Source organism: Actinacidiphila sp. bgisy167 (assembly GCF_965342175.1).
Classification (GTDB): domain Bacteria; phylum Actinomycetota; class Actinomycetes; order Streptomycetales; family Streptomycetaceae; genus Actinacidiphila.
On record NZ_CBDRBL010000001.1, the window covers coordinates 110,331 to 165,990 of the forward strand.

Here is a 55,660-nt window from a genome sequence, read left to right on the forward strand (position 1 = left end):
ACGAAGGCGGGGCCGCCGCCCGCCGGACCGCCGTCACCGGTCTCGATCCGCACGGCGACGCCGATGAGCACCGGTACCGCGGCCAGGACAGCGAGCAGGGCCAGGGTGCGCCAGCGGCGCAGCACGGTCAACAGCTCGCTGCGGAACAGCCCGAGCGAGCGGATCGGCCGCACCGACCCGGTCAGGGTGTCAGCCCGCGACATCAAAGCCCTCTCCGGTCAGCGCGACGAACGCGTCCTCCAGTGACGTCCGTTCGATGCCGAAGCCACGGACGCGGACGCCGGCGCCGACCAGCGCGGCGTTCAGCTCGGCGAGTTCAGGCAGGGCCGCCGGGTCCTGCGGCAGTTCTCCGGTGACCCGGTCGCCGTCGGCGGCGAGGCCCGTGACGCCCCGCTCCTTCAGGACGCGTACCGCCTCGGCCGGGTCGGGCGTGGTGACCACCAGGCGCCGGGCCGAGGACAGCGCCTCGACCGTGCCTTGGGTGATCAGCCTGCCGCGGGACATCACTGCGGCATGGGTGCAGACCTGTTCGACCTCGTCGAGGAGGTGGGAGGAGAGGAAGACCGTGGCGCCGTCCGCCGCCAGTTCCCGGACGAGCGAGCGGATCTCCCGCATGCCCTGGGGGTCCAGGCCGTTGGTGGGCTCGTCCAGCACGAGCAGCTCCCGGGGCCGCAGCAGGGCGGCCGCCAGGCCGAGCCGCTGCTTCATGCCGAGCGAGTACGCCCGTGCCTTCTTTCCCGCGGCGGCGGCCAGACCCACCCGCTCCAGGGCCGTGTCGACCCGTGCGGCACGGGTGCGGGGGCCCGCGGTGGGATCGGCCGCGTCGAGGCGCAGCAGGTTGGCGCGCCCCGAGAGGTAGCCGTAGAGGGCGGGCCCCTCGATCAGCGCGCCCACCCGCGGCAGGACGCTGCGTACCGCGCGCGGCATGGGCTCGCCGAGCACCTGAGCCGTGCCCGAGGTCGGGGCGATGAGCCCCATGAGCATGCGGATCGTCGTCGTCTTCCCGGAGCCGTTGGGTCCCAGGAACCCGAAGACGCTGCCGCGGGGGACGGCCAGGTCCAGCCCGTCGACGGCGAGCTGCCCGCCGCGGTACCTCTTGGCGAGTCCGCTCGTGAGGATCGCGTACTCACCGGTCCGGGCGGACGGCTCGCCCATCGGCGCTCCTTCGTTCGGTGACGGTGCCCTGCTCGACGCGCTACTTCGCGGCCGTGTCCGCGGCCTTGATCAGGGCCTCCTGGGTCACGGTGCCCACATAGACCGTGCCGCTGTCGGTGATCAGGGCGTTGACAAGCCGGGTGCTGATCACCGTGCCGGTGCCGAAGTCGCCCTCGACCGCCTTGCCGAAGGTGTCGAGCATCCCCGTTCCCCCGAAGGCGGGGCCCTTGTCCCCACCCCCGGACGTGTCGCCGTTGAGCGCCTCTCGCGGCAGCTTCAGCTCGGCGACCGAGTCCCAGCCCTTGCCGAGGACGTCCAGATCGCGCAGACCCTCCAGGGCACCGTGCTCCCCGGGCCCCTCCCGCCCGCCGCGGGACTCCCCGGCCTTCCTCTCCGCCTTCTCGCCGGCCTTCTCCGTCGTCACCTTCGCGCCCTTGGGCGGGGTGAAGTCGAAGGTCGAGGCGGCGGGCCGGGAGAAGTCGACCCTGGTGAAGGCGATGTCCACGATGGCCTTGCCGCCGTCCCTCGGGGCGAGGGTGAACCGCAGCGGCACACCGGTGCCGGCGTCGACACCGATCCGGATCGCGCCGACGGTGGAGTCGGTGGCCTTGGGCCTGACCACCAGCTGGTAGGCGTCCCGGCCGGCGATGCGCGCGGTCCCGTCCACCGCCACCGTGGACGTGCCTCGCGCCGCCTCGAGGATCTTCCTCGCGGCTTCCTGCGGGGTGGCCGGCCAGCCCTCGGGCAGCTCGCGCCCGTCCCCGGCCCTGTCCTTGCCCGGCGCCTCCTTCGGAAGGCCGGTCAGGTGGTAGGCCTGGTTGCTGCCGCTGTCGTAGGCCCAGACCTCGTCGCCGTCGTGGATGAGGCTGTACTCCGCGGCGTCCCGGACGATCGACACCTTCTGCCGCTCCGGGCCGTCGGCCGCCACCCGCAGGGTATGGGAGCCGGCCAGCAGCTGGGGCAGCTGCTCCTCGGGGTCGGCGGAGGACTCCCCGCGCTCGCCCGCGCCGCCACCCCCGCCGAAGGGTCCGGCGCCGCCCATGGCGCCGGTCAGCACGGCCGGCAGACCGAGGTCCGTGCTGACGCGGACCGATCCGGAGATCGTCTGTGTGTCCGAGGCCACGACCTCGGCGATCAGCTCTTCGGGCGTGATCCCGGGCAGATCGGGGCTGCCCGCGTTCGCGAGCGCCGGTACGAGCCCGATGGTCGCCGCGGCGACTCCCACCGCCGCCACCGGGACCGCGTACCGTATCGCCTTGGCCCGGTGCCGGGGCTCCCGGCTGTCGTCCATGGGCTGGATGGATGCCATTGCGTCCCTGCCTCCGTGGTCAACGGCGGGTTCCGTCGGCTCGCACTCGCCCGCCTCGGGCCATTGTCACCCGGTCCGCCGTGTGGTGGTGCCTCTTATCCCATCAGTCCGGGGCGGTGGACGCATCGCCCGCCGGGATCAATCCGGCCTACTCCTCGAGGATGACGGTCCCTGACAACGACTCAGGGCAGAAGGCGCACCCTGCGGCCCATGGCCGGTAGACCTCCGCGAGGGCCGCGAGGGGCCGTGTGGACGGCGGGGAGGCCGCCCCCGGGAACCTCAGCCCGCGCGGTGCACCACGGCGTCGCAGAGGCCCTCCAGGGCCTGCCTGGCGGCGCAGTCGGGCAGCGGCGCGAGCAGCGCCCGCGCCTCGTCCGCGTAGCGCACGGTGTCGCGCCGGGCCTGCTCCAGAGCGGGGTGGACGCGCAGCAGTCCCAGCGCCTCGGCGTGCCGCAGGTCGTCCGTCAGATCGCCGTCCAACAGCTCGCACAGCCGCAGGTCGTCCGCCGACGCGAAGCCGCCCGCCCTGGCCACGGCCGAACGCAGGTGCAGGACCGGCAGGGTCGCCACGCCCTCGCGCAGGTCCGTGCCCGGGGTCTTGCCGGACTCGTGCGAGTCACTGGCGATGTCGAGCACGTCGTCGGCGAGCTGGAACGCCGTGCCGATCCGCTCCCCGTACTGGGTGAGGACGTCGACGACGCTCTCGTCGGCGCCGGACATCATCGCGCCGAAGCGGCAGGCCACGGCGATCAGCGAGCTCGTCTTTCCGGCGATGACTTCCAGGTAGTGCTCGATCGGGTCGCGACCGTCGCGCGGGCCGACCGTCTCGAGGATCTGCCCGGTCACCAGCCGCTCGAAGGCCTCGGCCTGGATGCGTACGGCCTCCGGCCCGAGGTCGGCCAGTATGTGCGAGGCCTTGGAGAACAGGAAGTCGCCGGTCAGCACGGCCACCGAGTTGTCCCAGCGGGCGTTGGCGCTCGGCACGCCGCGGCGCACGTCGGCCTCGTCCATGACGTCGTCGTGGTACAGCGTCGCCAGGTGCGTCAGTTCCACCACCACGGCCGACGGCACGATGCCGGGCGCGTGCGGGTCGCCGAACTGGGCGGCCAGCAGCACCAGCAGCGGACGGAACCGCTTCCCGCCCGCGTGCACGAGGTGTCGGGCCGCCTCGGTGATGAACCGTACGTCGCTCTTGGTGGCCTCCAAGAGGCCTTCCTCGACAGCGGACAGCCCGGCCCGCACACCGGACTCGAGATCCTCGTCCATGACGCTCAGCCCGAAGGGCCCGACGACGGTCGTCACCTGGGATTCTCCTGTCGCTGAGATCGCTTCTGCGGCTTGCGGCGTGGCGCTGTACTACACCGGCAGAGTAACCGGTCGCCTCTCGATCACTGAGAGGGCATGGCTCCCTAGGCCCACTACAACCGGTTTTGCCCGTGTATGCTCCTGGCCTTTCCCGGCCCGGCGCTCGGCCGCGGCGCCCGCCACCGCCGCCGAACTCCCTTGGCGGGGCACCCCGCAGAGGCCTCGCCGGGCGCTACCGCTGTGTTCCGGGTTCCCCGAGCGCCACCCGCCATGCCGCCCCAGGCGTACGGTCCGCGGAGCGCACGCCTGGGGCGGCACGGCCCCGCCGCGGTGCCGGGCTTTCGCGTGAACCGCCGCGCGGCCCTTGCCGACCCGACCGGACCGGACCTAACCGCCTCCGAGACCCCCTGACCGCCGCGCACACGGCACGGCGCCAGGACAGGCGCCGCCGGGGCAGGCCGTGGGCGGCCCCATGAGCGGCGCCTGCGGGGCCACGTGTGTGAGGTGTCGCGGTGCAGGAAGTGCCGCTGGGATCGATCTTGCTGAGCCTGAGCTGCTTCGCGGGGGACTTCAGGCTGCCGGGGCACGGTTCCGGCGCGCAGTTCGCGCAGGTTCGGGATGTGGGTGCAGGAGGCGCCGGGGAGACGCACAGTGGTTTGGCGGCCGGGGCCGCGCCGAGCGCGTCCGACTCGCCCAGCAGCGAGGGAAGGGGGCGCACAGCGTTGCAGCGCAGGGCCGGCTTATCCCGCATCGCGGCTTCGGCCGAGCCGTCGTCCTCAGTCCCGTCAGCACCTGCCCTACGCCGGCAGCCGGAGCTCGCAGTGGCTCTTCCCCGGCCGTCAGCGCGGACAGCCGATGAGTCCGGTCGGCCTCCAGGTTCATCTGCGTCACATCGGCGCCCCGCCGCAGCGCGGCAGGACCTCCGCCGTCCGGCAGCACGTCCTCCAGGCCCCGGCTCCCCTCATCGCGAAGGCGCTCGGTTGCCACGACAAGACAGCCATACGCCCCCGGCGACCACCGGCGACGAAGGGTGATATTTACGCTGGGTCCGCTGAGCCGCGTCTGTCCTCCACATGGACGACGTGAAGCTCGGTGCCGTCCCGGTGGCGCTTGGAACGTCCGAGCAGCCCGACAGCGAAATGCGACTGATCCTGAGGCTCATCGGGACCGACATAGGTGAGGACGTCGTTGTGATGCCCGGTGACGACCCATCCCTCGACGTCCTCGGGGTCGATCACCCCGAAGTCTCCTGCCGAGGATCCGGCATGCGCTGGGCCGAACTCCTTGAGGAGGTCGGTCGCCTGTTCCGCAAGCTCCCCTTCCGGAGCGGTCAGCACGACACAGGTGCCATGCTCGAACAGCACCCACGACTTGCGAGGGTCGGCGAGAAGCCGCTGCCAGACGTCTATGACCATCTCAGTGTTCACGCCCTTCATCATGCCGCAGGGCACCGGCACAGGGTGCCGATCCGCCTACGGTTGCGGCGAATACGCGACCCTTGAACATGCGGGACCACCGGTCTCACACCTGGGCCATCAGCCCGGCGCCCCGGCGGACAGTCCGCCCCCGCAGGGCGCGGCGGCGCTCCGCCGAAGGTGCGTCCGTGTCCGGGTGCCGGCCGGCCCGCCGGACGGGCCGGCGGGGTGGCGCGCGGCCACGACGGGGAGTTCGGGTTCCCGATGGGCGGTCGCACCGCCTGCCGGCATCCCGGCGCCGGGCGGAAGGGACCGCACGGTGACGCGGTGGGGCCCGACCGGCTTCGCCGTGCCGCCGCGCCCACCGTGCAGGCCGCGCGGTCCCGTCTCGGTGCGCTGCCGCGACCCACGCAGGCGCCCCGCGACCGGAGGCCGGTCGCGGGGCGCTCGGGCCGCGCGAGCAGTCAGCGGACGAAGACGCCCGCCTGGTTCGCGAGGTCCAGGAAGTACTGGGGCGCGACGCCCAGCACCAAGGTGACGGCCACACCCACCGCGATGGCCGTGGACGTCAGCGGCGAGGGCACGGCGACCGTGGGGCCGTCGGCCTTCGGCTCGCTGAAGAACATCAGCACGATGACCCGGATGTAGAAGAACGCCGCGATCGCGGACGAGATCACACCGACGATCACCAGCGGCACCGCGCCGCCCTGCGCGGCGGCGCTGAAGACCGCGAACTTCCCCGCGAATCCCGAAGTCAGCGGGATGCCGGCGAAGGCGAGCAGGAAGACCGCGAAGACCGCGGCCACCAGCGGGGAGCGCCGCCCCAGACCCACCCAGCGGGACAGGTGCGTGGCCTCCCCGCCGGCGTCGCGCACCAGCGTGACGACAGCGAAGGCGCCCAGCGTCACGAAGGAGTACGCCGCCAGGTAGAAGAGCACCGAGGAGACGCCCTCCGGCGTGGTCGCGATGACACCGGCCAGGATGAAGCCGGCGTGCGCGATCGAGGAGTACGCGAGCAGGCGCTTCACATCGGTCTGGGTGACCGCCACGATCGCGCCGGCCAGCATCGTGAGGATCGCGACGCCCCACATCACCGGCCGCCAGTCCCAGCGCAGTTCGGGCAGGACGACGTAGAGCAGCCGCAGCAGCGCCCCGAAGGCGGCGACCTTGGTGGCCGCGGCCATGAAGCCGGTGACCGGGGTCGGCGCGCCCTCGTAGACGTCCGGCGTCCACATGTGGAACGGCACGGCGCCCACCTTGAACAGCAGCCCCATCACGACCAGCGCGGCACCGATCAGCAGCAGCGCGTCGTTGCCCGCGGAGCCGGCGAGCGCCGGGGTGAGCGTGGCGGTGCCGTCGACGACCGAGGCGATGCCGGCGTAGGAGACGGTGCCCGCGTAGCCGTACAGCAGCGCGATGCCGAACAGCAGGAAGGCGGAGGAGAAGGCGCCCAGCAGGAAGTACTTGACCGCCGCCTCCTGCGACATCAGGCGGCGGCGCCGGGCGAGGGCGCACAGCAGGTAGAGCGGGAGGGAGAAGACCTCCAGGGCCACGAAGAGCGTCAGCAGGTCGTCGGCCGCCGGGAAGACGAGCATGCCGCCGATGGCGAACATCAGCAGCGGGAAGACCTCGGTGGTGGTGAAGCCGGCCTTGACGGCGTCCTTCTCCTGGTCGCTGCCGGGCACCGCGGAGCCCTGCGCGGCGAAGGAGTCGACCGGCCGGCCGTGCGCCCTGGGGTCGAGCCGGCGCTCGGCGAAGGTGAACAGCCCGACCAGGCCGACGAGCAGGATCGTGCCCTGCAGGAACAGGGCCGGGCCGTCGACGGCGACCGCGCCCATGGCGGCGATGTGCGCCTTCGTCGTGGCGTAGCCGCCCGCCGCGAGCGCCACGACCGCGGCGAAGGCGGCGGCCAGGCCGACGGCCGCGAGGCCGACCTGCCCGGCGTAGCGGAAGCGGCGCGGCAGGAACGCCTCGAGGAGGATGCCGAGAACGGCCACACCGAAGACGATCAGGATCGGTGCGAGCTGGGCGTACTCGATCTTCGGCGCCTCGATCTTGTCGGCGGCGAGCGGCGCCGCCGTTGTCCACAGGCTGTGGACAGCACCTGTGCTGCTCACTTGGAAGCCTCCAGCGCCGGCTTGGGGTCGGACTTGTGCACGTCGGAGAGCGTCTGCTGCACCGCCGGGTTGACGACGTCGGTCAGCGGCTTCGGGTACACGCCGAGCACGATCAGCAGCGCGATCAGCGGTGCCACGACGGCGAGTTCCCGGACCTTCAGGTCGGGCATCCCCTGTACCTCGGCCTTCACCGGGCCGGTCATCGTCCGCTGGTACAGGACGAGGACGTACAGCGCGGCGAGGACGATGCCGGTGGTGGCGACGATCCCGGCCACCGGGTAGCGGCTGAACGTCCCGACGAGGACGAGGAACTCGCTGACGAAGGGCGCGAGCCCCGGCAGCGACAGGGTGGCCAGACCGCCGATCAGGAAGGTGCCTGCCAGCACCGGGGCCACCTTCTGCACCCCGCCGTAGGAAGCGATGAGGCGGGAGCCGCGGCGGGAGATCAGGAAGCCCGCGACCAGCATCAGCGCGGCGGTGGAGATGCCGTGGTTGACCATGTACAGCGTCGCCCCGCCCTGGCCCTGGGAGGTCAGCGCGAAGATGCCCAGGATGATGAAGCCGAAGTGGGAGATCGACGCGTATGCGATCAGCCGCTTGATGTCGCGCTGGCCGACGGCGAGCAGCGCGCCGTAGATGATGCTGATCAGCGCCAGCACCAGGACCACCGGCGTCGCCCACGCGCTGGCCTCGGGGAAGAGCTGGAGGCAGAAGCGGAGCATCGCGAAGGTGCCGACCTTGTCGACGACCGCGGTGATGAGCACCGCGACCGGCGCCGTGGCCTCGCCCATGGCGTTGGGCAGCCAGGTGTGCAGCGGGAACAGCGGGGCCTTGACCGCGAACGCGAAGAAGAAGCCCAGGAACAGAGCGCGTTCGGCGGTGGTGGACATGTCGAGCTTGCCTGCCGCCCGGGCCTGCAGGATCTCCTGGAGGGAGAAGGTGCCCTGGCCGAGCTGGTCGGCGGTGACGGCGTAGAGCCCGATGACCGCGGCCAGCATGATGAGCCCGCCGGCCAGGTTGTAGAGCAGGAACTTCACCGCCGCGTAGGAGCGCTGACGGGCCGCCTCCTCCTCGCCGTGCTCGTGGGCACGGTCCCCGAAGCCGCCGATGAGGAAGTACATCGGGATGAGCATGGCCTCGAAGAAGATGTAGAAGAGGAAGACGTCCGTGGCCTCGAAGGAGATGATCACCATCGCCTCGACCAGCAGGATCAGCGCGAAGAAGCCCTGGGTGGGCCGCCAGCGGCGACCCGGGTTCTTCTCCTCCAGGGGATCGGCGTCGTGCCAGCCCGCCGCGATGACGAACGGGACGAGCAGCGCGGTCAGCCCGATGAGCGCGACGGCGATGCCGTCCACCCCGAGTTCGTAGCGGACACCGAAGTCGGCGATCCAGGCGTGGGACTCGGTGAGCTGGTAGCGGGCGCCGCCCGGGTCGAAGCGCACGAAGACGACGGCGGCCAGCACGAGCGTCGCCAGCGAGACGAGCAGCGCGAGCCACTTGGCGGCCCCGCGCCGCGCCGCCGGCACCGCGGCGGTGGCGATCGCGCCGAGCGCCGGCAGGCCGGCGGTCAGCGTGAGCAGGGGGAAGGACATCAGGCAACACCCCTCATCAGCAGCGTCGCGGCGACCAGCACCGCGGTGCCCGCCAGCATCGACACGGCGTAGCTGCGCACATAACCGTTCTGGAGCCGCCGCAGACGGCCGGAGAGGCCGCCGACGGCGGCCGCCGTGCCGTTGACGACGCCGTCCACACCCTTGTGGTCCAGGTAGACCAGACCGCGGGTGAGGTACTCGCCGGGCAGCACCAGGGCGACGTGGTTGAAGTCGTCCTGGAGCAGGTCGCGCCGGGCGGCACGGGTGAGCCAACTGGCCCGCGGGGCGACGGAGGGGACCGGGCGGCGGCCGTACATGGCCCAGGCCAGGGCCACACCGAGCACCATGACCGTCACCGTGGCGCCGGTGACCGCCGCGGCGCCCATCGGCGGGTGGCCCTCCTTGTATCCGGTGACCGGCTCCAGCCACTTCACGAAGGCCTCGTTCCAGCTGAACAGGAAGCCCGCGAAGACCGAGCCGAAGGCCAGCACGACCATGGGGATCGTCATCGACTTCGGCGACTCGTGCGGGTGCGGCTCGTGGCCGTCCGCGTCGGGCTGCCAGCGCTTCTCGCCGAAGAAGGTCATCAGCATCACGCGGGTCATGTAGAACGCGGTGATCGCCGCGCCCAGCAGGGCCGCGCCGCCGAGGATCCACCCCTCGGTGCCGCCCTTGGCGAAGGCGGCCTCGATGATCTTGTCCTTCGAGAAGAAGCCGGACAGGCCCGGGAAGCCGATGATCGCCAGGTAACCGAGTCCGAAGGTGGCGAAGGTGACCGGCATGTACTTCCGCAGGGCCCCGTACTTGCGCATGTCCACCTCGTCGTTCATGCCGTGCATGACCGATCCGGCGCCGAGGAAGAGCCCCGCCTTGAAGAAGCCGTGGGTGACCAGGTGCATGATCGCGAAGACGTAGCCGATCGGGCCGAGGCCCGCGGCCAGCACCATGTAGCCGATCTGCGACATCGTGGACCCGGCCAGGGCCTTCTTGATGTCGTCCTTGGCGCAACCGACGATCGCACCGAAGAGCAGCGTGACCGCTCCGACCGTCACCACCGCGATCTGGGCCGTGGGCGCGGCGTCGAAGATCACGCTGGAGCGGGTGATCAGGTAGACGCCGGCGGTCACCATCGTCGCCGCGTGGATCAGGGCCGAGACCGGGGTCGGGCCCTCCATCGCGTCGCCGAGCCAGGACTGCAGCGGAACCTGGGCCGACTTGCCGCAGGCGGCGAGCAGCAGCATCAGGCCGATGCCGGTCAGCACGCCCTCGCCCGCCCGGTCCACCTGGCCGAAGAGCGGCTCGAAGGCGAAGGTGCCGAAGGTGGTGAACATCAGCATGATCGCGATCGACAGGCCGACGTCGCCGACGCGGTTGACGATGAAGGCCTTCTTGGCCGCGGTGGCCGCGCTGGGCTTGTGCTGCCAGAAGCCGATCAGCAGGTACGAGGCGAGGCCCACGCCCTCCCAGCCGACGTACAGCAGCAGGTAGTTGTCGGCGAGGACGAGCAGGAGCATCGCCGCGAGGAAGAGGTTGAGGTAGCCGAAGAAGCGGCGGCGCCGCTCGTCGTGCTCCATGTAGCCGATCGAGTAGATGTGGATGAGCGTTCCCACACCGGTGATCAGCAGGACGAAGGTCATCGACAGCTGGTCGAGCTGGAAGGCCACGTCCGCCCGGAAGCCGCCGACGGAGATCCAGGGGAAGGCGGTCGAGTGCAGCGCGCGGTCCTCGCCGGCGCGGCCCAGCATGTCGAAGAAGAGCACCGCCGCGACGACGAAGGACGCCCCCGCGAGCGTGGTGCCGATCCAGTGGCCCGTGCGGTCCAGCCTCCGGCCGCAGCTGAGCAGCACGCCGGCGCCCAGCAGCGGCAGGAGGACGAGCCATCCGATCAAGTAGTCCACTGTCGCTACCCCTTAGAGCTTCATCAGGCTGGCGTCGTCGACCGAGGCCGAGTGGCGGGAGCGGAAGATCGTCACGATGATCGCCAGTCCCACGACGACCTCCGCGGCGGCGACGACCATCGTGAAGAAGGCGATGATCTGGCCGTCGAGGTTGCCGTGCATGCGGGAGAAGGTGACGAACGCCAGGTTGGCGGCGTTCAGCATCAGCTCGACGCACATGAAGACGATGATCGCGTTGCGCCGGACCAGCACCCCGGCCGCGCCGATGGTGAACAGCAAGGCCGACAGGTACAGGTAGTTGACCGGGTTCACTTCGACGCCTCCTCGGAGCGCTGTTCCAGCTCGGCGACCTTGGCGACCGCCTCCGCGGACACGTCCCGGTACTGGCCGCGGGCGCGCAGCGTCGGGCTGACGCTGAGCTCCGAGACCGTGCCGTCCGGCAGCAGACCGGGGACGTCGACCGCGTTGTTGCGGGCGTAGACGCCGGGTGCGGGAGCCGGGGTGGGCAGCGGCCAGGCGGAGCCCGACGCCGCGGGACGCCGGCCGGACGCCACGCCCTCGCGCACGCGCCGCAGGCTGAGTTCGCGCTGGGTGGCGCGGGCCTGGGTGCGCTCGCGGTGGGTGAGGACCATGGCGCCGACGGCGGCGGTGATGAGCAGCGCGCCGGTGACCTCGAAGGCCCACACGTACTTGGTGAAGATCAGTGCGGCGAGGCCTTCGACGTTGCCGCCGGCGTTGGCCTGGCCGAGCCCCTGGAAGTTCGTGATCGAGGCGTTGGCGATGCCGGCGATCAGCAGCACGCCGAAGCCCAGGCCGGCTCCCGCGGCCAGCCAGCGCTGCCCCTTCAGCGTCTCCTTGAGCGAGTCGGCGGCGGTGATGCCGACCAGCATGACGACGAAGAGGAAGAGCATCATGATCGCGCCGGTGTAGACGACGATCTGGACGACCCCGAGGAAGTACGCGCCCTGTGCCAGGTAGAAGACCGCCAGGACGATCATCGTCCCCGCCAGCGACAGCGCGCTGTGCACGGCCTTCTTCATCAGCACGGTCGCGAGCGCGCCGAGCACCGCGACGGTGCCGAGCACCCAGAACTGGACCGCCTCCCCGGTGGAGGTGGAGTACCCGGCCGCCGTCGTCAGGCCGGCCAGGGTGGTCACGCCGTTCATGCCTCGCCTCCCGTCCCGGCCGGAGCGGTGCCGCCCGTCGCGGGGACCGCCACGGCCGGTTCGCCCTGGCCGCCCTCGTCGGAGCGCACCGTCTCGTCCGGCTTCTCGCCCTTGGAGACCGCGACCTGGCGCTCGGTCCCGGGTGCCGCCCGGGTCACCGCGCCGCGGTAGTAGTCGGCCTCGTCCATGCCGGGGTGGATCGCGTGCGGGGTGTCGACCATGCCCTCGGTCAGTCCGGCGAGCAGCTGCTCCTTGGTGAAGATCAGCGACTCGCGGCTGCTGTCGGCGAGTTCGTACTCGTTGGTCATGGTCAGGGCCCGCGTCGGGCAGGCCTCGATGCACAGTCCGCACAGGATGCAGCGGGCGTAGTTGATCTGGTAGACGCGGCCGTAGCGCTCACCCGGCGAGTAGCGCTCCTCGTCGGTGTTGTCGGCGCCCTCGACGTAGATCGCGTCCGCCGGGCAGGCCCACGCGCACAGCTCGCAACCCACGCACTTCTCCAGCCCGTCCGGGTGCCGGTTGAGCTGGTGGCGGCCGTGGAACCGCGGCGCGGTCGGCTTCTTCTCCTCGGGGTACTGCTCGGTCAGCCGCTTCTTGAACATGGCCTTGAAGGTCACGCCGAAGCCCGCGACCGGGCCCAGGAACTCAGGCATCGTCGGCCTCCTTGCCTACGAGTTGACGCTCCGCACGGGACGGCCGCCGCGGGACGGGCGGCAGCTCCTGGCCGGGCAGCGGCGGCACGGGGTACCCGCCCGCCATGGGGTCGAACGGCTCCGGCGGCCCGCCCGCCGCGGCCTCCTCGGCGGCCTTCTCGCCGCGGTCGCGGAGGACGTCGAAGACCAGACTGGCCAGGAACAGCAGGACCACACCGCTGCCGACGTAGAACACGACCGTCACGCCGTCGTGGTTGGCGTTGCGCAGCGCCCGGACGGTGGCGACCAGCATCAGCCACACCATCGAGACCGGGATCAGGACCTTCCAGCCCAGCTTCATCAGCTGGTCGTAGCGGACGCGGGGCAGCGTGCCGCGCAGCCAGATGAAGAAGAAGAGCAGCAGCTGCACCTTGATCACGAACCACAGCAGCGGCCACCAGCCGTGGTTGGCGCCCTCCCAGAAGGTGCTGACGGGCCACGGGGCCCGCCAGCCGCCCAGGAAGAGGGTGGTGGCCACCGCCGAGACGGTCACCATGTTCACGTACTCGGCAAGCATGAAGAGCGCGAACTTGATCGAGGAGTACTCGGTGTTGAAGCCGCCGACCAGGTCGCCCTCGGACTCGGGCATGTCGAACGGCGCGCGGTTGGTCTCACCGACCATGGTGCCGACGTAGATGATGAACGACACCGGCAGCAGCAGGACGTACCAGCGCCCCTCCTGCTGGGCGACGATCTGCGAGGTCGACATCGAGCCGGAGTAGAGGAAGACCGACGCGAAGGCGACGCCCATCGCGATCTCGTAGGAGATCATCTGCGCGCAGGAGCGCAGTCCGCCGAGCAGCGGGTATGTCGAGCCGGAGGACCAGCCGGCCAGCACGATGCCGTAGATGCCGACGGAGGCGGTGGCCAGGATGTACAGGACGCCGATCGGCAGGTCGGTGAGCTGCATCGGCGTGCGGTGGCCGAAGACGGAGACCTCGTTGCCCGCCGGGCCGAAGGGGATCACCGCGATCGCCATGAAGGCCGGGATGGCCGCGACGATCGGGGCCAGCACGTAGACGACCTTGTCGGCCTTCTTGACGACGAGGTCTTCCTTGAGCATCAGCTTCACGCCGTCGGCGAGCGACTGGAGCATGCCCCAGGGACCGTGCCGGTTGGGGCCGATGCGCAGCTGCATCCACGCGACGACCTTGCGCTCCCACACGATGGAGAAGAGCACGGTCAGCATCAGGAACGCGAAGCAGAAGACCGCCTTGATGGCGATCAGCCACCACGGGTCCCGTCCGAACATGGACAGGTCCTCGGCGGCGAGCGTCGTCAGTCCCGTCACGGTGTCACCTCCGGTGCGGCAGCGGCGTCCACGGCGGCCGGGGCGATCCGGACGACCTGGCCCGGCAGGGCGCCGGTGTCCGAGGCGACTCCCCCGCCGACCGAGTTGAGGGGCACCCACACGACCCGGTCGGCCATCGCCGTCACCTGAAGCGGCAGCCGGACCGTGCCCAGCGGGCCGGAGACCTCCAGCGGCTCGCCGTCGGCGACGCCGATCTCCTTCGCGGTGGTCGCCGACAGGCGGGCGACCGCCGGGTGGCGGGTGCCGGCGAGGGCGTCGTCGCCCTGTTGCAGCAGGCCCTGGTCGAGCAGCAGCCGGTGGCCCGCGAGGACCGCCTCGCCGCTGCCGGGCTTGGGCAGCGGACGGCCGGTCTCCTGCGGGGCGGTGGCCCGCGGACCCTCGTACGGGGCCAGCCGGGAGAGCTCGGCGCGAGCCGAGCGCACGTCGGCGAGGCCGAGGTGGACGTCCATCGCGTCGGCCAGCATGGTCAGCACCCGGGCGTCCGGGAACTGGTGCCGCTGGACCTGCAGGGCCGGCTTGATCGCGGCCTCGAAGGGCCGGACCCGGCCTTCCCAGTTGAGGAAGGTGCCCGCCTTCTCGGCGACCGCGGCGACCGGCAGCACGACGTCCGCCCGCTCGGTGACCTCGCCGGGGCGCTGCTCCAGGCTGACCACGAAGCCCGCCGCGTCCAGGGCCGCGCGGGCCCGGGCCGGATCGGGCAGGTCGGCCGGCTCGACGCCGCCGACGAGGAGCGCGCCGAGCTCGCCGCGCGCGGCCGCCTCCAGGATCTCGCCGGTGTCGCGGCCGTGGCGGGACGGAAGCGTGGCCACGCCCCAGACCTCGGCGACCTCGTCACGGGCCCGCGGGTCGGTGACCGGGCGGCCGCCGGGCAGCAGCCCGGGCAGGGCGCCCGCCTCGAGCGCACCGCGCTCGCCCGCGCGGCGCGGGATCCACGCCAGCCGGGCGCCGGTCGCCTCCGCGACCCGCACGGCCGCGGAGAGCGCGCCCGGAACGGCCGCCAGCCGCTCCCCGACCAGGATGACCGCGCCCTCGGCGCGCAGCGCCTCGCAGGCGGTGGCGCCGTTGCCGTCCAGGCCGGTGCCACCGGCGAGGGCGTCCAGCCACTCGGTCTCGGTGCCGGGCGCGGCGGGCAGCAGGGTGCCGCCCGCCTTCTCCAGCCCGCGGGTGGCGAACGGGGCCAGCGCGAAGGTGCGCTGCTTGTGCCTGCGCCAGGCCTTGCGCAGGCGCAGGAAGACGCCGGGCGCCTCCTCCTCGGCCTCCAGCCCGGCCAGCAGCACGGCGGGAGCCTTCTCCAGCAGCGTGTACGTGACGCCGTCGCCGGACAGGTCGCGCCCCCGGCCCGCCACGACGGCGGCGAGGAAGTCAGCCTCCTCCGCGGAGTGGACGCGGGCCCGGAAGTCGACGTCGTTGGTGTCGAGGGCGACGCGGGCGAACTTGGCGTAGGCGTACGCGTCCTCGACCGTGAGCCGGCCGCCGGTCAGCACACCGGTGCGGCCGCGGGCCGCGGCGAGTCCGCGGGCGGCGGCCTCCAGGGCCTCGGGCCAGCTCGCCGGCTCCAGTTCACCCGTGTCGGCGTTGCGGACCAGCGGGGTGGTGAGCCGCTCGGGGCGCTGCGCGTAGCGGAACGCGAAGCGGCCCTTGTCGCAGATCCACTCCTCGTTGACCTCGGGGTCGTCCTGCGCGAGCCGGCGCATGACCTTGCCGCGCCGGTGGTCGGTGCGGGTGGCGCAGCCGCCCGCGCAGTGCTCGCACACGCCGGGCGAGGAGACCAGGTCGAACGGCCGGGACCGGAAGCGGTAGGCCGCCGAGGTCAGGGCGCCGACCGGGCAGATCTGGATGGTGTTGCCGGAGAAGTACGACTGGAAGGGGTCGCCCTCGCCGGTGCCGACCTGCTGCAGCGCGCCGCGCTCCACCAGCTCGATCATCGGGTCTCCGGCGATCTGCTGCGAGAAGCGGGTGCAGCGCGCGCACAGCACGCAGCGCTCGCGGTCCAGCAGCACCTGGGTGGAGATCGGGACGGGCTTCTCGTACGTCCGCTTGCGGCCCTCGAAGCGGGTGTCGGCCTGGCCGGCGGACATCGCCTGGTTCTGCAGTGGGCACTCGCCGCCCTTGTCGCAGACCGGGCAGTCCAGCGGGTGGTTGATGAGCAGCAGCTCCATCACCCCGCGCTGGGCCTTCTCCGCGACGCCGGAGGTGAGCTGCGTCCGGACGACCATCCCGTCGGTGCAGGTGATCGTGCAGGAGGCCATCGGCTTGCGCTGGCCCTCGACCTCGACGATGCACTGGCGGCAGGCGCCGACGGGGTCGAGGAGGGGGTGGTCGCAGAACCGCGGGATCTCGATGCCGATGAGCTCGGCGGCGCGGATCACCAGGGTGCCCTTGGGCACGGCGACCTCGATGCCGTCGATGGTGACGGACACCAGGTCCTCGGGCGGCACCGCCGCCTCACCGGAAGCGGCGTTGGTGGTGACGGTCACGCGTTCACCTCCAGGGGGGACTTGTCGGCCCAGGCCGTGGACTTGGACGGGTCGAAGGGGCAGCCTCGGCCTTCCAGGTGCTCCACGTACTCGTCGCGGAAGTACTGGAGGGAGGAGAAGATCGGGCTGGCCGCTCCGTCGCCGAGGGCGCAGAAGGACTTGCCGTTGATGTTGTCGGCGATGTCGGCGAGCTTGTCGAGGTCGGCCAGCGAGCCGGCCCCGCGTTCGATGTCCCGCAGCAGCTGGACGAGCCAGTAGGTGCCCTCGCGGCACGGCGTGCACTTGCCGCAGGACTCGTGGGCGTAGAACTCGGTCCAGCGGGTGACGGCCCGCACGACGCAGGTCGTCTCGTCGAAGCACTGCAGCGCCTTGGTGCCGAGCATGGAGCCCGCGGCGCCGACGCCCTCGTAGTCCAGCGGGACGTCGAGGTGCTCGTCGGTGAACATCGGCGTCGAGGAGCCGCCCGGGGTCCAGAACTTCAGCCGGTGGCCGGGCCGCATGCCGCCGCTGAGACTCAGCAGCTGGCGCAGGGTGACGCCGAGGGGGGCCTCGTACTGACCGGGGTTGGCGACGTGGCCGCTGAGCGAGTAGAGCGTGAAGCCCGGGGACTTCTCGCTGCCCATGGAGCGGAACCAGTCCTTGCCCTTGAGCAGGATCGACGGCACCGAGGCGATCGACTCGACGTTGTTGACCACCGTCGGGCAGGCGTACAGGCCCTCGACCGCCGGGAAGGGCGGGCGCAGCCGGGGCTGGCCGCGGCGCCCCTCGAGGGAGTCCAGCAGCGCGGTCTCCTCACCGCAGATGTAGGCGCCCGCACCGGCGTGGACGGTCAGCTCCAGGTCGAAGCCGCTGCCGAGGATGTTCTTGCCGAGGAAGCCGCCCTTGTAGGCCTCGTCGACGGCGTGGTGCAGCCGCCGCAGCACGGGGACGACCTCGCCGCGCAGGTAGATGAAGGCGTGGTTCGAGCGGATCGCGTGGCAGGCGATCACCATGCCCTCGATGAGCGAGTGCGGGTTGGCGAAGAGCAGCGGGATGTCCTTGCAGGTGCCCGGCTCCGACTCGTCCGCGTTGACGACGAGGTAGTGCGGCTTGCCGTCGCCCTGCGGGATGAACTGCCACTTCATCCCGGTGGGGAAGCCGGCGCCGCCGCGGCCGCGCAGGCCGGCGTCCTTGACGAGGGCGATCACGTCGTCCGGGGGCATGGCCAGCGCCTTGCGCAGGCCCTCGTAGCCCTCGTGCCGGCGGTACGTCTTGAGCGTCCAGGACTGCGGATCGTCCCAGAAGGCCGAGAGAACGGGCGACAGCACCTTCTCCGCCGAGTCGACCATGGTCACCGGTCCTCCTCGCCTTCGGTCGAAGGCTCCGTCACGGGTCCCGCCGGGTGGTCCGGGTCGGAGACCGCGGAGTCCAGCGGGGCGTCGTGGGAGCTGGGGTGGGCCGCGGGCGTCCCGTCCTGCGGCGGTGCGGAGGTCTGCCGGGGCACGCCGCCCCCGGTGCCCGGCAGCGCCTCGCCGCGGGCGAGCCGCAGGCCCGCCAGCGAGGCGGGGCCGGCGCCGCCGCTCGCCTCGACGGCGCCCGGGCGCTCGTCGGGGAACCCGGCGAGGATCCGGGACGTCTCCTTGAACGAGCAGAGGGGAGCGCCGCGGGTGGGTTCGACGGTGCGGCCGGCGCGGAGGTCGTCGACGAGCCGCTTGGCCGAGGCCGGGTCCTGGTTGTCGAAGAACTCCCAGTTGACCATCACCACGGGGGCGAAGTCGCATGCCGCGTTGCACTCGATGTGCTCGAGCGTGATCTTGCCGTCGGCGGTGGTCTCGCCGTTCTCGACGCCGAGGTGCCGCTTGAGCTCGTCGAAGATCGCGTCGCCGCCCATGACCGCGCAGAGGGTGTTGGTGCAGACCCCGACCTGGTACTCGCCGGAGGGCCTCCGCCGGTACATCGAGTAGAAGGTGGCCACCGCGGTGACCTCGGCCGTGGTCAGACCCAACTGCTCGGCGCAGAAGCGCACACCGGTGCGGGAGACATGGCCCTCCTCCGCCTGCACCAGGTGCAGCAGCGGCAGCAGGGCGCTGCGGCTGCCGGGGTAGCGCGCGATGATCTTCGCCGCGTCCTCGTCCAGCCGTTGCCGTACGTCGGCCGGGTAGTCCGGCGCGGGCATCGCGGGGATGCCGAGTGATACCTCAGTCACCGGTCGACGCCTCCCATCACGGGGTCGATGGACGCCACCGCGACGATGACGTCGGCGACCTGGCCGCCCTCGCACATCGCCGCCATGGACTGCAGGTTGGTGAAGGACGGGTCGCGGAAGTGGACGCGGAAGGGACGGGTGCCCCCGTCGCTGACCACGTGGACGCCGAGTTCGCCCTTGGACGACTCGACGGCGACGTACGCCTGGCCGGCCGGGACCCGGAAGCCCTCGGTCACCAGCTTGAAGTGGTGGATCAGGGCCTCCATGGAGGTGCCCATGATCTTCTTGATGTGGTCGAGCGAGTTGCCCAGCCCGTCCGGGCCGAGCGCGAGCTGCGCGGGCCAGGCGATCTTCTTGTCGGCGACCATGACCGGTCCGGGCTGCAGCCGGTCCAGGCACTGCTCGACGATGTCCAGCGACTGCCGCATCTCCTCCAGGCGGAGCAGGAACCGCCCGTAGGAGTCGCAGGTGTCGACGGTCGGCACCTCGAACTCGTAGTTCTCGTACCCGCAGTACGGCTGCGCCTTGCGCAGGTCGTGCGGCAGCCCGGTGGAGCGCAGGATCGGGCCGGTGGCGCCGAGCGCCATGCAGCCGGCCAGGTCCAGATAGCCCACATCCTGCATGCGGGCCTTGAAGATCGGGTTGCCGGTGGCGAGCTTGTCGTACTCGGGGAGGTTCTTGCGGAACTTCTTCACGAACTCGCGGACCTGGTCCACGGCGCCGGGCGGCAGGTCCTGGGCGAGGCCTCCGGGGCGGATGTAGGCGTGGTTCATCCGCAGGCCGGTGATCACCTCGAAGATGTCCAGGATCATCTCGCGGTCGCGGAAGCCGTAGATCATGATCGTGGTGGCGCCGAGCTCCATGCCGCCGGTGGCGATGGCCACCAGGTGCGAGGAGATGCGGTTCAGCTCCATCAGCATCACGCGGATCACCGAGGCGCGGTCAGGGACCGCGTCGGTGATGCCGAGCAGCTTCTCCACCGCCAGGCAGTACGCCGTCTCGTTGAAGAACGGCGTCAGGTAGTCCATGCGCGTCACGAACGTGGACCCTTGGGTCCAGTTCCTGAACTCCATGTTCTTCTCGATGCCGGTGTGGAGGTAGCCGATGCCGCAGCGGGCCTCGGTGACCGTCTCACCGTCGATCTCGAGGATCAGCCGGAGCACGCCGTGGGTGGAGGGGTGCTGTGGACCCATGTTGACGACGATGCGCTCGTCGTCCGCCTTGCCGACGTTCTCGGCCAGCTCGTCCCAGTCCCCGCCGGTGACCGTGAAGACCCGGCCCTCGGTGGTCTCCCGCTCCGCGGCCTGCCGGGGTGCCTGCCACATGTCGTGTGTGCTCACGAGTACGACCTCCGCTGGTCCGGAGCAGGGATCTGGGCGCCCTTGTACTCGACGGGGATGCCGCCGAGGGGGTAGTCCTTGCGCTGCGGGTGGCCCTGCCAGTCGTCCGGCATCATGATCCGGATCAGGGCGGGGTGCCCGTCGAAGACGATCCCGAAGAAGTCGTAGGTCTCCCGCTCGTGCCAGTCGTTGGTCGGGTAGACCTCGACGAGCGACGGGATGTGCCGGTCCGTGTCGGAGACGCTCACCTCCAGCCGGATCAGCCGGTTGTGGGTGATCGAGCGCAGGTGGTACACCGCGTGCAGTTCGCGGCCCTTGTCCTCCGGGAAGTGGACGCCGCTGACGCCCGTGCAGAGCTCGAAGCGCAGCGCGGGGTCGTCCCGCAGGGTCCTGGCGACCCGGGGCAGGTGCTCGGGCGCGATGTGGAAGGTGATCTCGCCGCGGTCCACGACGACCTTCTCGATCGCGTTGTCCGGGAGGAGGCCCTGCTCCTCGAGGGCGCCCTCGAGTTCGTCGGCGACATCGTCGAACCAGCCGCCGTAGGGACGGCTCGCCGCCCCGGGCAGTCGCACGGTGCGCACCAGGCCGCCGTAGCCGGAGGTGTCGCCGCCGCCCTGGGCGCCGAACATGCCGCGCTGGACGCGGATCGCCTCGCCGTGGTCGCCCCGCTGGCCGGGCAGGCCCGCCGCGTTGACGTCCTTGTCCGGGTTCGGGGTGTCAGGGGAAGTCATCGCGCGCCCCTCTCGTTCTTCGTCGCCCTGCGCGAAGGCGCGGGCCCCGTCGCCGCCCGGGGCCCCTGCGGCCTCGTGTGCGTCGCTCACCGAAGCAGCCCCTTCATCTCGATCGTCGGCAGCGCCTTGAGCGCCGCTTCCTCCGCCTCGCGCGCGGCCTCTTCACGGTTCACGCCGAGCTTGCTGTGCTGGATCTTGTGGTGGAGCTTGAGGATGGCGTCCATCAGCATCTCGGGACGGGGCGGACATCCGGGGAGGTAGATGTCGACCGGCACCACGTGGTCGACGCCCTGCACGATCGCGTAGTTGTTGAACATCCCGCCGCTCGATGCGCAGACCCCCATCGAGATCACCCACTTGGGGTTCGGCATCTGGTCGTAGACCTGGCGCAGGACGGGGGCCATCTTCTGGCTCACCCGGCCGGCCACGATCATCAGGTCCGCCTGGCGCGGGGACCCGCGGAAGACCTCCATGCCGAAACGCGCCAGGTCGTACCGCCCGGCCCCGGTCGTCATCATCTCGATGGCGCAGCACGCGAGACCGAACGTGGCCGGGAAGACCGAGGCCTTCCGGACCCAGCCGGCCGCCGCCTCGACGGAGGTGAGCAGGAACCCGCTCGGCAGCTTCTCTTCAATACCCATGGCTATTCTCCGCCCCTAGTCCCATTCCAGACCGCCGCGGCGCCAGACATAGGCGTATGCGACGAAGACGGTGAGCACGAAGAGGAGCATCTCGACGAGCCCGAAGATCCCGAGGGCGTCGAAGGTGACGGCCCAGGGGTAGAGGAAGACGATCTCGATGTCGAAGACGATGAAGAGCATCGCCGTCAGGTAGTACTTGATCGGGAAACGGCCACCCCCGGCTGGGTGCGGAGTCGGCTCGATGCCGCACTCATACGCCTCCAACTTCGCCCGGTTGTACCGTTTCGGGCCGATGATGGAGGCCATGACCACGGAGAAGATCGCGAAGCCGGCCCCGAGGCCGCCCAGCACGAGGATGGGCGCGTAGGCGTTCACGTCCCCGCTCCTTCCAGTCGACGGTGACTGATGACGGACCGTGTCCGGACGTGCGCCCCACGCCACCGGGTTCCCCTCCATGTGAGGCAGTTCACAAGCCCGGACTGCCCGCATCCTATGCCTCCTGGTCTGTGATCTGCGACACGGGGTTCGCTTCGGCTTTTGTGATCTCTGCCACCAGTCGAACGATCATGAACAGGGATGAGCGGTGATCTTCTCACTCAGGCATCTCAAACGATCACCAGAAGTCACATTTACCTGCATTTCCGCTGGTGAAAAGGGGTGCAGCACTATCAGGCCGTGCCGTTCCAAGGCAAATTCGAGATGGACCGCAGGACGTGATAGCCGCTCGCCACCCGTGCGGGTGAGCCATGAAAACCCGCGCTGACGACGTCCGGAGGCACGTGAACGCGAGCACGAGGATTTGCAGTTGAATGTCCCGATCATCCCGAATTAAGAAGATCAAAAAGGGGACAATACCACTGCTCCTGAGCCAACTGTGGCGCATCACACTTTTGTTGAACGGAACCGACCTGGCCTGATACCCAAGTCCTCATGTCCCTTCAGACCTCGCATATACGCCGCCGGCGACGCGACGCGCAGAGCCCCAACTGGGTGCGCCGCGCTGGAGTCGCCGGCGGCGTCATCGGAACGCTCGCCCTGACCGGAATGTCCGCTCCGGCGAACGCGGAGCCTTCGGCCGCCGACCCGGCGACCACGGGGAGCATCCCCGTCATCCCCGCCCTCTCCACCACCGCCACCGCCGCGGAGGCCGCCGACGCCCTCGACGAGACCGTCGTCGAGCAGCAGCTGGACGCGGCCCGCGAGCAGGCGCGCACCGAGGCCATGAAGGCCGCCCAGAAGAAGAAGGCCGCCGCCGACGCGCGGTCGCGCGCCGAGGCCAAGGCCAAGGCCAAGGCCGCCGAGGCGCGCGAGACCGCCGCCGTGTCCCGCTCCGTCGGGCGCACCGTGCTGGCCGCCTCTTCCTCCTCCAGCCACGCGACGGGCAGCGTCGCCTCCGTCATCGGCTTCCTGAAGGCCCAGGTCGGCAAGCCGTACGTCTACGGCGCCACGGGCCCCAGCGCGTACGACTGCTCCGGCCTCACCCAGGCCGCCTTCCGCACCATCGGCGTCGAGCTGCCGCGCACCTCGCAGGCGCAGTCGACCTTCGGCACCCCCGTGTCCGTGAGCGCGGTCCAGCCGGGCGACCTCGTCTTCTGGGGCGGCGTCGGCTCCGCCTACCACGTGGCCGTCTACATCGGCGGCGGGCAGTACCTGGACGCGGCGAACCCGAGCAAGGGCGTCGTCATCCAGCAGATGTCCGGCTACATGCCGACGTCCGCCGTCCGCGTGCTCTGATCGCGGGCCCCGTCCCCACGAAGCCGCCGGCCCACTGACTGTGGGCCGGCGGCTTCCTGCGTCCGTCCTGTGCGCTCCTCCGCCGCCGCGAGGGGGGACGGCCGCGAGGGGGAACCGCCGCACCGCGCCCCGCGCCGTGCGGAGGACGGACGGGTCCGGCCCCGCCGCAAGGAGAGCCACCGCACGGGGCCGGACGGCCTGGGTCCCCCGGGAGTGGCTCCCGGGCCGGAGCCAGGCTCCACCGCGGCGGGGAACCGGGCTCCGGCCGCTGGGGTCATCGGCGGTGGCAGTCCCGGCCCCCGCTGTGCCAGACCTTGACCCAGTGACCGGGGGTGCGGACCCACTTGACGCGGCCGTGGCTGGAGACCGGCACCAGACGTCCGGGACGGTACTCCAGCTTCCAGGAGCCCAGGCCGACCGAGCACTGCCCCCGCCGGTCGCCACGGCGGTCGTCACCGCGCCGGTCGTCGCCCCGCCGGTCGTCGCCCCGCCGGTCGTCGCCCCGCCGGTCGTCACGGCGGTCGTCACTACGGCGGTCGTCGCCGCGGCTGTCGCCCGGGCGCTGGTCCGCGGCGGCCGCGGCGACCAGGACCTGGGTTATGCGCGTGCTCATGTCTGCACCCTTTCGTTGATCACGAATCCCCGAGCAGTGATCAAAAGTATGAGCACATTGCCTCAAATCCCGCATTTCGGGCGCGAGCTGACTCCCTGGCAGGCGCTGCTGACATCGATGTCAACGACATCGATGTCAGAGGATCGGCGATCCGGCCCCTCGCCACCCCGTCCTCCGCGTCCGCGCCAACCGCAGGCCCAGACCGGCGAGTCCGCCGCCCCTTCCCGCGAAGCGCACGGCCGCGCGGGCCAACGGAAGCCGCCGTGGGCGCGGTTCCCCGTCGGAGCGGCGCGCGCCCGGTCAGCCGAGGCGGGCGTCGAGCGCCTCGAGGTCGTCGACGAACCACGTGCGGCCGCCGCGGTTGCACTCGCGGACCAGGTCGCGAAAGGCCGTACTCGCCGCCGTGTACGCCGAGACGTCGCCGACGACGGCAAGCCGGACACGGTAGTTGACGAACTTCTGCATGATCTCCCCCGCCAGGCCGCTGCGCAGGGCGAAGAAGCTCTCGTCCAGCCGGGCGACCGGCAGGGCCACCACCTCCGCCTGCAGGTAGGTCGCTCCGATCAGGTCGAGCGCGTCCTGGACGCCGCTGACCCTCGCACCGTCCTCGCCGCAGACGAGGACGGGCACGCCCCGCCGCTCGGTCACCACGTCAGCCACGGCCCGCCTCCGGATCCTCGATGTGCTCCTGCGGCAGCATGTCGTTCTCCCCTCCCAGGACGTCGTCGATGGTGCGCAGGACGTCCGCCGTCGCCGCGGCGCCTCCGAGCACCACGACCTTCAGCCGCGAGCGCTCGTCGTCGTACGCCGTCCGGACCCGGGCCAACTCGTGCGGCTCCCGCGCCATCTGGGCGCCGGCCACGAGCAGGGTGCCCAGGCGGTCGGCGGCGGCCGCGCCGATGCCGTCCACCTCGACGATGGCCGAGACCTCCACCCGGCGCCGTGGGGCGGCTGCCGGCGCACCGGTGAGGGCGTCCAGATCGGCCCGGGCGACGCGGTACTGCTTGCCGATGCGCACGGCCTTCAGCCGTCCGTCGCGGATGTAGCCGCGGACGGTGCGCACATGCAGGCCGAGCCGCTCCGCGACCTGCTCCACGGACAGCCATTCCCTCTCCATAGGCCTGCATCATACCTCTGAAAGGTAAGGATAAGGTCGTTTGCATACCTCCACGTCGGCTGCCCGGCGCGATGGCAGAAAAAAGCCGCGCCGGCCCGTGCAGCACGGACCGGCGCGGCAGGGACCGCGGGGGTTCAGGAGCGCGGCGCCACCTTCGACAGACCGTTGATCACACGGTCCATCGCGTCGCCGCCCGAGGGGTCGGTGAGGTTCGCCAGCAGCTTCAGCGTGAAGCGCATCAGCATCGGATGCGTCAGGCCGCGCTGTGTCGCCAGCTTCATGACCTTCGGGTTGCCGATCAGCTTCACGAAGGCGCGGCCGAGCGTGTAGTAGCCGCCGTAGGTGTCCTTGAGGATCCGGGGGTACGACTGGAGCGCCAGCTCCCGCTGGGCCGCGGTGCCGCGCGCGTGCGCCTGGACGATGACGTCGGCGGCGATCTGGCCGGACTCCATCGCATAGGCGATGCCCTCGCCGTTGAACGGGTTGACGAGACCGCCCGCGTCGCCGACCAGCAGCAGGCCCTTGGTGTAGTGCGGCTGGCGGTTGAAGGCCATAGGGAGCGCCGCGCCGCGGATGGGCCCGGTCATGTTCTCCTCGGTGTAGCCCCAGTCCTCGGGCATCGAGGCGCACCAGGCCTTCAGCACCTCGCGCCAGTCCAGCTCCTTGAAGGCGGAGGAGGTGTTGAGCACGCCCAGGCCCACGTTGGACGTGCCGTCGCCCATGCCGAAGATCCAGCCGTAGCCCGGCAGCAGCCGCGGATCGCCCGGGACCCGCCGGTCCCACAGCTCGAGCCAGGACTCCAGGTAGTCGTCGTCGTGCCGTGGGGAGGTGAAGTACGTGCGCACGGCAACGCCCATCGGGCGGTCCTCGCGGCGGTGCAGGCCCATCTGGAGCGAGAGCCGGGTGGAGTTGCCGTCCGCGGCGACGACCAGCGGCGCGTGGAAGGTGACCGGGGTCTTCTCCTCGCCCAGCTTGGCCTCGACGCCGGTGATGCGGCCGGTGCGCTCGTCGCGGATCGGGGCACCCACGTTGCAGCGCTCGTAGAGCCGGGCGCCCGCCTTCTGCGCCTGGCGGGCGAGGAGTTCGTCGAAGTCCTCGCGCTTGCGCACCAGCCCGTAGTCCGGGAACGAGGCCAGGTCCGGCCAGTCCAGTTGCAGCCGGACGCCGCCGCCGATGATGCGCAGTCCCTTGTTGCGCAACCAGCCGGCCTCTTCGGAGATGTCGATGCCCATCGCGACCAGCTGCTTGGTCGCCCGGGGGGTCAGTCCGTCGCCGCACACCTTCTCGCGCGGGAAGGCGGTCTTCTCCAGCAGCAGGACGTCGAGTCCCGCCTTCGCCAGGTAGTAGGCCGTCGTCGAACCGGCGGGCCCGGCACCTACGACGATCACATCGGCGCTGCGTTCCGAAGCGGCGGTCTCGGTCACGGTGCTCCTCGCTGCTCAGGGGCGGATGCGGGCCTGTCTGCGACCAGCCGGCTGCGGCCGGACCGGACTTCCGTGCAGTCTATGGGGCCGCATCCGTGAGCGGGCGGGCCGCCCCGCCTTCAGCGCACCGCGCGGTGCAGCGCCACGATGCCGCCCGACAGGTTGCGCCAGGCGACCTTCGACCAGCCCGCCTTCTGCAGGCGCCCGGCCAGCGAAGGCTGGTCGGGCCAGGCGCGGATGGACTCGGCCAGGTACACGTACGCGTCGGGGTTGCTGCTGACCGCCCGGGCGACGGGCGGGAGGGCGCGCATCAGGTACTCGGTGTAGACGGTGCGGAACGGCGCCCAGGTGGGGTGGCTGAACTCGCAGATGACGACCCGGCCGCCGGGGCGGGTGACCCGCAGCATCTCGCGCAGCGCGGCGTCGGTGTCGTGGACGTTGCGCAGGGCGAAGGAGATCGTGACGGCGTCGAAGACCGCGTCGGCGAACGGCAGCCGGGTCGCGTCGCCCGCGGTGAGCGGGAGGAAGGGGTTGCGGCGCTTGCCCTCGCGCAGCATGCCCAGGGAGAAGTCGCAGGGCACGACGCGGGCGCCCGCCTCCGCGAAGGGCAGCGAGGAGGTGCCCGTGCCGGCGCCGAGGTCCAGCACGCGCTCGCCGGGACGGACGGCGAGGGCCTGGGCGACGGCCTTGCGCCAGCGGCGGTCCTGGCCGAGCGACAGCACGTCGTTGGTCAGGTCGTAGTTGGCTGCGACGTCGTCGAACATCGCGGCGACTTCGTGCGGCTGCTTGTCCAGGGAGGCTCGGGTCACGCCCCCATTGTTCACCCGGCAGCCCCGCGCCCCGCGCAGGGGCCCCGGGCAGGGCGCGGCCGGGCGGGCGGCGGACGCCCGGCTCCGGGGACCAGCGCGGCAACGGGCCGCAGGGCAGCCCGCGATGAGGGTCGACGCGGGTCCGGCCCGTACCGGGCAGCTCGCCCGGGCCCCGGACGCGCCCCGAGGGCGTCAGGCCCGACGGCGTCAGGCCCGGCGGTGGAGGAGGCGACCGGCGACGACGGTGGCGAGGCAGCGGCCCTGCTCTTCGAAGACAGCGAAATCCGCCCGGGCGCCCGGCTCCAGGGCCGGGGCCCGGCGCGCGGGCAGCAGCCCGTAGCGGTCCAGGGTCGAGCGCAGCGCCGGATCGGCCGGGGCGCCGGCCACGGCGGTGACGCCGCGCAGCAGCAGGGCGTGCACGCGTTCGCGCGGGGTGGGCGCCGGCGGCAGCTCGCCCTCGTGGGTCAGGCCGGGGCGCAGCACGCCCGGCCAGGTCCGCACACGGGCGCCCGGATGGGCCGCCCGCAACTCCTCGAACGGGCCGACGGCGGCCAGGATGCCGCCGTCGACCAGCACGGCCGTGCCGTCGGCCCCGGAGTGGATCGTCACCATCGGGCGGCTCAGGAGGTGCTGAGCAGCTTCAGCTCCGGGTGCGCCGTGCCGCCCTCGATGGCGGTCGACGACAGGTGGGAGACGACGTGGTCGTCGACCGGGTCGTTCGCCGGGTCGTCGTGGACGACGAGGTGCTCGTAGGTGGTCGCGCGCTGGGCCGGGACGCGGCCGGCGGCGCGGATCAGGTGGATCAGCTCCATGCGGTTGGAGCGGTGCCTGGCGCCGGCCGAGGAGACCACGTTCTCCTCCAGCATCACCGAGCCGAGGTCGTCGGCCCCGTAGTGCAGCGAGAGCTGGCCGACCTCCTTGCCGGTGGTGAGCCAGGAGCCCTGGATGTGGGCGACGTTGTCCAGGAAGATCCGCGCGATGGCGATCATGCGCAGGTACTCGAAGAGCGTGGCCTGGGTCCGGCCCTTCAGGTGGTTGTTCTCGGGCTGGTAGGTGTAGGGGATGAACGCGCGGAAACCGCCCGTGCGGTCCTGGACGTCGCGGATCATCCTCAGGTGCTCGATGCGCTCGGCGTTGGTCTCGCCGGTGCCCATCAGCATGGTGGAGGTCGACTCCACGCCGAGCCCGTGCGCAGTCTCCATGATCTCCAGCCAGCGCTCGCCGCTCTCCTTCAGCGGGGCGATCGCCTTCCGAGGCCGCTCCGGCAGCAGTTCGGCGCCGGCGCCCGCGAAGGAGTCCAGGCCCGCGGCGTGGATGCGGCTGATGGCCTCCTCCACGGACACCTTGGAGATCCGGGCCATGTGCTCGACCTCGGAGGCGCCGAGGGAGTGGATGACCAGCTGCGGGAAGGCCTGCTTGATGGCGCTGAAGTGCTTCTCGTAGTACTCGACGCCGTAGTCGGGGTGGTGGCCGCCCTGGAACATGATCTGAGTGCCGCCGAGTTCGACGGTCTCCGCGCAGCGGCGCAGGATGTCATCGAGGTCCCGGGTCCAGCCCTTGGCGGTGTCCTTGGGCGCGGCGTAGAAGGCGCAGAACTTGCACGCCGTCACGCAGACGTTGGTGTAGTTGATGTTGCGCTCGATGATGTACGTCGCGATGTGCTCGGTACCCGCGTAGCGGCGGCGGCGCACGGCGTCGGCGGCCGCGCCGAGGGCGTGCAGGGGCGCGGAGCGGTAGAGGTCGAGCGCCTCCTCGGGGGTGATGCGGCCACCGCCGGCGGCACGGTCGAGGACGGACTGCAGGTCGGCGTTCTCGCTCACCGGGCATCCCTTCCGAGGGTTGTGACGGACCCGCTCAGCCTACGCCAGGCGATCAGCCGCCCTGCTTCCTGAGGTCCCCTTCCGGTCGGCCGGCCAGGGGGTCGCCCGAGCGGTAGTGCAGCGAGCCGTCCGCGGTGAGGGTGAACCGCTCGTCGGACGAACCGTCGGAGCAGATCCCGGGGTGCGGGTTGGCGGCGCCGCTGGTGTCGAGCACGATGCTCTTCTCCGTGGCCTCGACGAGCTTCCAGTCGCCGCTGCAGTCGTAGGTCTCGCCGAGCAGGTCCAGCACGCTCCTGTCGCGGCCGACGACCGCCCCGACCCTGCCCTCGCGCAGGGTGATCTGCATCGTCCCCGGCACTCCGCCGGTGGTGACGGTGTCGCCCTTCCAGGTGCCGGCGAAGGACTTCGGGAGTGCGTCCAGGCGCGCTGCGGAGGCCGGCGGCGAGGACGGCGGCGGGGCCGGCGACGTGGGCGAGGACGCCGCCGTCCTGCCCCGGCCCGCGCTTGCCGACGGGGTGGGCTCGCCGCCCCTGGCCTGGTTCGCGCCGTCGAGGAGCCCCGGCAGCACGAGGGACAGGGCCACGGCGGCCGCCGCCGCGATCCCCGCCCCCGCCAGCACGGCGGCGCGTCCGCGCCGGCGGCCCGCCGCGGGGGCGGGCGGCGGCGTCGCGGGGAACGGCGGTGCGTCCTGGGGCCCGGTCGGCCCGGGCGGCGGGCCGAACGCCCCGTACGAGGGGTGCCCGCCGTACGACCCGTACGCGCCGTGACCCGCGCCCGATCCCCCGGCGGTCTGACCGGCGGTCGCGCCGGCGGGACCGGGGGCCGGACCCGGCGGTCCCGGGTGCGGGGAGGGTTCGAGGTCGAGCAGTTCGACGGCCTGCCGCCCCAGCCGCTCCGTCAGCGGGGGCGGCAGCCAGCCGGCCCGCACCAGCGAGGCGGCGTCGCCACCGGGCGCCAGGAGTTCGGTGAGCCGGCGGGGCGTCGGTCGCTTGGCGGGGTCCTTGGCCAGGCAGGACCGTGTCAGCGAACGCAACTCGTCCGGCACCGCGCCGAGTTCCGGCTCCTCGTGGGCGACCTTGTAGAGCAGGACGGCCGCGCTGTCCCCGGAGAAGGGGCCGCTGCCGGTCGCGGCGAAGGCCAGCACCGCGCCGAGGGCGAAGACGTCGGCGGCCGGACCGGTGGGCCCGCCGGTGACCTGCTCGGGCGCCATGTAGCCGGGTGAGCCGACGACCGCGCCCTTGCTGGTCAGGGCGGCCGTGGCGTCCATGGCACGGGCGATGCCGAAGTCGATCAGCACGGGACCGTCCAGCGAGAGCAGCACATTGGACGGCTTGATGTCGCGGTGCACCAGCCCGCGTCCGTGGACGGCCTCCAGCGCCTCGGCCAGTCCCGCGCCCAGCGCGCGCAGTCCCCGCGGCGGCAGCGGCCCGAAGGCCGGGACGGCCTCGGACAGCGCGGGGCCGGCGACATAACGGGTGGCCACCCATGGCACCGGCGAGTCGGTGTCCGCGTCCAGCACCGGCGCGCTCCACGCGCCGTCGACCCGGCGCGCCGCGTCGACCTCGCGCTGGAACCGGGTGCGGAACTCCGGGTCGTCCGCGAGCTCCGAGCGCACCACCTTCACCGCCACCGTCCGGCCGCCGGGGCTGCGCCCCAGGTAGACCCGGCCCATCCCGCCGGCGCCCAGCCGGCCGAGCAGGCGGTAAGGACCGATCGCCGGAGGGTCGTTCGCTTGCAGGGGCTGCATCTGCGCGCCTCTCGCCGGTGCGGAAGGTCAGGGGAGTCGTACCCCTGGCCGCCGTGCTCACGCCATCCGCCGCGGCCGAGTGCTCCGGCGGCAGGCGCCGCCGCGGACGGGGCCGCGCCGATCGTCCCGTTGTCGGGGAAAGGGGCCGGGGCAACGGGGGGCCGGGGCAGCGGGGCCGGCGGCGGGGTGCCGCCGGCCCGTGGGATCAGCCCTCGGCGCCCAGCAGTTCGACGCGCGCCTGCTCGGGGAAGCCCACCCGGCGGGCGAACTCGGCGATGCCCGTGAGCTGCTCGGCTCCGAGCGAGAAGTCCAGGGTGGTGAAGTAGCGCTGCAGGGTGCGGGCGTCGAAGGCCTCCCACCGGGCGGCCTGCTCGGCGACCTTCTCCACCTCCTCCATGCTCAGGTCGCGGGAGGAGAGGAAGGCCCGGTGCACCTCGTGCACGACCTCGGGGCGGGACTCCAGGAAGTCGCGGCGGGCGGCCCAGACGGCGAAGACGAAGGGCAGTCCCGTCCACTCCTTCCACATCAGCCCGAGGTCGTGGACCTCCAGGCCGAGCCGCGGCGCGTCGTGCAGCGAGGCGCGCAGCGCCGCGTCCCCGATCAGGACGGCGGCCTCGGCCTCCTGCATCATCAGCGAGAGGTCGGGCGGGCAGGTGTAGTAGTCGGGCTCCACCCCGTACTGCTCGGCGAGCAGCAGCTGGGCCAGCCGGACCGACGTGCGGCTGGTGGAGCCGAGGGCGACCCGGGCGCCGTCCAGCGCGGTCAGGGGGACCTGGCTCACGATCACGCAGGACATCACCGGGCCGTCGCAGCCGACGGCGATGTCCGGGAGCGCGATCAACTCCTCGGCGTGCCGGAGGTACTCCATGAGGGTGATGGGGCCGACGTCGAGGGCCCCGGAGACGAGCTGGGCGCTGAGCTTCTCAGGCGTGTCCTTGGTCAGCTCCAGGTCGAGCAGGGCACCCGTTCGGGCGAGCCCCCAGTAAAGAGGCACGCAGTTCAGGAACTGGATGTGCCCGACGCGGGGCCGGGCCCGGCGCACACCACCGGCGGAGGGAAGAGGCGCAGATGTGTCCACATCAGGAGGCTAGACCCCCGCCTTCGGGATCCTCCGGCGGGTCCCGCGTAGCGCGCCGGAGCCGTCGTGGGCGGGACCCGGCGAGCGCCGAACCGGCCCGTTGCGCGGCACGGGTGAATTCCGATCTTGCACTCTTCCCCGCCGCAGATGCTCCGTGCTACTGTCGTCGCAAGTTGCAGTTTGGTTTCCCTTGCAGTACAGAGCCTGCGGAGCATGTGACCGCGGGCTTTTGTAGTTTTCAGACTTCTTGCAGTGAGCAGGGCAGGTTCTGGAGCAGGGCAACCCTTTGGCCCAAGGAGGGCTTATGGCTACCGGAACCGTCAAGTGGTTCAACGCCGAAAAGGGCTTCGGCTTCATCGCCCAGGACGGCGGCGGCCCCGATGTCTTCGTCCACTACTCCGCGATCAACGCCTCCGGCTTCCGTTCGCTGGAGGAGAACCAGCAGGTGACCTTCGACGTCACGCAGGGTCCGAAGGGCCCGCAGGCGGAGAACGTCACCCCCGCCTGATCGCGGACCGACGAGCAGTAACCGACGAGTAGTACCCAAGGAGCCCCGCACCCCGTGCGGGGCTCCTGCCTTTCCGGCCGCTCCCGGCCTCTGCCGGCCTCCTCCGGCGCCTCTTCGGGGGCCGGGGGCCAACGCGCGTCCTCGCCTTCTGGCTTCGCCTTCGAGCGCGTGAGCGCGTGTGGGCCGCGGCGGTCCGTCGCACCCCGGCCGGCCGGTGGGCGCGGACGAGACGTAGGGGCCCCGCACCGTGCGCACCCCGTGCGCCGTCGCCGCCCCCGTACGTCCCCTCCGCGGAGCGGTGATGCCCTGGCCGCCGTGCCTACAGGGCCGGGAGGTCCGTCTCGGCGGCGGCCGCGACGGACAGCAGATCGGCCTCCCGGTGCCGCCGCGCCACAAGGTGCAGCCCCACGGGTTCCCCGCGCGCGGTCCGTCCCGCGGGAAGGCTGATCGCGGGATGGCCGCTGATGTTGAAGGCCCAGGTCAGCGCGACGCTCATGGTGTCACCGGGGCCCTGGTGCCCATGGGGCGGGTTCGGAGTGGTCGGGGTCGCGATCAGGTCGACGACGGCGAACACCCGGGCGAGTTCGCGTTCCAGCTCTGCCTTGCGCCCTGCCGCGCCGTCCGGACCCCCGCCGCCGTGCCCGCGCAGCGCCGCCCAGCACGGGGCCGGATCGGGCAACCGGACGGCGAGATCGTCGAAGATGAGGGCCCCCGTACGGATGAGGGCGTCGAGTCGTGACCGGGCCACGGCGCCGATCCGGTCGACGGTGTCGGCGAAACCGAGCGTCGCCGACCACGTCACGCGCAGGGGACGCTCGGGGGGAGCAGGCCGGGGCTGTGTCCCGGGGCCGGTGAGGGCGTCCAGATAGAGGGCGGCGTCGGCGGCGGTGCGGGCGAGGGGCCCGGCGATGTTCAGTCCGGCCCTGTCCCGGGCAGGCACCAGTCCGTTGGTGGGCTTCAGCCCGATCACCGAGCACCAGGCGGCAGGGATGCGGACGGACCCCGCGCCGTCGCTGCCGGTGGCCAGCGGCACCAGACGGGCGGCCACCGCGGCGGCCGAGCCGGCCGAGGACCCGCCCGGGCTCCAGCGGGGGTCGTGCGGATTGAGCGTGGGGCCGCGGTCGGTGGCTCCCCAGGTCCGCCAGCCGGTGCCGCGCCCCGGGGTGGACGTCGCTCCCACCGGGACGCAGCCCGCCCTCGCCAGACGGCGGGTCTGGAAGGCGGTGACGGACTCGGTGGCCTTGACCGCGAGGGGCACGCCGGCCAGCGGCAGCCACTCGCCCGCGCGAACGCGGCGGTCGATCTCGGCGGCCCGCGCCGCGGCCGCCTCCGGCCAGACCTCGGTGTAGGCCCGCAGCGTGTCGTGGCGGGCGACGCGGTCCAGCGCCTCCGCGACGGCCTCCCGTGCCGGCAGGGCGCCCGACCGGACCGCGGCGGCGATCTCGTACGCGGTCATGCGGGCCGTGGAGCCGGGAGCCGCTCGAGGGGTCCAGGGCGGGGTGGTCACCGGGGTGGTCCCTTCCGCCGCGTCCGGTCCGGCGGGCGGGCGGCGCGACCGGCGCCCGCCCGGGGTGGGTCAGCCGTTCTGCGCCGCCGCGCGGGAGGCGTCGTCCGCCTCGTCCTCCTGGGCGGCGCTGGCGGCGAGGTTCGCCTTGGTCCGCTCCACGCGCGAGGCGACCTGTACGGAGGCCTGCTCGCGCACCCCGCGCAGCACGACGAAGCTGAGCGGCGCGCTGACCACGAGCGCGAGCAGCATCACCCACAGGAGGTTGGAGTCGCCGAGGCCGGCGGGCAGCACACGGACGTAGACCAGGCCCCAGATCACCAGGAAGCAGGCCGCGAAGAGACCGAGACGCATCAGGGAGTAGCGCAGCATGGGGCTCGGCTTCCAGCTCACGGTCGTTGCCACTTCCTTCGTTTCGCTCGCCGGCCCGCGGGTCGTACCGGACACACCTCCATCAGTGAAGCACGGGCCTGCTGCGGTCAGGTCAGCGGGAGCCACATCGTGATGTCGTCGCGGTCGTCACCCGGGGCGACGCGTATCGCCGCCGGGACGCGCCCGACCTCCTTGTAGCCGGCCGAGGCGTAGAAGCGCTCCAGCCCCATGCCGCCGCGGCAGGTGAGCTTCAGCCCCTCCAGACCGAGGTCGCGGCCCGTCCGCTCCGCCGCCCGCATCAGCTCCGCGCCGTGGCCGCGGCCCTGCAGGGAGGGGTCGATCATCACGGTGTACAGCCAGGCCCAGTGCCGCATCAGGCGGTGGGTGTTGAAGGTGAGGAACGCCGTGGCGGCGAGCCGGTCGCCGGCGAACCCGGCGACCATGTGCGCCCTGCCCTCGGACAGCGCCGCGCAGCGCCGTTCGGCTTCGGGGGCGACGTCGCCCCGGCCCACGGGCGCGACGAAGCCGACGGCGCCGCCCGCGTTGGTGACGTCGGTCCACAGGGAGACGAGCTGGTCCCGCAGACCGGGGGTGAGCTCGGGGTCGAGGGTGAAGCGCAGTGCCATGCGCACACCCTAGGCACCCGGGCTGACGTGGCATGACGGGCGTCCGGCCGCGGCGGGACGCCGGGGTGAAGGCGAGGCTTCGGCGCCGGGATGGCGACGGGGCGCGCCGTCATGTGACGGCGCGCCTCCGCTGCCCGCACGAGCCGGCACCCGGTCGCGCGGCAGGTCTCACACCCGCATCGGCTGCGGAGACTCGCGGCGGGCCGCGTCGGGCCCCGGGTACTCGCGGATGATCTCGTACCGGGTGTTGCGCTCGACCGGACGGAAGCCCGCGTCCCGGATGAGCTCCAGCAGGTCGTCGCGGGTGAGCTTGTTGGGCGTCCCGTAGTTGTCGGCATCGTGCGTGATCTTGTACTCGACGACCGAGCCGTCCATGTCGTCCGCGCCGTGCTGCAGCGCGAGCTGGGCGGTCTGCACGCCGTGCATGACCCAGAAGACCTTCACGTGCGGCACGTTGTCGAACAGCAGCCGGGAGACCGCGAAGGTCTTCAGCGCCTCGGCGCCGGTGGCCATCGTGGTCCGCGCCTGCAGGGTGTTGCGGACCTTGCCGTCCTTCAGGTCGACGAAGTCGTGCTGGTAGCGCAGCGGGATGAAGACCTGGAAGCCGCCGGTCTCGTCCTGCAGCTCACGCAGCCTCAGCACGTGGTCCACCCGGTGCCGGGGCTCCTCGATGTGCCCGTACAGCATGGTGCACGGGGTCTTGAGGCCCTTCTCGTGCGCCAGGCGGTGGATGCGCGACCAGTCCTCCCAGTGGGTGCGGTGGTCGACGATGTGCTGCCGCACCTCCCAGTCGAAGATCTCGGCGCCGCCGCCGGTCAGCGACTCGAGGCCGGCCTCGATGAGCTCGTCCAGGATCTCGCTCGCGCTCATCCCGGAGATCGTCTCGAAGTGGTGGATCTCGGTGGCGGTGAAGGCCTTCAGCGAGACGTTCGGCAGCGCCTCCTTGAGCGCCTTCAGCGAGCGCGGGTAGTAGCGCCACGGCAGCGTCGGGTGCAGGCCGTTGACGATGTGGAGCTCGGTGAGGTTCTCCCCCTCCATCTCCTTCGCCAGCCGGACGGCCTCCTCGATGCGCATCGTGTACGCGTCCTTCTCCCCGGGCTTGCGCTGGAAGGAGCAGTACGCGCAGGAGGCGGTGCACACATTGGTCATGTTGAGGTGGCGGTTGACGTTGAAGTGGACGACGTCGCCGTTCTTCCGCGTCCGCACGTGGTGGGCGAGGCCGCCCAGCCAGGCCAGGTCGTCCGACTCGTAGAGGGCGATGCCGTCCTCGCGGGTCAGCCGCTCACCCGCGTAGACCTTCGCCTCCAGCTCGCGCTTGAGTCCCGCGTCCATCGCCTGCCTCGCCTTCACCATCCGGATCGTCCGTCCGACCTTACGCCTAGACGTTCTCCGGGAGTTCCCCGACCCGGTTCTCCCACTTCGTCGAGAGCACGATCGTGGTACGGGTGCGCGCGACGCCCTTGGTTCCGGACAGCCGGCGGATGGTGTGCTCCAGGGCGTCCACGTCGGGGACGCGCACCTTGAGCATGTACGAGTCGTCGCCGGCGATGAACCAGCAGTCCTCGATCTCGTTCAGGTCGCGCAGCCGGGTCGCCACGTCCTCGTGGTCGGCGGCGTCGCTGAGCTGCAGGCCGACCAGCGCGGTGACCCCGAGACCGAGGGCCGCCGGACGGATGGTGGCGCGGTAGCCGGTGATCACGCCGGCCTGCTCCAGCCGGTTGATCCGGTCGGTGACGCTCGGTCCGGACAGGCCCACCAGCCGGCCCAGCTCGGCGTACGAGGCCCGGCCGTTCTCACGGAGGGCCTGGATGAGCTGCCTGTCCACCGCGTCCATCAGACTGGACCCCTTCATTCACGCCGCAACTGCGCTGTCAGGACAAGAATCTAAGGCATTCACGCGGATGTGCCCTGCGCATCCGTCGCGGCCGCCCCGTCCGCCCCGGCCCCGGCGGCGCCCAGCTCGCCCTCCCAGCGGCGGTACAGCGTGTGCGGCACGTGGACGGCGTCCAGCACCCGCCCCGCGACGAAGTCGACCAGGTCCTGGATGTCCCGCGCCCCCGCGTAGAAGGCCGGCGAGGCCGGCAGCACCACGGCGCCGGCCTCGTCCAGCGCCACCAGGTGCCGCAGCGTCTGTCCGCCCAGCGGCGTCTCCCGTACGGCGACCACCAGCGGGCGGCGCTCCTTCAGCGTGACGCTCGCCACCCGCTGCAGCAGGTCCTTGGAGAGCCCGAGGGCGACGCCCGCCACGCAGGCCGTGCTCGCCGGGACGATCAGCATGCCCTTGACCGGGTAGGAGCCGGAGCTCGGGCCGGCCGCGAGGTCCCCGGCGGGCCAGTACCGCACCCGGGACAGATCCGTCTCGAACCGGTCCGGCGTGCCGTCCGCGCCGCGGGCCAGCCAGCGGGCCAGGTCCTCGCGCCAGTGCGCGTCCCGGAAGGGCCCCCCGGTCTCGTCCAGGACGGTGAGCCGGGCGGCCCGGCTGACCACCAGGTCCACCGCCTCCCCGGCCTGCAGCAGCGCCCGCAGCACCGCCGCCGCGTACGGCGTCCCGGAGGCCCCGGAGACCCCGACCACCCAGGGTGTCCCGCGCTCGCTGTCGTCCATGCGGGCGAGCCTATCCGGCCGCCCGTACAACCTTCCGGCCTCCTCACGGGTCCTCCAACCGTTCCCGCACCGATCGAGGAGAACACCATCGACACCATGCGCAAGGGCATCGCCGCCGTCGGCTGCGCCGCCTTCATCGCCACCGCCGCCACCGCGTGCGGCACCGCCGAGAACCTGAGCGCCGGCGCCGAGGTCCAGCAGGCGCTGGACCGGCTCGGCCAGCAGAAGGCCGTCACGGTGTCCGTGGGCCTGAACGGCAGCGAGCAGCAGATATGGTCCGCGCTGAAGGACTCGGACGGGTTCTCCCGGGAGAACGCCGCGATGCTGGCCGATCTCGACGTGTCCTTCTCCGCGAGCGCCGCCGAACCGCTGAAGGACGCCAAGGCGGGCAGCTCCTCGCTGGCGCTGCGCATCTCGCTCGGCAAGGACAAGGACCTGCTGGAGATCCGCGGTCTGGCGGGCGGGAAGACCTACCTGCGGTTCGACCTGCGGCGGTTCATGTCGCTCGCCGGCGATCTCGGCACCGGGAAGAGCAAGGGCGACATGGCGGAGGTCCAGCGGTTCCTGGACGCCGCCGACGACCTGCCCTCCTCCTACACCTCGGTCAAGGACGCGCTCGGCGGCAAGTGGGTCTCCGTCGACCTCGAGGCCTTCGAGGAGTTCGCCAAGACCATGGGCGAGGACGGGCCCGCCGGCTCTCCGCTCCCGGACGCCTCGGCGCTGGACGCGAAGACGCAGAAGCTGATCACCAAGGCGCTCCGCGAGGCCGTGGAGCACAACGCGAAGTTCGCCGACGCCGGCAGCAAGGACGGCGTCGACCACATCAAGGTGACCCTGTCCGCGGGGAAGACGGCCGCCGCGTTCGCCAAGGCCCTGGAGCCCCTGGCGGCCCGGTTGCCGGACGGGGGCTCGCCCGCCGATCTGAAGGACGTGCCCGACAAGAACGTCAGCGTGGACGTCGCCATCAAGGACGGCACGCTCTCGGGGATCAGCCTGGACCTCGACCAGTTCGACACGAAGGGCGAGATCCACGGCGCGCTGCCGCTGACCGTCGGCTTCGCCCCCGACGCGGTACCCGTCACCGCCCCGGCCGGGGCCACCGCGCTGAACCCCCAGGACATCATGGGCGCCATGATGCAGTTCATGATGGGTGAAACGGACGCGTAGGCCCGGGAACCGCCACGAAGCCCGGTCTCGTTGTCTACCGTGAGGGGAGCCCGACCGGCCGGGCGGGCGGCGGACCACCACGAGGGGGGCCTGTGGCGTACGAACCCATCGCCGGACGTGGCGCCGGCGGCGCCCGCCGGGGCGTCCGAGGCGACGCGGCCCCGCTCCCGGGTCCGGGTCCGGGAGAACGGGCGAAGACGGCCGCGGCGGTCATGTTCCTCTGGGTGGGCCTGCTCTGGCTGATCGAGTGCGTCGACGTGATGACCCATCACGCGCTCGACACCTTCGGCATCGTGCCCCGTCAGATCGGCGAGCTGCGCGACGTGGTCCCGGCCGCGTTCGTCCACTTCGGCTTCGACCACGTCGCCGCCAACAGCCTGCCCCTGCTGGTGCTGGGCTTCCTCGCGGCGCTGCGCGGCACCGGCCGCCTGCTGAGCGTGGTCTTCGTCATCGTCATGACGAGCGGCGGCGGGGTGTGGCTGGTGGCACCGGCGCACACCAACACCGCCGGCGCCTCCGGCATCGTCTTCGGCCTGTTCGCCTACCTGCTGGTGCGCGGCTTCGTCGACCGGCGCCTCATCGACATCGCGGTGGGCCTGATCGTCGCGGTGGCGTACGGCTCGATCCTGTGGGGAGTCCTGCCCACCGCCCAGGGGGTCTCCTGGCAGGGCCACCTCTTCGGGCTCATCGGCGGCGTCGTGGGCGCCTTCCTCTTCCGGGACCGGCCCGCCGACGGGTCGCTCAGATGACGCCGTAGGATTCCCGGAACAACGCGACGGGGGGGGCTTCCGATGACCGATTTCAGCAAGCACGAGGATGTACCACCGCAGGGTGCGGCACCGACCGCGCCACCGGGGCAGGGGCAGGAGCCGGACGGCCCCGCCATGTCTCCGCCGGCCTCGCCGTACCCGCCGCCGCCCGCTCCGGTGCCGAACACCGTGCCGCCGTACGGCTACGGCTACGCCCACGGGCCGGTGCCCTTCCCGCCCCCGCCGCCGCGGCCGCCCACCACGCCCGCGATGTGGGCCCACCTCGGCGCGCTGCTCACCCTGGTGGCGGGGAGCAGCGTGTGCTGCCTCGGCTGGGCGCTGGCGTGGGTGGCCCCGCTGGTCATCCGCTCCAACCAGCACAACAAGCACGACCCCTTCGTCCGGCACCACACCGCCCAGGCGATCAACTACGGCATCACCACGGCCATCGTGGGCGTGTTCGTCCTCGCCGGCTACGGGGGCGGCATCGCGGGCATGGCCATGTCGGCGGGCGAGGACCCGCTCTGGCTGCCCCTCACGGGCTTCGGCGTGATGGCCCTGGCCGGGCTGCACATGCTGGTCGGACTGATCTTCTGCATCGTCGGCAGCACCAAGGCCAACAGCGGCCAGTGGTGGACCTACCCGAAGTTCTTCGCCCTGCCGTTCCTGCGCGGCTGACCGGACGGGCCGGACGCGGCCCGCCCGGTCGCCCGCGGACGCGCCCGGCCCGGGCCGCGGCGTCAGACGCCCAGCCCGCGCACCACCAGGTCCAGCAGCGCACAGACGAACAACGCCACGCCGATGAAGCCGTTGACCGTGAAGAACGCCCGGTTGAGCCTGCTGAGGTCGCCGGGCTTCACGATGCTGTGCTCGTAGACGAAGGCGCCGCCCACGATCAGCATGCCGACCCACCAGAAGGCCCCGGCGCCGACCGCCAGTCCGTACCAGACGAGCAGCACCGTGGTCACCGCGTGGCTCGCCCGCGCCCCGTACAGCGCGCCGTCGACGCCGAAGCGGGCCGGGACCGAGCGCACCCCGTGGGCGCGGTCCGCGGCGACGTCCTGGCACGCGAAGATCAGGTCGAAGCCGCCGATCCACACGCCCACCGCGAGACCGAGGATGACGGCGTCCCACGACCAGGAGCCGGTGACCGCCAGCCAGGCGCCAACCGGGCCCATGGCCTGGGCGAGGCCGAGGATGGCGTGCGGGTAGTCGGTGAAGCGCTTGCCGTACGGGTACACCACCATCGGCACCACCGCGACCGGCGCCAGCGCCAGGCAGAGCGGGTTCAGCAGCGCGGCGGCGCCCAGGAAGAACGCCACGGCGAACAGCGCACCGGTCCACGCCGAGCGCACGGACACGGCGCCGGTGACCAGTTCGCGTCCTGCGGTGCGCGGGTTGCGGGCGTCGATCTCGCGGTCGATGATCCGGTTGCAGGCCATCGCGAAGGTGCGCAGGCCGACCATCGCGACGGTGATCAGGAAGAGCTGCCACCAGTGGACGGAACGGTCCTGCGCGAACATCGCGCTGAGCGCGGCGATGTAGGCGAACGGCAGGGCGAAGACCGAGTGCTCGATCAACACCAGCCGCAGGAACGCCCGGACCTTGCCGTCCGGCCGCGGCGAGGGCCCGAACAGATCCGGCGTCGCGGATTCGGCGCTCACAGCCCGTACTCCTTCCAGCGGCGGTCGACCGTCGCGGCGGTCTCCGGGTCGGAGAGCACCATCTCGGGCCAGCCGCCGTCGCGGGTGTAGCCCTCCTCGGGCAGCTTGCGGGTCGCGTCGATGCCCGCCTTGCCACCCCAGAACTGCTGGTAGGAGGCGTGGTCGAGGTGGTCCACCGGGCCTTCGACGACCGACAGGTCGCGGGCGTAGTCGGTGTTGCCCAGCGCCCGCCAGGCGACCTCGTGCAGGTCGTGCACGTCGCAGTCGGCGTCGACCACGACGATCAGCTTGGTCAGCGACATCATGTGCGCGCCCCAGATGGCGTGCATGACCTTCTGGGCGTGCTTGGGGTACTTCTTGTCGATCGAGACGATCGCACAGTTGTGGAAGCCGCCGGCCTCCGGCAGGTGGTAGTCCACGATGTCCGGCACGATGACCTTCAGCAGCGGGAGGAAGAACCGCTCGGTGGCCCGGCCCAGCGGACCGTCCTCGGTCGGCGGCCGGCCGACCACGATGGACTGCAGCAGCGGCCTGCTGCGCATCGTCACGCAGTCGATGGTCAGCGCCGGGAAGGGCTCCTGCGGGGTGTAGAAGCCGGTGTGGTCGCCGAACGGCCCCTCGGGCAGCATCCGGCCGGGCTCCAGCCAGCCCTCCAGCACCACCTCGGCCTGGGCGGGCACCTGGAGCGGCACCGTCCTGCAGTCGACCATCTCGACGCGCTTGCCCCCGATGAAGCCCGCGAGCAGGTACTCGTCGATGTCGCCGGGCAGCGGCGCGGTGGAGGCGTACGTCACGGCGGGCGGGCAGCCGAACGCGATGGCCACCGGCAGCCGTTCGCCGCGCCGCTGGGCCGCCTGGTAGTGGTTGCGGCTGTCCTTGTGGATCTGCCAGTGCATCCCGATGGTGCGGCGGTCGTGCCGCTGCAGCCGGTACAGGCCCAGGTTGCGGACGCCGGTCTCGGGGTCCTTGGTGTGCGTCAAGCCGAGGTTGAAGAAGGAGCCGCCGTCCCCGGGCCAGGTGAACAGCGCGGGCAGCGCGTCGAGGTCGACGTCCTCGCCGGTGAGCACGACCTCCTGGACAGGCGCGTCCTTCACCTTCTTCGGCGGCACGTGCGTCATCCCTGCGAGCTTGCCGAAGGCCTCGCGCACACCGACGAAGCCCTGCGGCAGTTCCGGCTTGAGCAGCCCGCCGATGCGGTCGCCGATGTCGGCGTAGGACTTCAGGCCCAGTGCCTTCAGCAGCCGGCGGTCGGTACCGTACACGTTCATCGCCAGGGGCATCGAGGAGCCCTTGACGTTCTCGAACAGCAGCGCCGGACCGCCCGCCTTGTTGACGCGGTCGACGATCTCACCGACCTCCAGGTACGGGTCGACCTCTGCCTTGACGCGCTTGAGGTCCCCCTCCTTCTCCAGGGCCCTCAGCAGCGAGCGAAGATCGTCGTAAGCCATGCGGTCCAGTATCCGGCACGCACTACCCTGGACCCGTCACCGGGGCCCTGCCGCGCCCCGCCGCCGCTGCCTGGGGGGCACCTCCGCGATGATTCGGTACATCCCGTTCCTGCTGGTGCTGGCGTTGTGGATCTACGCCTTCATCGACTGCCTCAACACGCCCGAGGAGCAGGTCCGCGGACTGCCCAAGGTGGTGTGGGTCCTGATCATCCTGTTCTTCGGGGAAGTGCTGATCGGCCCCATCGCCTGGCTGGTGGCCGGCAAGCACCGCACGGCCCCGGCGGGCGGGAGCACGCCCGCGGAATGGCACCGCAACCACCGCACGCAGTGGGTCGCGCCGGACGACAACCCGGAGTTCCTTCACTCGCTGCGCGAGGAGAACAAGAAGGACGAGCAGCTGCTCAAGAGCTGGGAGGCCGATCTGCGGCGCCGCGAGGAGGAGCTGCGGCAGCGCGAGAGCGGCTCCGGCGACGGCCAGGACAACCTGCCGCGCGGCTGATCCTGCGGCACACTGCCGTCATGGACGACGCGCGGACAATGCTGGCGACGGCCGTCGCCGAGGCCCGGGCCGGGCTCGCGGAGGGCGGCATCCCCGTCGGCGCGGCCCTGTACGGCCCGGACGGCCGCACGGTGCTCGGCCGCGGCCGCAACCGCCGCGTGCAGGACGGCGATCCGTCCCTGCACGCCGAGACGGCGGCCTTCCGCGCGGCCGGGCGGCAGCGCGCCTACCGCGGCACGACCATGGTGACCACGCTGTCGCCGTGCTGGTACTGCAGCGGCCTGGTCCGGCAGTTCGGCATCTCCCGGGTCGTCATCGGCGAGGCCCGCACCTTCCACGGCGGCCACGACTGGCTGGCGGAGCACGGTGTGGAGATCGTCCTGCTGGACGACCCGGAGTGCGTCGCCCTGATGACGGACTTCGTCGCCGCCCGTCCGGACCTGTGGAACGAGGACATCGGCGCGTGACGCCCGCCGTCGCCCCGCGGCCCGGGCATCCGGTTCCGCCACCGCGGAGCCGGATGCCCGGCGCGGAGGTCAGATGCCCGCGTAGGAGTGCTTGCCGGTGATGAAGATGTTCACGCCGTAGTAGTTGAACAGGAAGCACGCGAAGGCGAGCAGCGCCAGGTAGGCGGCCTTGCGGCCCTTCCAGCCGGCGGTGGCGCGGGCGTGCAGGTAGGCCGCGTAGACCACCCAGGTGATGAAGGACCAGGTCTCCTTGGGGTCCCAGCCCCAGTAGCGGCCCCAGGCGGCCTCGGCCCAGATCGCGCCGGCGATGATCGTGAACGTCCACAGCGGGAAGACCATGGCGTTCACGCGGTACGCGAACTTGTCCAGGCTCGCGGCCGAGGGCAGGCGGTACATGATGTTCGCCCAGGCTCCCTCGGCCTTGCCCGCGGCGGTCAGGGCCGTCTCGTAGCGGTCCCTGAAGAGGTACAGCAGCGTCGCGACCGCGCCCAGGTAGAACACCGCACCGGAGATGATCGCGCAGGAGACGTGGATCCACAGCCAGTAGGAGTGCAGGGCCGGGACCAGCTGGTCGCTGTCGGTGTAGAGGACGGAGACGGCGAGACCGAGGTCGAGCAGGACGGTCGTGGTGAGGAAGAGCCCGATCCAGCGGACCTTCTTGCCGAGCGCGAGCAGCACGACGTACGCCGTGACCGCGCTGGCGCCGAAGGTCGTCGAGAACTCGTACATGTTGCCCCAGGGGGCACGCTGCACCGAGACGGCCCGCGCCACGACACCGCCCACATGCAGCGCCCAGGCCAGCACGGTGAGGGAGATCGCGATGCGGCCGTAGAGGTCGCCCTGCTCGGTGCCGCCGGCCGCGCCGGGGCCGTCGGCGAAGCCGCGGTCGCTGGCGGAGGCCCGGGTGACGACCTTGGGGCGGGTCAGGGTGGCGGTGCCGCCGCCCGCCTGCCGCACGGTCACGGTGACCTCCGGCGCGGCGGCGGCGGGGGTGAGCGCGGCGGAGGTCCTGGCGACCTTGCTGCGGCTGCCGAAGACCCACTCCGCGATGTACGCGAGGAAGGCGAGCGTGTAGACCGCCATCGCCGAGTAGATCAGGTAGTTGCTGATGTGGGCGACGTTCTCGTTGACCGCGGCAGCGATGGTCACGCGCGCGCTCCTTCGTCATGGGGCAGGGGTTCTTCTGAGGCTTCGTCGGCCGCTCGAGGAGCCGCTGGGGACTCCGCTTGCGGGTCCTGCTCGGGCAGCGGCGGGGCCGTGGCCGTGAGGTCGGCGGCGAGCGCGCCGAGTTCGTCGGCGATCCGCGCCGACTCGCTGCGGCCGAGTCCGGCCAGCTCGACCACCGTGTCGCCGTCCTCGCCGCGCAGCGCGCGCACCCACACCCGGCGGCGCTGGATGAACAGCGAGCCCGCCAGCCCGGCGATCGCGGCGACGGCGCTGGCCAGCGCCCAGCCGTTGCCGACCTGGTGGGAGACCTGGAAGGTGGCCCAGGTCTTGACGCCGTCGAAGGTGAGGGATCCGTCACCGCCGGGCAGCGTGAGGGAGTCGCCCGGCCGCAGCATGTCGTTGAGGATCCCGCCGTCGGCGTCCTTGTACTGCTTCATCTTCTTGGTGTCGAGCTGGTACACGTTCTGCGGCAGGCCGGCGTCCACCCCGAGGTCGCCGTGGTAGGCGGTCAGCACCAGCACCGGGTAGTCCAGGGCCGGGAAGGTCGAGTGCGGGCCCCGCTGCGCGTCCAGCGCGAAGGTGGGGGTGAACAGGCCCTGGAAGGCGTACTGGGTCTTCTTCCCGGCATGGTCGCGGACGTCCATCGCCTTGATGACACCGGGCGAGGTCTGGTTGCCGTCCTGCGGCAGGAACGGGACGGGGCCCTGGAAGACGACGTTGCCCTGGCCGTCCTTGACGGTGACCACGGGCGCGTAGCCGTGGCCGATCAGGTAGACCTTGGAGCTGCCCACCTCCAGCGGCTTGTTGACCTCGATCGTGGACTTCGTCCGCTTGCCGCCCGGGCTCGTCCAGTAGTGGATGTTGGCGCGGAAGGTGCGCGGGGTGCCCTTCTGCGGGCCGCTGCGCGCGTACGAGGCGGTGAAGCCGTCCAGCTCGAAGCCGAAGGTGTCCAGGTCGTCGGCGCTGTAGAAGGTGCCCGGCTTGAAGTCGTCGTACTGGGTGAGCGTGTTGTTGAAGCCGTCGCCCTCGACGATCAGCTTGCCGCCCTCCGCCTTGAACAGTCCGCCCGCCGCGAAGGAGATCAGCAGGCCGAACAGGGCGATGTGGAAGACCAGGTTGCCGGCCTCGCGCAGGAAGCCCTTCTCCGAGGCGACCGCCGGGCCGGCGACCCGGGTGCGGAAGCGGCGGCCGCGCAGCGCGCGCTCGGCGGCGGCGAGCACCGCCTCCGGGGCGGCCTCGGTGCGCCAGGTCGCGTGGGCCGGGAGCCGGGTGAGGTGGCGCGGGGCGGCCGGGGGCTTGGCGCGCAGCTGGCCGACGAACTGCCAGCTGCGCGGGATGATGCAGCCGGCGAGCGAGACGAACAGCAGGATGTAGATCGCCGAGAACCACACCGAGCTGTAGACGTTGAACAGCCCGAGCTTCTCGTAGAACGGGGCCAGCGTGGTGTGGGCGGCCTTGAAGTCCTGCGCCTTGATCTCGTCGACGGCGGTCTGCGGCACCAGCGAACCGGGGACGGCGGCCAGCGACAGCAGGAAGAGGAGGATCAGCGCCACCCGCATCGAGGTGAGCTGGCGCCAGGTCCAGCGCACCCAGCCCCAGATCTCGCGGCCGGTCCAGGCGAGCGCGCCGGCCGGGCCCGGAGCGCGGACTCCGCCGAAGGAGCCGGGAACGGCCTGGCCGAGGTCCTCGACGGGAGCGGTCGACAGCTGTGCGCCGGCCGCGCCGAGGTCGGCACCGGTGTCCGCGGCCTGGCCGGGAGCGGTCCCCGCGGTGTCTTTGGAGGTCATGGATCAGATCCCTGGGGTGAAGCCGCTCGACCAGATCTGCATCTGGTAGACGATGTGGTCCCACACGCCGGTGACGAGCAGCACGCCGACGGCCACGAGCATGCCACCGCCGGTCCGGATCACCCACACGTAGTGGCGCTTGACCCAGCCGAAGGCGCCGAGCGCGCGGCGGAAGGCGACGGCCGCCACGATGAACGGCAGGCCGAGACCAAGGCAGTAGACGGCGGTCAGCAGCGCGCCGCGGCCCGCGCTGGCCTCGTTGAAGGCGAGTGCCTGGACGGCGGCCAGGGTCGGGCCGATGCACGGGGCCCAGCCCACCCCGAAGAGCACACCGAGCAGCGGGGCGCCCACCAGACCCATCGCGGGCCTGCGGTGGAAGCGGAACTCGCGCTGCGTGATACCGCCCACCAGGCCCATGAAGGCCAGGCCCATGACGATCGTCAGCGCGCCGAGCACCTTGGTGATGACCGTCTTGTGCTCCTGCAGCGTCCAGCCGAAGTTGCCGAACAGCGCCCCGCCGGAGACGAAGACGGCGGTGAACCCGACGACGAACAGCGACGCGCCCGCCACCATCCGGCCACGGCGCGCCTCGGCCAGGTCGGTGCCGGTGACCCCCGTCACATACGACAGGTAGCCGGGGACGAGCGGCAGCACGCACGGGGAGAAGAACGAGACCAGACCGCCGAGGAGCGCGATCGGCACGGCGGCGAGCAGGGCTCCGTTCAGCACGGTCTCGTTGGCGCCGACGGCGAGTGCGCTCACGTCACTTCTCCGCGACGACCGGGTCGAGGGCCTCGTGCAACTCGTCGGCGCTGAGCTCCTTCAGCGCCCGCACGGCGATCCTCCCCTGCCGGTCGATGATCAGCGTGGAGGGGATGGCCTGCGGGTTGACGCTGCCCTTGGGGAAGCGCAGCACCAGGTCGCCGGAGGGGTCGTAGAAGCTCGGGAAGGGGATGCCGAACTCCTTCTCGAAGGCCTTGGCCTGGGCGGTCTGCAGATCGCGGGTGTTGATGCCGACGAACTGCACGCCCTTGCCCTCGGTCTCCTTCGCCACCTTGGCCAGGTGCGGCGCCTCGGCCCGGCAGGGCGGGCACCACGAACCCCAGATGTTGAGGACGACGACCTTGCCCTTGTAGTCGGCCAGGCTCAGCGGCGCGCCCTCGACGGACTTCCCCGCGAGCTCGGGCGCCGCGATCCGGTGGCCCTGCTCGACCACGGAGATCTCGCCCGTGCCGCCGACGTAGTTCGTTCCGGAGCCGGTGCCGTTGGAGGACGCGGTGGAGGTCGAGCAGGCCGTGACGGCCAGCGCGAGCGCGGCTGCCCCGGCGAGTGCCGCGGCACCGCGGAGCGGACGGCGTCGGAGGGCGCGCGTAGGACTCATGTGAAAAGTTTCGCATGAGGCCACCGGCGATCTTACGCACCCCCGACACCTTTGCCCAAAGCGGCAAATGCCCCAAGTAAGGGTCGCTTAATCGCGCCGCGCGGCCCGGCGCGCGGCCCCTGACGAGGTCTGTGCGAGTCGCCCGTCAGGGCGACGCCGGACGGGGGACGGCACGGGGGACGACGCGGGGGACGACGCGGGGCCGCCGGCCCGCCCTACGAAGGGGACGTGGTGGAGGAGGACGGACTGAGGGAACGTTCCTGCGCGAGGAACCGGCGCCAGCCGCCCGCCGGCCGCTGCCCCGGCCCGAGCGTGCGCAGCTTCTCCAGGACCGCCGGGTCCTGCGCGTCCAGCCAGTCCGCGAACTGGCGGAACGACACCAGTCGCACGTCCTGGTGGTCGGCGATCCGGCGCAGCGCCTCCTCCACGGCGTCCATGTAGATCCCTCCGTTCCACTGCTCGAAGTGGTTGCCGATGAACAGCGGCGCGCGGTTGGTCTCGTACGCCCGGCGGAAGCCCGCCAGGTAGGCGTCGCGGGCCTGCCGCTGCCAGGCGGGGTAGTGGGCGGGGTTGCCGCGGGTGGAGTTGACCGACTGGTTGGCCAGCATGTTGTAGTCCATCGAGAGCACCTCGAAGGAACGGCCGGGGAAAGGTATCGCCTGGAGCGGCAGGTCCCACAGCCCGTGCTTCCTGCCCGGCCACATCTGCGAGCCCCCCGGCCCGCTGGCGTCGTACCGCCAGCCCAGGCCGGCCGCGGTGGGCAGCAGCGAGCTCTGGCCCAGCAGGCACGGCGTACGGCCGCCGACCAGTTCCTTGCGGTAGTCGAAGGGCAGCGGGGGCAGGTCGGTGAAGCCGGTGTGGGTGCGCCAGTTCTCCACGAAGCCGACGGCCTGTTCTATCTCGTCGCGCCAGTCGGCCGGGCTCCAGCGGCCCACCGAGCCGGAACCCGCGCAGAAGTGGCCGTTGAAGTGCGTGCCGATCTCATGGCCTTCGAGCCAGGCCAGCCGCACCTGCTGCAGGGTGGCGCGTATGTGGGCGTCGGTCAGATAGCCGATGTCGCAGGCGCCGACGCGGTTGCGTGGCGGCTTGTAGAGCCGCTTCTTCGACTCGGGGAGCAGGTAGACGCCCGAGAGGAAGAAGGTCATCTTCGCGTCGTGCTCCAGGGCGATCTTGCGGAAGCGCTCGAAGAGGCCGTTGTCCAGCTCGCCCGCCCCGTCCCAGGAGAAGACCACGAACTGCGGCGGCGTCTGCCCCGGTTCGAGGCGCTCCACCACCGGCTGGTGCGGCTGAGGCCCGGTGTCGGCCGTGGAACCGTCGCCGATCGTCCGTACCGACGGGGACGGGGAGGCGGAGGCGGAGGGCCGCCCCTTCGACCCGCTCACGGACGGGGTCGGCGGGGCCCCGGCGGCCCCGTGGCCGCCACCGGGGCGGTGCCCGGCGCAGCCCGCCAGCCCCGCCGCGGCCGCCCCCGCCGCCAGTCCCAGCACCCCTCGACGGCTGATGTCCCGCATGCCACGCCCCAATCCGTTGTCCGCCTCGACTCACCACACTGGATGTCGAGCACGTGCTGCGGGTTCCCCGTGGATGCGTGAACGCGACGCGGCGGGCACGCGTCGCGCCATGCGGCGGCGGACGTCGCGAGCCGCCGAAGGCGCCGGTCGCCGTGACCGGCGCCTTCGGGGGAGTCGCGGATGCCGGGGCACGACCGGCAGTGCCGCCTTCAGCCGTCGGCCCTGGGGCGCCAGGGTGCGTCGCCGAGCCCTCCGAGGAGCCGCTGCGAGGAACCCGCCACGAGCAACCCGCCACGAGCAACCCGCTGCGGGAGGACGCTACGCCGTGCGCGCACCGCGCCCGAGGGCGCCCCCGACCGGAGGCCGGGGACCCCTTCAAGAGCGCGGGCTCAGGCGCCGAAGCCCTTGCTGCCGCCCTTGACCGGCTTGGCCCCGGCCAGCAGATGCGGGGGAACGAGGTCGCGGGCGGGCTCGGAGTAGCCGACGGAGACGATCCGGTCGTCCTCGAAGGTGAAGGACGTCAGGCTCGCCAGGGTGCACTGCCGCTTGCGCGGGTCGTGCCACAGGCGCCGCCCCTCGACGGCGCTGCGCACGATCCAGATCGGCAGCTGGTGGCTGACGCACACCGCCTCGTGGCCGCGGGCCGCGTCCCTGGCCGCCTCCAGCGCGGCCGTCATACGGACGACCTGGTCCGCGTACGGCTCGCCCCAGCTCGGCCGCAACGGGTTGACCAGGTGCTTCCAGTTGGCGGGGCGCTTGAGCGCGCCGTCGCCGACGCCGAAGGTCTTGCCCTGGAAGACGTTGTCGGCCTCGAGCAGCCGCTCGTCCGTGGCGATGTCCAGGCCGAGCACGGCGGCGATGGGCGCCGCGGTCTCCTGGGCGCGCTCCAGCGGCGAGGCGACGACATGGCGGATGTCGCGGCCCGCGAGGTGCTCGGCGACCCGGTCGGCCATCTTCCGGCCCAGGTCGGACAGGTGGTATCCGGGAAGACGCCCGTAGAGCACGCCGGTGGGGTTCTCCACCTCGCCGTGCCGCATCAGGTGGACGATCGTGATCTCGCTCATGCCGTGGCCTCCGCGGCGGCGCGGGCGGCGGCCGGCAGGGCGGCTGCGATGCGCTCGACGGCGGCGGAGTCGTGCGCCGACGACACGAACCACGACTCGAAGGCGGAGGGCGGCAGATACACGCCCTGCGCGAGCATCGAGTGGAAGAAGGCGGTGAAGCGGAACGCCTCCTGCTTCCGGGCCTCGTCGTAGTCGGTCACCTTCTCCTCGGTGAAGAAGACGGAGAACATGTTGCCCGCGGTCTGCAGGCTGTGCGCCACCCCCTCCTTGGCGAGGGCGGCGGAGACCAGACCCGAGACCTCCGCGGCGACGGAGTCGACCCTCTCGTACACCGCGTCGTCCAGCAGCCGCAGTTGGGCGAGGCCCGCGGCGGTCGCCACCGGATTGCCGGAGAGCGTGCCCGCCTGGTAGACGGGGCCGGCGGGCGCGAGGTGCGCCATCACGTCGGCACGGCCGCCGAAGGCCGCGGCGGGGAAGCCGCCGCCCATCACCTTGCCGAAGGTCATCAGGTCGGGGCGGACGCCGTCGATGCCGTACCAGCCGGCCTTCGAGACGCGGAAGCCCGTCATGACCTCGTCGGAGACGTACAGCGCGCCGTTGTCCCGGCAGAGGTCCGCCAGGCCCTGGTTGAAGCCCTCGAGCGGCGGCACGACGCCCATGTTGCCGGGCGACGCCTCGGTGATCACACAGGCGATCTCGCCGGGGTGGGCGGCGAACGCGGCCCGTACGGCCTCGAGGTCGTTGTAGGGCAGCACGATGGTGTCGCCTGCCTGCGCGCCCGTCACCCCGGGGGTGTCCGGCAACCCGAAAGTGGCAACCCCGGAACCCGCGGCGGCCAGCAGGGCGTCCACATGACCGTGGTAACACCCCGCGAACTTGATCACCTTGGCCCGGCCCGTGAACCCGCGCGCCAGGCGGATCGCCGACATGGTGGCCTCGGTGCCGGAGGAGACCAGCCGCACCTGCTCCACCGGCGCGACGCGCGCCACGATCTCCTCGGCCAGTTCCACCTCGCCCTCACCGGGCGTGCCGAAGGAGGTACCCCGCGCAACCGCCTCCTGCACGGCGGCGATCACCTCGGGGTGGGCGTGTCCGAGGATCATCGGCCCCCACGAGCAGACGAGGTCGACGTACTCCCGGCCATCCGCGTCCTTGAGATAAGGACCCGTTCCGGACACCATGAACCGGGGCGTGCCGCCCACCGCGCGAAAGGCGCGTACCGGGCTGTTCACCCCGCCCGGGGTCACGGCGGCTGCTCGATCGAACAAGGTCTGGGAAACTGGCGCGTCGTAGGCGTACGGATAGCTCACACACACATGCTCTCAAATGCCGGGCGTTGCGCGGCGAGGTATCGACCGTGCATCTGAGACGATGATCGGGTTGCGCGGTTGGGTCTGCGGATGGTCGGGTAGTGGAATGCAGCGCGGTGGCGAACGCGGCGACGTGGGCGACGGGGCGGACGACCCCGACGCCGAGCGCGCCCGCCCCACCGGCCGGCGCCGCCGGCCGCAGAGAGAGCGCGACAAGGCCGTCGAGAACAGCGGGAGCAGGGGTGGCCGAGTGGGGGTGACCTACAAGTACTTCGGCGCGCCCGACGGCGCCACCGCCGCTCGGGTCCCCATCTCGATGCGCCCGGAGGAACTCGGCGGCGACGAGCTGGGTCAGGGCATGTACACCAAGGTCAAGCCGGAGACCCTGGCCGCCATGGTGCTGACGGGTATCGAGGGCATACCTCCGGCGAAGGTCCCGCCCTTGGAACTCGTCGTCCTCCACCCCGACTACGCCGTCGTCAAGCTGCCCCCCTCCGTCGTCGAGCCCTTGCGCAAGGCCGGCGAGGAGTCACTCGGCGCCGCCGCCTTCATCTGGTCCACCGTCCCGGACCGCCGCGGTCCGCGGGACGCGTTCGTGATCTACAAGATGCTGCACGAATGGCAGGACTTCGCCCGGCGCTGCCACGAGAGCGGGCACCAGCTGTACTGCCTGGTGTGGCCGTGACGGGCGCCGGGCGGGTACCGCCTCACCGGCGTGTGCGCTGACGGTCAGACCACCACCACGACGACGCCGTTGTCATAGCCGTAGCCGTAGCCGCCGTAACCTCCGTAGCCGTAGCCGTAGCCGCAGTCGTCGAAGTGGTGGTTGTACCGCCATCCGTAACCCCAGTCGCCGTAGCCCCGGCAGCCGTCCCCGTGCGCGACGACGGACTGGTGCGAGGCGGGGGCCGCCTGCTGCGGCGCCGCGCCGGCCGCGCCGGCTCCGACGAGGGCCAGGATCGGTGCCGCGAGAGCCGCTGCGGCGACGCGGCGGATGGTCATGCTCTGGACGCGCATTGTCGTTCCCCCTTCGATGCGGGAGACGTCGGCGCCGGTCGCGGGCGACCGTGCGCGGGCCGCACCAGCCGATGCGCCAGGCACTGGTGCGACGGGGGTGCGGCCGGACCTCGTGGTCGCGGACGCACCATCACAGATGTGACATGCCGTACGGGATGCGGCTCATAAGAGTCATCCTCTGTGACGAACCCTAGATTCCATTACTCCGCGCAGTCAATACATACGGCGAAATCCCTTGATTCCGTACTTTTTTCCTGCTCTGGGAATTCTCTTAGTGGCCGAGAGCGACAAATCCGGTGACCGTCCGTCGCCGGACCCTCGAGTACGGCGGTCTTGCGAGCACCGCCGCCAAGGCGCGCCGGCGAGGGGCGCTTCGGCTCGGCGGCCCGCGGCCGCCGGAGCGAACTCGCCCGGGCCGCCGACCCGTTGGCCGCGCCACGGGAGGCCGGCCGAACGCGGCGCCCGATCCGCCGCTCCCGGCTGCCCTCGATGGCCGGGGGTGCGGCGCGCGGACACACTGGAAATACGGGACCTGTGAAGGGCGAGACCCATGCGGGAGGCACCAGCATGCCGGTGTACGAGATGCGCGCGGAGTACGACACCGAGGACGGCACCCCGGCCGGTGACAACCCGTTGCGGGTCTGGCACATGGTCGAGGACGGGGCCGCGACCGGGCTGTGCGGCAGGGAGCTGTCCCCCGCGGCGGCCGTACAGCCCGAGGACGTGTGGGGCACGCCGCAGGCGCAGCCCTTCTGCCACAGCTGCGGCGCCCTGTACTTGCGTCACACCGCCTGAAGCCGAGCGGCGCGGGACGGCCGCTCGAAACCCGCCCCGTACGGGAAACCCGCCATCCCGGGGCGGGTGGGGTGGCGGGTGGAATCATGGGCGGATGCTGCTCACCGAGATCGACGCCGTGGACTGGCCCGCCATACCCGCGCCGCCGCCGCGCCCTCGGACGGCCGGCGCCGCGGACGGGCCGCCGGCCGAGCGCCCCGATCCCGCGGCAGGGCTCAGGGCGCTGGCCGCGGCTCGCGACCTCGACGCGGTCACGGCCGCGGTGGCGGCCCTGATCAGTGGCTCCCTGCTCCGCGCGGTCGCGGGCGAGGTACTCCCCGGGGCCGTCGTCGCCGCCCCCTTCCTGCTGGACATCGCCGAACGCGGCCATCCGCACGCACGCGAGTCGGCGGTCGTCCTCCTCGACCGTGCCATGCGTTCCGCGCCGCTCGCCGGCTTCGGCCGCTTCCGCACGTCGGCCGGGCACGACGCCCCGTTGTGCTGCGCGATCGCCGAGCTGGTCCGCGCCCGCCGGGACGCGCTGGCGCGATGCGGCAGGTCCGGGGCGTATCTGCTCCAGGCGAGCCGCGCGCATTGGCGGTTCGACATCCGCGAGGCGTTCGGCGCCGCGGACGAGCCGGGCGTCGTGGTGGCCCTGGGCGTCCTGCGGGGCGGGCCGCCACCGCCGTCCTCGGGCGGCGAACTCCACCAGGCGGGCGCGGTGACCGCGGTCGGCGCCGTGGGCGTCGAGTGCCCTCCCGTGGACGCGACGCGGGACGCCTGCCTGCGTCTGTCCGGCCTTCCGGCCGGTGCGGTCGGCGAGGGCGGCCTGACCGGCGCCGTGCTCTACCCGGCGGTGTGCGGTGACCGTGCCGACTGAGCCGGCCGGCGGCTGGGAGCCGGGGGCGGCGGGAGTGCTGCGGCTGCCGTCGGGGCGGCTGGTGCGCGGACGGGGGCTGCGCCGTCCGCTGCCGCCCGGGCCGGTCCCGACGTTCGCGCTCCACCTGCTCGGCCACGAACCCCCGGCGGTGGCCTGGGAGAGCCGATGGGTGCGCTGGCCGGACTTCCGCCTGCCGGCCGACCGCGCCGCCGCAGCGGAGGCGCTGCGCGAGGCGTGGCGCCGGGCGGCGGACGAACGGGTGGAGGTCGCCTGCGGCGGCGGGCTCGGGCGTACGGGGACGGCCCTCGCGTGCCTGGCGGTGCTGGACGGGGTGCCCTCCGGCGAGGCCGTCGCCTATGTGCGGGAGCACTACGCCCGGCGCGCGGTGGAGACGCCGTGGCAGCGCCGTTGGGTGGCGCGCTTCTGACGCCGTTCCCGTCGACGCGCCGCCCACCCATACCGAAGGCGCTGGCAGCAGGGCGGCATCACCTCGGCGGGCGATGCCGACGAGATCCCGCGCTACGCCCGGTCAGCGCCGGGTCGGGCCGGTGCGGCACCGCACCGTGCCCCATCCTCCGCACATCTGGACTGTTCCCGGGCCACTTTCATATGGCAATCTCATCCTCACGTCATACGCTCAGACCCCACGTCCCCCACGCTCACCTCTCATCCCCACGTTCCTCAGGATCGACGAAGAGAAGACCGCCGTGGCGTCCCTCCCCCTCACCCTGGCGGCTCGTCTGCTGCCCACCGCCATACTCGCCATCGTCGGCTGGACGATGGCCTCCTCACCCTCCGAGGAGATCGGCCCCGCGTCGGCGCACGGAACCCGCCCCGGCTCCACCGCGCCGTCCGGCTCGAACTCCGGGTCCGGTCCCGGTTCGGACTCCGGCTCCGCTTCCGGACCGGACGCCGCGAAAGACGCGCCCGCCACGTACTCCAAGCCGCCCTCGCCGTGTAACGCGATCAAGGCCGCCACCATCAAGAAGCTGGTGCCGGAGGCCAAGACGGCGGGCAAGCCGCTGCCCTTGACCGATCCGGCGCACCGCACCGGCTGCTCGTGGAACGCCCTCAAGGGCTTCGACTACCGCTGGCTCGACGTGACCTTCGAGGTGTCGGCGACCGGCGGCGGCCAGGACGCCGAGGCGGCGGCCAAGGCCTCGTACAAGCGCCTGAAGAACCCGAAGGCCGCCGCGGCGACCGGCATCGGCGACGAGGCGTCCGTCTCGGTCGAGCTGACGACCGAGGACAAGCAGCAGACGCGCGAGGCGGTCGTGGTGTTCCGCAAGGGCAACGCGGTGGTGACGGTCACCTACAACGGCAGCGACTTCGAGACCAAGAAGGCGCCGTCCGACTCCGTGATCCGCGCCGGCGCCCTGACCGTGGCCAAGGACGCCCTCGCCGGGCTCGGCCCGGGCACCAACGTCGAGGGCGACCAGAGCGCCTGAGGCGGGGCGGCGGACCACCCGATGGACCGCCCGCCG

At 72.0% G+C, this 55,660-nt stretch carries 56 protein-coding genes (1 of these 56 running past the window's edge); 12 read left to right on the plus strand and 44 right to left on the minus strand.

Annotated elements, in window-relative coordinates:
- From ACRWND_RS00610 to ACRWND_RS00700, 19 genes are all read right to left on the minus strand, one after another.
- Positions 1-203, minus strand: partial view of an ABC transporter permease gene (locus ACRWND_RS00610; RefSeq protein ID WP_431944596.1) — the beginning only. It extends 658 nt beyond the left edge of the window; the window shows 203 of its 861 coding nt (coding positions 1-203); its start codon is at positions 201-203; its stop codon lies beyond the left edge, outside the window.
- Positions 190-1,155 carry an ABC transporter ATP-binding protein gene (locus tag ACRWND_RS00615; protein ID WP_431944598.1) on the minus strand — a complete coding sequence of 322 codons (966 nt, stop codon included), beginning with the start codon at positions 1,153-1,155 and terminating at the stop codon, positions 190-192. Before ACRWND_RS00615 ends, ACRWND_RS00610 begins: the two co-directional genes overlap by 14 nt.
- Positions 1,156-1,195: 40 nt before the next feature.
- Entirely contained in the window at positions 1,196-2,464 is a 1,269-nt protein-coding gene (locus ACRWND_RS00620; protein ID WP_431944600.1) for a LolA family protein, read from the minus strand.
- A gap of 279 nt (positions 2,465-2,743) precedes the next feature.
- Positions 2,744-3,730 (minus strand): polyprenyl synthetase family protein, encoded by a 987-nt coding sequence (locus ACRWND_RS00625; protein ID WP_431944786.1) that lies wholly within the window; start codon positions 3,728-3,730, stop codon positions 2,744-2,746.
- A 1,076-nt stretch (positions 3,731-4,806) separates the two neighbouring features.
- Positions 4,807-5,208: a hypothetical protein gene (locus tag ACRWND_RS00630; protein WP_431944787.1), complete on the minus strand. Its 402-nt coding sequence runs from the start codon at positions 5,206-5,208 to the stop codon at positions 4,807-4,809.
- 440 nt (positions 5,209-5,648) lie between these two features.
- Entirely contained in the window at positions 5,649-7,301 is a 1,653-nt protein-coding gene (gene nuoN / locus ACRWND_RS00635) for an NADH-quinone oxidoreductase subunit NuoN (RefSeq protein WP_431944602.1), read from the minus strand.
- Positions 7,298-8,893 carry an NADH-quinone oxidoreductase subunit M gene (locus tag ACRWND_RS00640; protein WP_431944604.1) on the minus strand — a complete coding sequence of 532 codons (1,596 nt, stop codon included), beginning with the start codon at positions 8,891-8,893 and terminating at the stop codon, positions 7,298-7,300. The genes nuoN and ACRWND_RS00640 overlap by 4 nt, the downstream gene beginning before the upstream one ends.
- On the minus strand, positions 8,893-10,791 hold the full coding sequence (gene nuoL, locus ACRWND_RS00645; RefSeq protein ID WP_431944606.1) for an NADH-quinone oxidoreductase subunit L: 1,899 nt from the start codon (positions 10,789-10,791) through the stop codon (positions 8,893-8,895). The genes ACRWND_RS00640 and nuoL overlap by 1 nt, the downstream gene beginning before the upstream one ends.
- A gap of 12 nt (positions 10,792-10,803) precedes the next feature.
- Positions 10,804-11,103 (minus strand): NADH-quinone oxidoreductase subunit NuoK, encoded by a 300-nt coding sequence (nuoK, locus tag ACRWND_RS00650; protein ID WP_431944608.1) that lies wholly within the window; start codon positions 11,101-11,103, stop codon positions 10,804-10,806.
- A complete protein-coding gene (locus ACRWND_RS00655; RefSeq protein ID WP_431944610.1) occupies positions 11,100-11,957 on the minus strand; it encodes an NADH-quinone oxidoreductase subunit J in 858 nt (285 codons plus the stop codon). Before ACRWND_RS00655 ends, nuoK begins: the two co-directional genes overlap by 4 nt.
- Positions 11,954-12,610: an NADH-quinone oxidoreductase subunit NuoI gene (nuoI, locus tag ACRWND_RS00660; RefSeq protein WP_431944611.1), complete on the minus strand. Its 657-nt coding sequence runs from the start codon at positions 12,608-12,610 to the stop codon at positions 11,954-11,956. Before nuoI ends, ACRWND_RS00655 begins: the two co-directional genes overlap by 4 nt.
- Complete coding sequence (nuoH, locus tag ACRWND_RS00665; protein ID WP_431944789.1) at positions 12,603-13,901, minus strand: NADH-quinone oxidoreductase subunit NuoH; 1,299 nt, start codon at positions 13,899-13,901, stop codon at positions 12,603-12,605. Before nuoH ends, nuoI begins: the two co-directional genes overlap by 8 nt.
- Positions 13,902-13,936: 35 nt before the next feature.
- Complete coding sequence (locus tag ACRWND_RS00670) at positions 13,937-16,438, minus strand: NADH-quinone oxidoreductase subunit G (protein WP_431944613.1); 2,502 nt, start codon at positions 16,436-16,438, stop codon at positions 13,937-13,939.
- Positions 16,435-17,766: an NADH-quinone oxidoreductase subunit NuoF gene (gene nuoF, locus ACRWND_RS00675; RefSeq protein ID WP_431944791.1), complete on the minus strand. Its 1,332-nt coding sequence runs from the start codon at positions 17,764-17,766 to the stop codon at positions 16,435-16,437. Before nuoF ends, ACRWND_RS00670 begins: the two co-directional genes overlap by 4 nt.
- A gap of 2 nt (positions 17,767-17,768) precedes the next feature.
- Positions 17,769-18,593, minus strand: coding sequence for an NADH-quinone oxidoreductase subunit NuoE (nuoE, locus tag ACRWND_RS00680; protein WP_431944792.1), 825 nt, complete (start codon positions 18,591-18,593; stop codon positions 17,769-17,771).
- A 26-nt stretch (positions 18,594-18,619) separates the two neighbouring features.
- Complete coding sequence (locus tag ACRWND_RS00685) at positions 18,620-19,948, minus strand: NADH-quinone oxidoreductase subunit D (protein ID WP_431944794.1); 1,329 nt, start codon at positions 19,946-19,948, stop codon at positions 18,620-18,622.
- A gap of 11 nt (positions 19,949-19,959) precedes the next feature.
- The gene (locus ACRWND_RS00690; protein WP_431944796.1) at positions 19,960-20,694 is read right to left on the minus strand and encodes an NADH-quinone oxidoreductase subunit C; all 735 of its coding nucleotides are present in this window, start codon (positions 20,692-20,694) and stop codon (positions 19,960-19,962) included.
- 86 nt (positions 20,695-20,780) lie between these two features.
- Entirely contained in the window at positions 20,781-21,335 is a 555-nt protein-coding gene (locus ACRWND_RS00695) for a NuoB/complex I 20 kDa subunit family protein (protein WP_392611405.1), read from the minus strand.
- A gap of 15 nt (positions 21,336-21,350) precedes the next feature.
- Entirely contained in the window at positions 21,351-21,710 is a 360-nt protein-coding gene (locus ACRWND_RS00700; protein WP_431944615.1) for an NADH-quinone oxidoreductase subunit A, read from the minus strand.
- Positions 21,711-22,265: 555 nt separating this feature from the next.
- Here ACRWND_RS00700 and ACRWND_RS00705 point away from each other — a divergent pair.
- Complete coding sequence (locus tag ACRWND_RS00705; protein WP_431944617.1) at positions 22,266-23,069, plus strand: C40 family peptidase; 804 nt, start codon at positions 22,266-22,268, stop codon at positions 23,067-23,069.
- Positions 23,070-23,343: 274 nt separating this feature from the next.
- Here the strand turns inward: ACRWND_RS00705 and ACRWND_RS00710 are convergent, their stop codons facing one another.
- The 9 genes from ACRWND_RS00710 to ACRWND_RS00750 all read right to left on the minus strand — a co-directional run bounded on the left by ACRWND_RS00710 (position 23,344) and on the right by ACRWND_RS00750 (position 31,677).
- A complete protein-coding gene (locus ACRWND_RS00710; RefSeq protein ID WP_431944619.1) occupies positions 23,344-23,682 on the minus strand; it encodes a hypothetical protein in 339 nt (112 codons plus the stop codon).
- A gap of 300 nt (positions 23,683-23,982) precedes the next feature.
- Complete coding sequence (locus ACRWND_RS00715) at positions 23,983-24,342, minus strand: DUF4180 domain-containing protein (RefSeq protein ID WP_431944621.1); 360 nt, start codon at positions 24,340-24,342, stop codon at positions 23,983-23,985.
- Entirely contained in the window at positions 24,335-24,799 is a 465-nt protein-coding gene (locus ACRWND_RS00720) for a helix-turn-helix domain-containing protein (RefSeq protein WP_431944623.1), read from the minus strand. Before ACRWND_RS00720 ends, ACRWND_RS00715 begins: the two co-directional genes overlap by 8 nt.
- Positions 24,800-24,933: 134 nt before the next feature.
- Positions 24,934-26,223 (minus strand): geranylgeranyl reductase family protein, encoded by a 1,290-nt coding sequence (locus ACRWND_RS00725; RefSeq protein ID WP_431944625.1) that lies wholly within the window; start codon positions 26,221-26,223, stop codon positions 24,934-24,936.
- A 119-nt stretch (positions 26,224-26,342) separates the two neighbouring features.
- Positions 26,343-27,032 carry a demethylmenaquinone methyltransferase gene (locus ACRWND_RS00730; protein ID WP_431944627.1) on the minus strand — a complete coding sequence of 230 codons (690 nt, stop codon included), beginning with the start codon at positions 27,030-27,032 and terminating at the stop codon, positions 26,343-26,345.
- A 207-nt stretch (positions 27,033-27,239) separates the two neighbouring features.
- Positions 27,240-27,644: an imidazolonepropionase-like domain-containing protein gene (locus tag ACRWND_RS00735; protein WP_431944629.1), complete on the minus strand. Its 405-nt coding sequence runs from the start codon at positions 27,642-27,644 to the stop codon at positions 27,240-27,242.
- Positions 27,645-27,652: 8 nt separating this feature from the next.
- On the minus strand, positions 27,653-28,852 hold the full coding sequence (mqnC, locus tag ACRWND_RS00740; RefSeq protein ID WP_431944631.1) for a cyclic dehypoxanthinyl futalosine synthase: 1,200 nt from the start codon (positions 28,850-28,852) through the stop codon (positions 27,653-27,655).
- A 52-nt stretch (positions 28,853-28,904) separates the two neighbouring features.
- The gene (locus tag ACRWND_RS00745; protein ID WP_431944633.1) at positions 28,905-30,599 is read right to left on the minus strand and encodes a protein kinase domain-containing protein; all 1,695 of its coding nucleotides are present in this window, start codon (positions 30,597-30,599) and stop codon (positions 28,905-28,907) included.
- A 205-nt stretch (positions 30,600-30,804) separates the two neighbouring features.
- On the minus strand, positions 30,805-31,677 hold the full coding sequence (locus ACRWND_RS00750; protein WP_431944635.1) for a menaquinone biosynthetic enzyme MqnA/MqnD family protein: 873 nt from the start codon (positions 31,675-31,677) through the stop codon (positions 30,805-30,807).
- Positions 31,678-31,981: 304 nt separating this feature from the next.
- On the opposite strand from ACRWND_RS00750, the gene ACRWND_RS00755 reads away from it, so the two are divergent.
- Entirely contained in the window at positions 31,982-32,185 is a 204-nt protein-coding gene (locus tag ACRWND_RS00755) for a cold-shock protein (protein ID WP_030667277.1), read from the plus strand.
- Between the two features lie 319 nt (positions 32,186-32,504).
- Here the strand turns inward: ACRWND_RS00755 and ACRWND_RS00760 are convergent, their stop codons facing one another.
- From ACRWND_RS00760 to ACRWND_RS00785, 6 genes are all read right to left on the minus strand, one after another.
- Positions 32,505-33,692 carry an amidase family protein gene (locus ACRWND_RS00760; RefSeq protein ID WP_431944637.1) on the minus strand — a complete coding sequence of 396 codons (1,188 nt, stop codon included), beginning with the start codon at positions 33,690-33,692 and terminating at the stop codon, positions 32,505-32,507.
- A gap of 69 nt (positions 33,693-33,761) precedes the next feature.
- Positions 33,762-34,061 carry a DUF4229 domain-containing protein gene (locus tag ACRWND_RS00765; RefSeq protein ID WP_431944798.1) on the minus strand — a complete coding sequence of 100 codons (300 nt, stop codon included), beginning with the start codon at positions 34,059-34,061 and terminating at the stop codon, positions 33,762-33,764.
- 107 nt (positions 34,062-34,168) lie between these two features.
- Positions 34,169-34,687 carry an N-acetyltransferase family protein gene (locus ACRWND_RS00770; RefSeq protein ID WP_431944639.1) on the minus strand — a complete coding sequence of 173 codons (519 nt, stop codon included), beginning with the start codon at positions 34,685-34,687 and terminating at the stop codon, positions 34,169-34,171.
- A gap of 168 nt (positions 34,688-34,855) precedes the next feature.
- Positions 34,856-36,019 (minus strand): aminofutalosine synthase MqnE, encoded by a 1,164-nt coding sequence (gene mqnE / locus ACRWND_RS00775; RefSeq protein ID WP_431944800.1) that lies wholly within the window; start codon positions 36,017-36,019, stop codon positions 34,856-34,858.
- Between the two features lie 46 nt (positions 36,020-36,065).
- Entirely contained in the window at positions 36,066-36,521 is a 456-nt protein-coding gene (locus ACRWND_RS00780) for an Lrp/AsnC family transcriptional regulator (protein ID WP_431944641.1), read from the minus strand.
- Positions 36,522-36,580: 59 nt separating this feature from the next.
- Positions 36,581-37,291, minus strand: a complete 711-nt coding sequence (locus ACRWND_RS00785) for a UbiX family flavin prenyltransferase (protein WP_431944643.1) — start codon at positions 37,289-37,291, stop codon at positions 36,581-36,583.
- A gap of 96 nt (positions 37,292-37,387) precedes the next feature.
- Between ACRWND_RS00785 and ACRWND_RS00790 the strand changes: the two genes are divergently transcribed.
- From ACRWND_RS00790 to ACRWND_RS00800, 3 genes are all read left to right on the plus strand, one after another.
- The gene (locus ACRWND_RS00790; protein WP_431944645.1) at positions 37,388-38,458 is read left to right on the plus strand and encodes a hypothetical protein; all 1,071 of its coding nucleotides are present in this window, start codon (positions 37,388-37,390) and stop codon (positions 38,456-38,458) included.
- Positions 38,459-38,670: 212 nt separating this feature from the next.
- Positions 38,671-39,207, plus strand: coding sequence for a rhomboid family intramembrane serine protease (locus ACRWND_RS00795; RefSeq protein WP_431944647.1), 537 nt, complete (start codon positions 38,671-38,673; stop codon positions 39,205-39,207).
- A gap of 42 nt (positions 39,208-39,249) precedes the next feature.
- Positions 39,250-39,885, plus strand: a complete 636-nt coding sequence (locus ACRWND_RS00800) for a DUF4870 domain-containing protein (protein WP_431944649.1) — start codon at positions 39,250-39,252, stop codon at positions 39,883-39,885.
- Between the two features lie 62 nt (positions 39,886-39,947).
- On the opposite strand, the gene mqnP is transcribed toward ACRWND_RS00800, so the two are convergent.
- Both mqnP and ACRWND_RS00810 read right to left on the minus strand, forming a co-directional pair.
- Positions 39,948-40,871, minus strand: coding sequence for a menaquinone biosynthesis prenyltransferase MqnP (gene mqnP / locus ACRWND_RS00805; protein ID WP_431944650.1), 924 nt, complete (start codon positions 40,869-40,871; stop codon positions 39,948-39,950).
- Positions 40,868-42,319 (minus strand): menaquinone biosynthesis decarboxylase, encoded by a 1,452-nt coding sequence (locus ACRWND_RS00810; protein WP_431944652.1) that lies wholly within the window; start codon positions 42,317-42,319, stop codon positions 40,868-40,870. Before ACRWND_RS00810 ends, mqnP begins: the two co-directional genes overlap by 4 nt.
- A gap of 88 nt (positions 42,320-42,407) precedes the next feature.
- On the opposite strand from ACRWND_RS00810, the gene ACRWND_RS00815 reads away from it, so the two are divergent.
- Complete coding sequence (locus ACRWND_RS00815; protein WP_431944654.1) at positions 42,408-42,818, plus strand: PLD nuclease N-terminal domain-containing protein; 411 nt, start codon at positions 42,408-42,410, stop codon at positions 42,816-42,818.
- Positions 42,819-42,838: 20 nt separating this feature from the next.
- Positions 42,839-43,285, plus strand: coding sequence for a nucleoside deaminase (locus tag ACRWND_RS00820; RefSeq protein ID WP_431944656.1), 447 nt, complete (start codon positions 42,839-42,841; stop codon positions 43,283-43,285).
- A 69-nt stretch (positions 43,286-43,354) separates the two neighbouring features.
- Here the strand turns inward: ACRWND_RS00820 and ccsB are convergent, their stop codons facing one another.
- From ccsB to hemL, 7 genes are all read right to left on the minus strand, one after another.
- The gene (ccsB, locus tag ACRWND_RS00825) at positions 43,355-44,434 is read right to left on the minus strand and encodes a c-type cytochrome biogenesis protein CcsB (RefSeq protein WP_431944658.1); all 1,080 of its coding nucleotides are present in this window, start codon (positions 44,432-44,434) and stop codon (positions 43,355-43,357) included.
- The gene (resB, locus tag ACRWND_RS00830; RefSeq protein ID WP_431944659.1) at positions 44,431-46,239 is read right to left on the minus strand and encodes a cytochrome c biogenesis protein ResB; all 1,809 of its coding nucleotides are present in this window, start codon (positions 46,237-46,239) and stop codon (positions 44,431-44,433) included. The genes ccsB and resB overlap by 4 nt, the downstream gene beginning before the upstream one ends.
- A gap of 3 nt (positions 46,240-46,242) precedes the next feature.
- Positions 46,243-47,001 (minus strand): cytochrome c biogenesis CcdA family protein, encoded by a 759-nt coding sequence (locus ACRWND_RS00835; RefSeq protein ID WP_431944661.1) that lies wholly within the window; start codon positions 46,999-47,001, stop codon positions 46,243-46,245.
- A gap of 1 nt (position 47,002) precedes the next feature.
- Complete coding sequence (locus ACRWND_RS00840; protein ID WP_431944663.1) at positions 47,003-47,620, minus strand: TlpA family protein disulfide reductase; 618 nt, start codon at positions 47,618-47,620, stop codon at positions 47,003-47,005.
- A 215-nt stretch (positions 47,621-47,835) separates the two neighbouring features.
- Entirely contained in the window at positions 47,836-49,131 is a 1,296-nt protein-coding gene (locus ACRWND_RS00845) for a hypothetical protein (RefSeq protein ID WP_431944665.1), read from the minus strand.
- Positions 49,132-49,520: 389 nt separating this feature from the next.
- On the minus strand, positions 49,521-50,195 hold the full coding sequence (locus ACRWND_RS00850) for a histidine phosphatase family protein (RefSeq protein WP_431944667.1): 675 nt from the start codon (positions 50,193-50,195) through the stop codon (positions 49,521-49,523).
- A complete protein-coding gene (gene hemL / locus ACRWND_RS00855) occupies positions 50,192-51,505 on the minus strand; it encodes a glutamate-1-semialdehyde 2,1-aminomutase (protein WP_431944669.1) in 1,314 nt (437 codons plus the stop codon). The genes ACRWND_RS00850 and hemL overlap by 4 nt, the downstream gene beginning before the upstream one ends.
- Positions 51,506-51,611: 106 nt before the next feature.
- Here hemL and ACRWND_RS00860 point away from each other — a divergent pair, with 106 nt between their 5' ends.
- Positions 51,612-52,190, plus strand: a complete 579-nt coding sequence (locus ACRWND_RS00860) for a hypothetical protein (RefSeq protein WP_431944671.1) — start codon at positions 51,612-51,614, stop codon at positions 52,188-52,190.
- Between the two features lie 44 nt (positions 52,191-52,234).
- On the opposite strand, the gene ACRWND_RS00865 is transcribed toward ACRWND_RS00860, so the two are convergent.
- A complete protein-coding gene (locus ACRWND_RS00865; RefSeq protein ID WP_431944673.1) occupies positions 52,235-52,507 on the minus strand; it encodes a hypothetical protein in 273 nt (90 codons plus the stop codon).
- A 582-nt stretch (positions 52,508-53,089) separates the two neighbouring features.
- Here ACRWND_RS00865 and ACRWND_RS00870 point away from each other — a divergent pair.
- The 4 genes from ACRWND_RS00870 to ACRWND_RS00885 all read left to right on the plus strand — a co-directional run bounded on the left by ACRWND_RS00870 (position 53,090) and on the right by ACRWND_RS00885 (position 55,624).
- On the plus strand, positions 53,090-53,317 hold the full coding sequence (locus tag ACRWND_RS00870) for a hypothetical protein (protein ID WP_431944674.1): 228 nt from the start codon (positions 53,090-53,092) through the stop codon (positions 53,315-53,317).
- 94 nt (positions 53,318-53,411) lie between these two features.
- Positions 53,412-54,176: a hypothetical protein gene (locus ACRWND_RS00875; protein ID WP_431944676.1), complete on the plus strand. Its 765-nt coding sequence runs from the start codon at positions 53,412-53,414 to the stop codon at positions 54,174-54,176.
- On the plus strand, positions 54,166-54,603 hold the full coding sequence (locus ACRWND_RS00880) for a protein-tyrosine phosphatase family protein (RefSeq protein WP_431944678.1): 438 nt from the start codon (positions 54,166-54,168) through the stop codon (positions 54,601-54,603). Before ACRWND_RS00875 ends, ACRWND_RS00880 begins: the two co-directional genes overlap by 11 nt.
- 280 nt (positions 54,604-54,883) lie before the next feature.
- The gene (locus ACRWND_RS00885; protein WP_431944680.1) at positions 54,884-55,624 is read left to right on the plus strand and encodes a hypothetical protein; all 741 of its coding nucleotides are present in this window, start codon (positions 54,884-54,886) and stop codon (positions 55,622-55,624) included.
- Positions 55,625-55,660: the final 36 nt, after the last annotated feature.

Bases quoted from the DNA above. Each gene is read 5' to 3' on its own strand.
- ACRWND_RS00720 (WP_431944623.1), bottom strand. From the start codon at position 24,799: ATGGAGAGGGAATGGCTGTCCGTGGAGCAGGTCGCGGAGCGGCTCGGC.
- ACRWND_RS00615 (WP_431944598.1), bottom strand. From the start codon at position 1,155: ATGGGCGAGCCGTCCGCCCGGACCGGTGAGTACGCGATCCTCACGAGC.
- ACRWND_RS00850 (WP_431944667.1), bottom strand. From the start codon at position 50,195: ATGAGCGAGATCACGATCGTCCACCTGATGCGGCACGGCGAGGTGGAG.
- ACRWND_RS00630 (WP_431944787.1), bottom strand. From the start codon at position 5,208: ATGATGAAGGGCGTGAACACTGAGATGGTCATAGACGTCTGGCAGCGG.
- ACRWND_RS00790 (WP_431944645.1), top strand. From the start codon at position 37,388: ATGCGCAAGGGCATCGCCGCCGTCGGCTGCGCCGCCTTCATCGCCACC.
- ACRWND_RS00780 (WP_431944641.1), bottom strand. From the start codon at position 36,521: ATGGACGCGGTGGACAGGCAGCTCATCCAGGCCCTCCGTGAGAACGGC.
- ACRWND_RS00815 (WP_431944654.1), top strand. From the start codon at position 42,408: ATGATTCGGTACATCCCGTTCCTGCTGGTGCTGGCGTTGTGGATCTAC.
- ACRWND_RS00860 (WP_431944671.1), top strand. From the start codon at position 51,612: ATGCAGCGCGGTGGCGAACGCGGCGACGTGGGCGACGGGGCGGACGAC.
- ACRWND_RS00735 (WP_431944629.1), bottom strand. From the start codon at position 27,644: ATGGTGACGATCCACTCCGGGGCCGACGGCACGGCCGTGCTGGTCGAC.
- ACRWND_RS00770 (WP_431944639.1), bottom strand. From the start codon at position 34,687: ATGGCACTGCGCTTCACCCTCGACCCCGAGCTCACCCCCGGTCTGCGG.
- ACRWND_RS00865 (WP_431944673.1), bottom strand. From the start codon at position 52,507: ATGACCATCCGCCGCGTCGCCGCAGCGGCTCTCGCGGCACCGATCCTG.
- ACRWND_RS00745 (WP_431944633.1), bottom strand. From the start codon at position 30,599: ATGCAGCCCCTGCAAGCGAACGACCCTCCGGCGATCGGTCCTTACCGC.
- ACRWND_RS00785 (WP_431944643.1), bottom strand. From the start codon at position 37,291: ATGGACGACAGCGAGCGCGGGACACCCTGGGTGGTCGGGGTCTCCGGG.
- ACRWND_RS00840 (WP_431944663.1), bottom strand. From the start codon at position 47,620: ATGAGTCCTACGCGCGCCCTCCGACGCCGTCCGCTCCGCGGTGCCGCG.
- nuoE (WP_431944792.1), bottom strand. From the start codon at position 18,593: ATGCCCGCGCCGGACTACCCGGCCGACGTACGGCAACGGCTGGACGAG.
- ACRWND_RS00875 (WP_431944676.1), top strand. From the start codon at position 53,412: ATGCTGCTCACCGAGATCGACGCCGTGGACTGGCCCGCCATACCCGCG.
- ACRWND_RS00765 (WP_431944798.1), bottom strand. From the start codon at position 34,061: ATGCTGCGCTACTCCCTGATGCGTCTCGGTCTCTTCGCGGCCTGCTTC.
- ACRWND_RS00705 (WP_431944617.1), top strand. From the start codon at position 22,266: ATGTCCCTTCAGACCTCGCATATACGCCGCCGGCGACGCGACGCGCAG.
- ACRWND_RS00640 (WP_431944604.1), bottom strand. From the start codon at position 8,893: ATGTCCTTCCCCCTGCTCACGCTGACCGCCGGCCTGCCGGCGCTCGGC.
- ACRWND_RS00685 (WP_431944794.1), bottom strand. From the start codon at position 19,948: ATGTGGCAGGCACCCCGGCAGGCCGCGGAGCGGGAGACCACCGAGGGC.
- ACRWND_RS00620 (WP_431944600.1), bottom strand. From the start codon at position 2,464: ATGGCATCCATCCAGCCCATGGACGACAGCCGGGAGCCCCGGCACCGG.
- ACRWND_RS00690 (WP_431944796.1), bottom strand. From the start codon at position 20,694: ATGACTTCCCCTGACACCCCGAACCCGGACAAGGACGTCAACGCGGCG.
- mqnE (WP_431944800.1), bottom strand. From the start codon at position 36,019: ATGGACGCGGGACTCAAGCGCGAGCTGGAGGCGAAGGTCTACGCGGGT.
- ACRWND_RS00870 (WP_431944674.1), top strand. From the start codon at position 53,090: ATGCCGGTGTACGAGATGCGCGCGGAGTACGACACCGAGGACGGCACC.
- ACRWND_RS00695 (WP_392611405.1), bottom strand. From the start codon at position 21,335: ATGGGTATTGAAGAGAAGCTGCCGAGCGGGTTCCTGCTCACCTCCGTC.
- ACRWND_RS00655 (WP_431944610.1), bottom strand. From the start codon at position 11,957: ATGAACGGCGTGACCACCCTGGCCGGCCTGACGACGGCGGCCGGGTAC.
- ACRWND_RS00755 (WP_030667277.1), top strand. From the start codon at position 31,982: ATGGCTACCGGAACCGTCAAGTGGTTCAACGCCGAAAAGGGCTTCGGC.
- ACRWND_RS00795 (WP_431944647.1), top strand. From the start codon at position 38,671: ATGTTCCTCTGGGTGGGCCTGCTCTGGCTGATCGAGTGCGTCGACGTG.
- ACRWND_RS00810 (WP_431944652.1), bottom strand. From the start codon at position 42,319: ATGGCTTACGACGATCTTCGCTCGCTGCTGAGGGCCCTGGAGAAGGAG.
- ACRWND_RS00625 (WP_431944786.1), bottom strand. From the start codon at position 3,730: ATGGACGAGGATCTCGAGTCCGGTGTGCGGGCCGGGCTGTCCGCTGTC.
- ACRWND_RS00820 (WP_431944656.1), top strand. From the start codon at position 42,839: ATGGACGACGCGCGGACAATGCTGGCGACGGCCGTCGCCGAGGCCCGG.
- ACRWND_RS00845 (WP_431944665.1), bottom strand. From the start codon at position 49,131: ATGCGGGACATCAGCCGTCGAGGGGTGCTGGGACTGGCGGCGGGGGCG.
- nuoF (WP_431944791.1), bottom strand. From the start codon at position 17,766: ATGGTCGACTCGGCGGAGAAGGTGCTGTCGCCCGTTCTCTCGGCCTTC.
- nuoH (WP_431944789.1), bottom strand. From the start codon at position 13,901: ATGTTCGGACGGGACCCGTGGTGGCTGATCGCCATCAAGGCGGTCTTC.
- ACRWND_RS00800 (WP_431944649.1), top strand. From the start codon at position 39,250: ATGACCGATTTCAGCAAGCACGAGGATGTACCACCGCAGGGTGCGGCA.
- nuoI (WP_431944611.1), bottom strand. From the start codon at position 12,610: ATGCCTGAGTTCCTGGGCCCGGTCGCGGGCTTCGGCGTGACCTTCAAG.
- resB (WP_431944659.1), bottom strand. From the start codon at position 46,239: ATGACCTCCAAAGACACCGCGGGGACCGCTCCCGGCCAGGCCGCGGAC.
- ACRWND_RS00710 (WP_431944619.1), bottom strand. From the start codon at position 23,682: ATGAGCACGCGCATAACCCAGGTCCTGGTCGCCGCGGCCGCCGCGGAC.